Raw genomic sequence first — 54867 nt, forward strand, 5'->3', positions numbered from 1 at the left:
AGGTGCAGATGGGCTTTCGGCAGCTCAGAGAGATCACGTACGCGCTCCATTCCCAGATCCTGCCGTACGCCCCCGCCGCCTCGGTAGCCCGTTCCCCGATCGTGGTCTTGCTCGCACAAACAAAGGGGGCGCCCGCCGTGTCCGGCAGGCGCCCCCGACAGGGCGGACGTCAGTCCCTGGCCTCCGCCAGCAGCTTCTGGATCCGCGAGACGCCCTCGACGAGGTCCTCGTCACCCAGCGCGTACGACAGCCGCAGGTACCCCGGCGTGCCGAACGCCTCACCCGGCACCACGGCGACCTCCGCCTCGTCCAGGATCAGCGCGGCCAGCTCGACCGAGTCCTGCGGACGCCTGCCGCGGATCTCCTTGCCGAGCAGCCCCTTCACCGACGGGTACGCGTAGAAGGCGCCCTCCGGCTCCGGGCAGATCACGCCGTCGATCTCGTTCAGCATCCGCACGATCGTCTTGCGGCGCCGGTCGAACGCCTCCCGCATCGCCGCGACCGCGTCGAGGTCACCGGAGACCGCCGCGAGCGCGGCGACCTGTGCCACGTTGGACACGTTCGACGTGGCGTGCGACTGGAGGTTCGTCGCGGCCTTGACGACGTCCTTCGGGCCGATGATCCACCCGACCCGCCAGCCGGTCATCGCGTACGTCTTGGCGACGCCGTTGACGACGACGCACCTGTCGCGCAGCTCCGGCAGGATCGCCGGCAGCGAGGTGAACGTCGCGTCGCCGTAGACCAGGTGCTCGTAGATCTCGTCGGTGAGCACCCACAGGCCGTGCTCGACGGCCCAGCGGCCGATCGCCTCGGCCTCGGCCGCGCTGTAGACCGCGCCGGTCGGGTTCGACGGGGAGACGAAGAGGACGACCTTCGTCCGCTCGGTGCGGGCCGCCTCCAGCTGCTCCACGCTCACCCGGTAGCCGGTGGTCTCGTCGGCGACGACCTCCACCGGGACACCGCCGGCCAGCCGGATCGACTCCGGGTAGGTGGTCCAGTACGGCGCCGGGACGATGACCTCGTCGCCCGGGTCGAGGATCGCGGCGAACGCCTCGTAGATCGCCTGCTTGCCGCCGTTGGTGACCAGCACCTGCGACGGGTCCACCTCGTAGCCGGAGTCGCGCAGCGTCTTCTCGGCGATCGCGGCCTTCAGCTCGGGCAGGCCGCCGGCCGGGGTGTAGCGGTGGTACTTCGGGTTCCTGCAGGCCTCGACGGCCGCCTCGACGATGTAGTCCGGGGTCGGGAAGTCGGGCTCGCCGGCGCCGAAGCCGATCACCGGACGCCCGGCGGCCTTCAGGGCCTTCGCCTTGGCGTCCACGGCGAGGGTGGCGGACTCGGAGATCGCGCCGACTCGGGCGGAGACCCGGCGCTCGGTGGGAGGGGTTGCAGCGCTCATGGAGCCCATCGTTCCAGACCCGAAACGCGCCCGGCACACGGGTTTCACGGAGTGAACTTGTCCGGGCAGAGCACGGAACATCCGTCCGGATCCCCGCGCCGGCCTGGGTGATCTTCCGGTGCAGGCGCGCAGCTTTCCCGCCGGACACCGGCCGGCCCTGCCGCGCCGGGCACCGTCATGGGTGCTTTCTGTTCGACGCCCGGCCTCGGACCACGTACACTCTCACCTCGTTGGCTCTCACGGGCCGCACTCGTCCGGTGCACACCGAGCACCCGTCCGGATGCGGTACGTTGGGGGACAGACAAAGGGTCGTAGCTCAATTGGTAGAGCACCGGTCTCCAAAACCGGCGGTTGGGGGTTCAAGTCCCTCCGGCCCTGCTACACACACCGCCAGGATGTGTGCGCAGGTACGTACAGCAATGCACCGCCGTGCGGCTCAGACCGGGCGCGGCACGGCCACGACCCGGGATCAGGTGAGGACTATGACGGACGCCGTGGGCTCCATCGACACGCCTGATGCCCAGGACGAGGCGCCCGAGTCGAAGAAGAGGACTCGCAAAGGCGGCAAGCGCGCGAAGAAGGGCCCGCTGAAGCGGCTCGCCCTCTTCTACCGCCAGATCGTCGCGGAACTCCGCAAGGTCGTCTGGCCCACGCGCAGCCAGCTGACGACGTATACGACCGTTGTGATCATCTTCGTCGTCATCATGATCGGCCTGGTCACCGTGATTGACTATGGGCTCGACCACGCAGCCAAGTACGTCTTCGGCTGAGCCAAGAGCGAAGGGCGCCGTCACTGGCGCCCCTTTCGCGTGTTCCACCCGTATGTATCCAGGAAGAAGCAGCCACCGTGTCTGACCCGAACCTGAACGACGCCATCGAGCCGGATGCGTCCGTGGATGACGAGCTCGACATCGTCGAGGGCGCGGACGAGGACCTGGACGAGGTCGAGGCTGCCGACGCCGAGGAGCCGGCCGAGGAGGCCGCCCTCGAGGTGACCGACGAGGACGAGGCCGAGGACGCCGAAGAGGCCGAGGCCGAGGACGCCGAAGAGGCCGAGGCCGCCGCCGAAGCCGAGGAGGCCGAGGCGGAGCCCGAGCTCGACCCGGTCGAGAAGCTCCGCCAGGAGCTGCGCAGCCTGCCCGGCGAGTGGTACGTGATCCACACTTACGCCGGTTACGAGAACCGCGTGAAGACCAACCTGGAGCAGCGCGCCGTCTCGCTGAACGTCGAGGACTACATCTTCCAGGCCGAGGTGCCGCAGGAAGAGGTCGTCCAGATCAAGAACGGCGACCGCAAGACCATCCGTCAGAACAAGCTCCCCGGCTACGTCCTGGTGCGCATGGACCTGACGAACGAGTCCTGGGGCGTCGTCCGCAACACCCCCGGCGTCACCGGCTTCGTGGGCAACGCCTACGACCCGTACCCGCTGACCCTGGACGAGATCGTCAAGATGCTCGCCCCGGAGGCGGAGGAGAAGGCCGCCCGCGAGGCCGCCGAGGCCGAGGGCAAGCCGGCCCCGCAGCGCAAGGTCGAGGTCCAGGTGCTGGACTTCGAGGTCGGCGACTCGGTCACCGTCACCGACGGCCCGTTCGCCACGCTCCAGGCGACCATCAACGAGATCAACCCGGACTCGAAGAAGGTCAAGGGCCTGGTGGAGATCTTCGGCCGCGAGACGCCGGTCGAGCTGTCCTTCGACCAGATCCAGAAGAACTGAGCGCGAGCAGCGAGCGCGAGGTACTGAGCACGTCGACGTCCGAGGGCGCCCCGCCGGTGAGCACCGGGCCGGGGCGCCCTCGGCGTGTCCGCGCCGTGACGGCCGCCGCGCTCCTCTGCTCGCGCTGACGTACGTGGTGTGCTTCTCCGCCGCCCGGCAGCGCCGAGGCCCGGGGCGGCACACCGGCCTGCGCCGTCTTCCACGACGGCGCCTGCCTCCTCGGCGGGTGCCGTGTGACGTTCCCGGCCGCGGGGAGCCGGTGACGGCCGCGCTGCCGGCCGGGACGCGGGCCGGCGGGCTCGCCGACGGCGACTCCGCGGCCGTGCTGCACGTGCCCGGCGAGCCGGGGCGGGCCGTCCTCGCGGACGACGCCGGGCGCGGAAGCGTGGCCCTGCTGCTCGCGCTGCCGCTGGCGGCGACCCTCGCCGCGCTCGCCGCCGGGGCGGCGCACCTGGGCCGCGGCGAGCGGCGCGCCCGGCCCGTGCGGCCCTCCTGACCAGGGCGATTTCTGGTCCGGAGGAAGCAGGGGCTATCGTTGTGCGGTATGCCATCTGCCTGGATCACGCTCCGGCGCCGATCCCCCTGTCGCAGGTGGTAATCAACCTCTCAGTAAGGACCCGGAGAGAGCATGCCTCCCAAGAAGAAGAAGGTCACGGGGCTCATCAAGCTCCAGATCCAGGCCGGTGCCGCCAACCCGGCCCCGCCGGTCGGCCCCGCGCTGGGTCAGCACGGCGTCAACATCATGGAGTTCTGCAAGGCCTACAACGCCGCGACCGAGTCGCAGCGCGGTTGGGTCATCCCGGTGGAGATCACGGTCTACGAGGACCGTTCCTTCACCTTCATCACCAAGACCCCTCCGGCCGCCAAGATGATCCTCAAGGCCGCGGGCGTGGAGAAGGGCTCCGGCGAGCCGCACAAGACCAAGGTCGCGAAGATCACCCGCGAGCAGGTCCGCGAGATCGCCACCACCAAGATGCCCGACCTCAACGCCAACGACCTGGACGCCGCCGAGAAGATCATCGCCGGCACCGCCCGTTCCATGGGCGTCACGGTCGAGGGCTGACCCTCACCCCCGTAGCAACAGCAGAAGTGTGGAAGGGCCTGCTCGGCCCGGACCACGACTCCTAGACTCAACAGGAGCTTTAAGTGAGCAAGCGCAGCAAGTCTCTCCGCGCTGCGGACGCCAAGATCGACCGGGAGAAGCTCTACGCTCCCCTCGAGGCCGTCCGTCTCGCCAAGGAGACCTCCACGACCAAGTTCGACGGCACCGTCGAGGTCGCCTTCCGCCTGGGTGTCGACCCGCGCAAGGCCGACCAGATGGTCCGTGGCACCGTGAACCTCCCGCACGGCACCGGTAAGACCGCCCGGGTCCTGGTCTTCGCGACCGGTGACCGTGCCGAGGCCGCGCGTGCCGCGGGCGCCGACATCGTCGGCGCCGACGAGCTGATCGACGAGGTCGCGAAGGGCCGTCTGGACTTCGACGCCGTCGTCGCCACCCCGGACCTCATGGGCAAGGTCGGCCGCCTCGGCCGCGTGCTCGGTCCCCGTGGTCTGATGCCGAACCCGAAGACCGGCACCGTGACCCCGGACGTCGCCAAGGCTGTCACCGACATCAAGGGCGGCAAGATCGAGTTCCGTGTCGACAAGCACGCGAACCTGCACTTCATCATCGGCAAGACGTCGTTCGACGACACCAAGCTGGTGGAGAACTACGGCGCGGCCCTGGAGGAGATCCTCCGTCTGAAGCCGTCCGCCGCCAAGGGTCGCTACATCAAGAAGGCCGCCATCACCACCACGATGGGCCCCGGCATCCCGGTCGACCCGAACCGCACCCGCAACCTCCTCGTCGAGGAGGACCCGGCCGCGGTCTGAGCCTGAGGCTCACCCGAACCGGTTCACGGGCCCCGCACCCTTCCTGGGTGCGGGGCCCGTTCCCGTTTCCGGGCCGCCGTGCGGCGCTGTGCGGCGCGATCGGCGCCCTGTGGCACCTGAGCCTCCGGGAAATACGAGGCCCTCGGTTCTTCCTCTCGGATAGGCTCGCGGCCTCTGTGTTCAGGCTGTGTCAGCCATGTGTCCCGTGGGGGGAATCCATGAAGTCCGCCAGGTCCGCCAAGCCGTCCATATCCGCCGCCGCGCTCGCCGCCCTGCTGCTCGCCGGCGGTGCCGTGAGCTGCGGGACCGAGGAAGCGCCCGCGATGTCGCCGGCGGCGGCCGTCGCCAAGGCGGCGAAGAACACGGAGGACATCTCCTCCCTCCGCTACCGCATGAAGGGCGAGATCCCCCAGCAGGGCCACGTCGAGGCCGAGGCGTCCCTGCGGACGAAGCCCTCCATGGCCATGAGCATGAAGATGTCGGCGCTCGACCAGGGCCCGGAGGGCACCGTCGAGATCCGCCTCGTCGACAAGGCGATGTACATCGGCGGCGGCCCGGAGATGGCCAAGGAGATGGACGGCAAGAGCTGGATGAAGTTCGACCTGTCCGCGCTCGGCGCCGACAAGGAGATGAACCAGCTCGGCGCCGCGGGCACGGCCGAGAAGAACCCGGCCGCGGAGACCGCCCTCCTCACCGGCGCCGAGGACGTCGAGCGCGTCGGCACCGAGAAGGTCGACGGCGTGGAGACCACCCGCTACTCGGGCACGGTCACCCTCGACGAGTTCCGCGACTCCCTGAAGGACGAGGACAGGGCCACCCGCGAGCGCCGCGAGAAGAGCCTCGACCAGTACGAGAAGATGGGCGTCGACAAGATCACCATGGACATGTGGGTGGACGGCGAGGACCACACCAAGCAGTTCCGGGTGCGCGGCAAGGCCGACGGCGGCCCGCTCGACCTGACCATCACCTTCCTCGACGTCAACGAGCCGGTGAAGGTCACCGCCCCGCCCGCCGGGGAGGTCGCCGACCTCGCGGAGATGATGCGCGAGAGCGGCGCCTGACCGCCGTGACCGGTCCTCCGGCCGGCGTACCCGATCGTCCCGCGGTGACCGGATTTGCTTGACGGCGATCCGGTCACGTACTCTCCTACCGAAGCCAAAGACCGCTGGTCGTTGCCGTGCGCTCACACGAGGGCGCGGTGGCCGAAGGATCCGCTGAACTGCGGACGACCCGCGCAGGTGACAGTGGAAGTGCTCCCGGATCGGTTCCGCCCGTACGGAATCCGTCTGGTCGAGCTACGCCCCGTGCGCCTGCGCCGGGGCGTTTCGTTTTCCCCAGTCCTCCTTCGGGTCCGCGCGGTCCGAATCACCCGGAAGGAGGCCGAGGCTCTATGGCGAGGCCCGACAAGGCTGCCGCGGTTGCCGAACTGACGGACAAGTTCCGCAGCTCCAACGCCGCCGTGCTGACCGAGTACCGCGGTCTCACCGTGGCGCAGCTCAAGACGCTGCGTCGTTCGCTCGGTGAGAACGCCCAGTACGCCGTGGTGAAGAACACGCTGACCAAGATTGCGGCCAACGAGGCCGGGATCACGCTGGACGACCAGCTCTTCGCTGGTCCGACGGCCGTCGCCTTCGTCACCGGTGACCCGGTGGAGTCGGCGAAGGGTCTCCGTGACTTCGCCAAGGAGAACCCCAATCTCGTCATCAAGGGCGGTGTCCTTGACGGCAAGGCGCTGTCCGCCGACGAGATCAAGAAGCTTGCGGACCTCGAGTCCCGCGAGGTTCTGCTGTCCAAGCTGGCCGGTGCCTTCAAGGCGAAGCAGTCCCAGGCTGCCTCCGTCTTCCAGGCCCTGCCCTCGAAGCTCGTCCGCACCGTGGACGCGCTCCGTGCCAAGCAGGACGAGCAGGGCGGTGCCGAGTAATTCGGCTCGCTTTCTGATCCTCGCCGCCTGAGCGCGGCAAGGGTCGCAGCGGGCCCGAACGTACGCCCGCCTCACCCAGTACATCCGGCACCTGCCGATTGAGTGGAAGGACCGCCATCATGGCGAAGCTCACCCAGGACGAGCTGCTTGCCCAGTTCGAGGAGATGACCCTCATCGAGCTCTCCGAGTTCGTGAAGGCCTTCGAGGAGAAGTTCGACGTCACCGCCGCCGCTGCCGCGCCGGTCGTCGTCGCCGGTGGTGCCGCTGGTGGCGCCGCCGCCGAGGCCGCCGAGGAGAAGGACGAGTTCGACGTCATCCTCACCGGCGCCGGCGACAAGAAGATCCAGGTCATCAAGGTCGTGCGCGAGCTGACCTCCCTGGGTCTGAAGGAGGCCAAGGACCTCGTCGACGGCACCCCGAAGCCGGTCCTCGAGAAGGTCAACAAGGAGCAGGCCGACAAGGCCGCCGAGGCCCTCAAGGGCGCCGGCGCCTCCGTCGAGGTCAAGTAAGACCTCGCGGGTCGCACCGCACTCCCGCGACGCCGAGCACAGCCGCCTGAGGCGTAGCCTCGCGAGGCTGTAACGCGAACGCACCGAAGAGCGATCATCCATCCGGGTGGTCGCTCTTCGGCGTTCTCGGGGGGCGGGCCGCGCTTGCCTTGCGCCCCCCGTGGGGAGGGGTAAGGTGATCTTCGTCGTGTCTCCGGAGCGCCTGGTTCCGGCCAAGGGGGCCTTGACGAACCGCACGCAGCGCGCAATTCTCAGGACGCGTCGTCACAACGGTCCGAATCCGAGGCATGGATCGACGACGAAGAGGGCAGTATCAACGTGCGTTGAGGGCAGGCATGACGCAGGCGTTGAGAACAAGGGTCTCCGGAATCCGGGGCTGGACATCAGTGTGCCGAGTGGCTACACTGACCCTTTGCGCTGCCTGTTAGCTGTCCCCTGCCCGTCACCAGGGGTCTGCCCTCACCCGAGCACGGCACCTCGTCCCCTCTGACCTGGGGAAAGTGTCTCTGCATTTGGGGGAGGGGCCGGTACGCGCGTAGTGAGTCCGAGCCCTCGGAAGGACCCCCTCTTGGCCGCCTCGCGCAACGCCTCGACCGCGAATACGAACAACGCTGCCAGCACCGCCCCGCTGCGCATCTCCTTTGCAAAGATCAAGGAGCCCCTCGAGGTTCCGAACCTTCTCGCGCTCCAGACCGAGAGCTTCGACTGGCTGCTCGGCAACGACGCGTGGAAGGCTCGCGTCGAGGAGGCCCTCGAGAACGGTCAGGACGTCCCCACCAAGTCCGGTCTGGAGGAGATCTTCGAGGAGATCTCCCCGATCGAGGACTTCAGCGGGTCGATGTCGCTGACCTTCCGCGACCACCGCTTCGAGCCGCCGAAGAACTCGATCGACGAGTGCAAGGAGCGCGACTTCACCTACGCCGCGCCGCTCTTCGTCACGGCCGAGTTCACGAACAACGAGACCGGCGAGATCAAGTCCCAGACGGTCTTCATGGGCGACTTCCCGCTCATGACCAACAAGGGCACCTTCGTCATCAACGGCACCGAGCGTGTCGTGGTGTCGCAGCTGGTCCGTTCGCCGGGTGTCTACTTCGACTCCACCATCGACAAGACCTCCGACAAGGACATCTTCTCCGCCAAGATCATCCCGTCCCGGGGTGCCTGGCTGGAGATGGAGATCGACAAGCGCGACATGGTCGGTGTCCGCATCGACCGCAAGCGCAAGCAGTCCGTGACCGTCCTCCTCAAGGCGCTCGGCTGGACGACCGAGCAGATCCTCGAGGAGTTCGGCGAGTACGAGTCCATGCGCGCCACCCTGGAGAAGGACCACACCCAGGGCCAGGACGACGCGCTGCTCGACATCTACCGCAAGCTGCGTCCGGGCGAGCCCCCCACGCGTGAGGCCGCGCAGACGCTGCTCGAGAACCTCTACTTCAACCCCAAGCGCTACGACCTCGCCAAGGTCGGCCGCTACAAGGTCAACAAGAAGCTGGGTACGGACACCCCGCTGGACGCGGGCATCCTGACCGTCGAGGACATCATCGCGACGATCAAGTACCTGGTGAAGCTGCACGCCGGCGAGACCGAGACCACCGGCGACAACGGCGAGACGGTCGTCGTCGAGACCGACGACATCGACCACTTCGGCAACCGTCGTCTGCGCAGCGTCGGCGAGCTCATCCAGAACCAGGTCCGCACGGGTCTGGCGCGTATGGAGCGCGTCGTCCGCGAGCGGATGACGACCCAGGACGTCGAGGCGATCACGCCGCAGACCCTGATCAACATCCGGCCGGTCGTCGCCTCCATCAAGGAGTTCTTCGGCACCAGCCAGCTGTCCCAGTTCATGGACCAGAACAACCCGCTGTCCGGGCTGACGCACAAGCGTCGTCTGTCCGCGCTCGGCCCGGGTGGTCTCTCCCGTGAGCGGGCCGGCTTCGAGGTCCGCGACGTGCACCCGTCGCACTACGGCCGTATGTGCCCGATCGAGACCCCCGAAGGCCCGAACATCGGTCTGATCGGCTCGCTCGCCACCTACGGTCGCGTCAACGCCTTCGGTTTCGTCGAGACGCCGTACCGCAAGGTGATCGACGGCCAGGTCACGGACGAGGTCAACTACCTCACCGCCGACGAGGAAGACCGCTTCGTCATCGCGCAGGCCAACGCGCCGCTCACCGACGACATGCGGTTCGCCGAGGCCCGCGTGCTGGTCCGCCGCCGTGGCGGCGAGGTCGACTACGTCGCGCCCGAGGACGTGGACTACATGGACGTCTCGCCGCGCCAGATGGTGTCGGTCGCGACCGCCATGATCCCCTTCCTCGAGCACGACGACGCCAACCGTGCCCTCATGGGCGCGAACATGATGCGCCAGGCCGTTCCGCTCATCCAGGCGGAGGCCCCGCTCGTCGGCACCGGCATGGAGTACCGCTCCGCCGTCGACGCCGGCGACGTCGTCAAGGCCGAGAAGGCCGGTGTGGTCCAGGAGGTCTCCGCGGACTACATCACCACCGCCAACGACGACGGCACGTACATCACGTACCGCCTGGCCAAGTTCGCCCGCTCCAACCAGGGCACCTCGGTCAACCAGAAGGTCATCGTCAACGAGGGCGACCGGGTCGTCGAGGGCCAGGTCCTCGCCGACGGTCCGGCCACCCAGAACGGCGAGATGGCCCTCGGCAAGAACCTGCTCGTGGCGTTCATGCCGTGGGAGGGTCACAACTACGAGGACGCGATCATCCTGTCGCAGCGCCTCGTGCAGGACGACGTCCTCTCCTCGATCCACATCGAGGAGCACGAGGTCGACGCCCGTGACACCAAGCTCGGCCCCGAGGAGATCACCCGGGACATCCCGAACGTCTCCGAGGAGGTCCTCGCCGACCTCGACGAGCGCGGCATCATCCGCATCGGCGCCGAGGTCATCGCCGGTGACATCCTCGTCGGCAAGGTCACGCCCAAGGGTGAGACCGAGCTGACGCCGGAGGAGCGCCTGCTGCGCGCGATCTTCGGTGAGAAGGCCCGTGAGGTCCGTGACACCTCGCTGAAGGTGCCGCACGGTGAGACCGGCAAGGTCATCGGCGTGCGCGTCTTCGACCGCGAGGAGGGCGACGAGCTGCCGCCCGGCGTCAACCAGCTGGTGCGTGTGTATGTTGCGCAGAAGCGCAAGATCACCGACGGTGACAAGCTCGCCGGCCGCCACGGCAACAAGGGTGTCATCTCCAAGATCCTGCCGATCGAGGACATGCCGTTCCTGGAGGACGGCACCCCGGTCGACATCATCCTCAACCCGCTGGGTGTGCCGTCCCGGATGAACCCGGGACAGGTGCTGGAGATCCACCTCGGCTGGCTCGCCAGCCGCGGCTGGGACGTCTCCGGCCTGGCCGACGAGTGGGCGCAGCGCCTCCAGGCGATCGGCGCCGACAAGGTCGAGCCCGGCACCAACGTGGCCACCCCGGTCTTCGACGGTGCGCGAGAGGACGAGCTGGCGGGTCTGCTGCAGCACACCATCCCGAACCGCGACGGCGAGCGCATGGTGCTCCCGTCCGGCAAGGCGCGGCTGTTCGACGGCCGTAGCGGTGAGCCGTTCCCGGACCCGATCTCGGTCGGCTACATGTACATCCTGAAGCTGCACCACCTGGTCGACGACAAGCTGCACGCCCGCTCGACCGGCCCGTACTCGATGATCACCCAGCAGCCGCTGGGTGGTAAGGCCCAGTTCGGTGGCCAGCGGTTCGGCGAGATGGAGGTGTGGGCACTCGAGGCCTACGGCGCCGCCTACGCCCTCCAGGAGCTGCTGACCATCAAGTCCGACGACGTCACCGGCCGCGTGAAGGTCTACGAGGCCATCGTCAAGGGCGAGAACATCCCCGAACCCGGCATCCCCGAGTCCTTCAAGGTGCTCATCAAGGAGATGCAGTCTCTCTGCCTGAACGTGGAGGTGCTGTCCAGCGACGGTATGTCCATCGAGATGCGTGACACCGACGAGGATGTCTTCCGCGCTGCGGAGGAGCTCGGTATCGACCTGTCCCGGCGCGAGCCGAGCAGCGTCGAAGAGGTCTGACGGGAGTCCGGTCCGGAGGTTCAGCGATGAAGATCCCTGAGCCTCCGGCCGGCCCCAGGACCCCCGTATCAGACCCCAAGACTTACGACCCTGAGAGGGATTGACGCATAGTGCTCGACGTCAACTTCTTCGACGAGCTCCGGATCGGCCTGGCCACCGCTGACGACATCCGTCAGTGGAGCCACGGCGAGGTCAAGAAGCCCGAGACCATCAACTACCGCACCCTCAAGCCCGAAAAGGACGGACTCTTCTGCGAGAAGATCTTCGGTCCGACCCGGGACTGGGAGTGCTACTGCGGCAAGTACAAGCGCGTCCGCTTCAAGGGCATCATCTGCGAGCGGTGTGGCGTCGAGGTCACCCGCGCCAAGGTGCGCCGTGAGCGGATGGGCCACATCGAGCTCGCCGCCCCCGTCACGCACATCTGGTACTTCAAGGGCGTCCCGTCGCGCCTCGGCTACCTGCTCGACCTCGCTCCGAAGGACCTGGAGAAGGTCATCTACTTCGCGGCGTACATGATCACGTACGTCGACGAGGAGCGCCGTCAGCGCGACCTGCCCTCGCTGGAGGCCCACGTCTCCGTCGAGCGCCAGCAGATCGAGCAGCGCCGCGACGCCGACCTGGAGGCCCGCGCCAAGAAGCTCGAGTCCGACCTGGCCGAGCTGGAGGCCGAGGGCGCCAAGGCCGACGTGCGCCGCAAGGTGCGCGAGGGTGCCGAGCGCGAGATGAAGCAGCTGCGCGACCGCGCGCAGCGCGAGATCGACCGCCTCGACGAGGTGTGGAACCGCTTCAAGAACCTCAAGGTCCAGGACCTGGAGGGCGACGAGCTGCTCTACCGCGAGCTGCGGGACCGCTTCGGCACGTACTTCGACGGCTCGATGGGTGCCGCGGCGCTCCAGAAGCGCCTGGAGTCCTTCGACCTCGAGGAGGAGGCCGAGAAGCTCCGCGAGATCATCCGTACCGGCAAGGGCCAGAAGAAGACCCGTGCGCTCAAGCGCCTGAAGGTCGTCTCCGCGTTCCTGCAGACCAGCAACAGCCCCAAGGGCATGGTGCTGGACTGCGTGCCGGTCATCCCGCCGGACCTGCGTCCGATGGTGCAGCTGGACGGTGGCCGCTTCGCGACCTCCGACCTGAACGACCTGTACCGCCGTGTCATCAACCGCAACAACCGCCTGAAGCGGCTTCTCGACCTCGGCGCGCCCGAGATCATCGTGAACAACGAGAAGCGCATGCTCCAGGAGGCCGTGGACGCGCTGTTCGACAACGGCCGCCGCGGCCGTCCGGTCACCGGACCGGGCAACCGCCCGCTGAAGTCCCTCAGCGACATGCTGAAGGGCAAGCAGGGCCGCTTCCGCCAGAACCTGCTCGGCAAGCGTGTGGACTACTCCGCGCGTTCCGTGATCGTCGTCGGTCCGCAGCTGAAGCTGCACCAGTGCGGTCTGCCCAAGGCGATGGCGCTGGAGCTGTTCAAGCCGTTCGTGATGAAGCGCCTGGTCGACCTGAACCACGCGCAGAACATCAAGAGCGCCAAGCGCATGGTGGAGCGCGGCCGCACGGTCGTGTACGACGTCCTCGAAGAGGTCATCGCCGAGCACCCGGTGCTGCTGAACCGTGCTCCCACCCTGCACCGCCTCGGCATCCAGGCCTTCGAGCCGCAGCTGGTCGAGGGCAAGGCCATCCAGATCCACCCGCTCGTCTGCACCGCGTTCAACGCGGACTTCGACGGTGACCAGATGGCCGTGCACCTGCCGCTGTCCGCGGAGGCGCAGGCCGAGGCCCGCATCCTGATGCTGTCCTCGAACAACATCCTCAAGCCCGCCGACGGCCGTCCGGTGACGATGCCGACCCAGGACATGGTGCTGGGTCTGTACTTCCTCACCACGGACGCCGAGGGCCGCGAGATCAAGGGCGAGGACCGCGCGTTCTCCTCGGTCGCCGAGGCGATCATGGCGTTCGACGCCGGCGAGCTGTCGCTCCAGGCGCCGGTCGACATCCGCTTCCCGGTGGGCACCATCCCGCCGCGCGGCTGGGAGCCGCCGGCCCGCGAGGAGGGCGAGCCGGAGTGGCAGCAGGGTGACAGCTTCACCCTGAAGACCACGCTGGGCCGCGCGCTCTTCAACGAGCTGCTGCCCGAGGACTACCCGTTCGTCGACTACGAGGTCGGCAAGAAGCAGCTCTCCCAGATCGTCAACGACCTGGCGGAGCGCTACCCGAAGGTCATCGTGGCGGCGACGCTCGACAACCTGAAGGCGGCCGGCTTCTACTGGGCGACCCGTTCCGGTGTCACCGTGGCCATCTCCGACGTCGTCGTCCCCGAGGCGAAGAAGGAGATCGTCAAGGGCTACGAGGCGCAGGACGAGAAGGTCCAGAAGCAGTACGAGCGCGGTCTGATCACGAAGGACGAGCGGACCCAGGAGCTCATCGCGATCTGGACCAAGGCCACCAACGACGTGGCCGAGGCCATGACGGGCAACTTCCCGAAGACCAACCCGATCTTCATGATGGTCAACTCGGGTGCCCGAGGAAACATGATGCAGATGCGTCAGATCGCCGGTATGCGCGGTCTGGTGTCGAACGCGAAGAACGAGACCATCCCGCGGCCCATCAAGGCGTCGTTCCGTGAGGGTCTGTCCGTGCTGGAGTACTTCATCTCCACCCACGGTGCCCGTAAGGGTCTCGCCGACACCGCCCTGCGTACCGCCGACTCGGGTTACCTCACCCGTCGTCTGGTCGACGTCTCCCAGGACGTGATCATCCGCGAGGAGGACTGCGGCACCGACCGCGGTCTGCGCCTGGCGATCGCCGAGCGCGGCGAGGACGGCTCGCTCATCAAGGCCGAGAACGTCGAGACGTCCGTGTACGCGCGCTGCCTCGCCGAGGACATCGTCGTGGACGGCAAGGTGCTGGCCCCGGCCGGCACCGACCTGGGCGACGTGCTCATCGACGAGCTGATCACCCACGGCGTCGCCGAGGTCAAGACCCGCTCGGTCCTGACCTGTGAGTCCGCGGTCGGCACCTGCGCCATGTGCTACGGCCGTTCGCTGGCCACCGGCAAGCTGGTCGACATCGGTGAGGCGGTCGGCATCATCGCCGCCCAGTCCATCGGTGAGCCCGGTACCCAGCTGACGATGCGTACCTTCCACACCGGTGGTGTGGCCGGTGACGACATCACCCAGGGTCTGCCGCGTGTCGTCGAGCTCTTCGAGGCCCGTACCCCGAAGGGTGTCGCCCCGATCTCCGAGGCCGCCGGCCGCGTGCGGATCGAGGAGACCGAGAAGACCAAGAAGATCGTCATCACGCCGGACGACGGCAGCGACGAGATGGCCTACCCCATCTCCAAGCGCGCCCGTCTGATGGTCAGCGAGGGCGAGCACGTCGAGGTGGGCCAGAAGCTCACCGTGGGTGCCACCAACCCGCACGACGTGCTGCGCATCCTGGGCCAGCGTGCCGTCCAGGTCCACCTGGTCGGCGAGGTCCAGAAGGTGTACAACTCGCAGGGTGTGTCGATCCACGACAAGCACATCGAGATCATCATCCGGCAGATGCTGCGCCGCGTGACGATCATCGAGTCGGGCGACGCCGAGCTGCTGCCCGGCGAGCTGGTCGAGCGCTCCCGCTTCGAGCAGGAGAACCGTCGTGTGGTCCAGGAGGGCGGTCACCCGGCCTCCGGTCGTCCGCAGCTGATGGGTATCACCAAGGCCTCGCTGGCGACGGAATCCTGGCTGTCGGCCGCCTCCTTCCAGGAGACGACCCGAGTCCTGACGGACGCGGCGATCAACGCCAAGTCCGACAGCCTCATCGGCCTCAAGGAGAACGTCATCATCGGTAAGCTCATCCCGGCCGGTACGGGTCTGTCCCGCTACCGCAACATCCGGGTCGAGCCGACCGAGGAGGCCAAGGCCGCGATGTACTCGGCCGTCGGCTACGACGACATCGACTACTCGCCGTTCGGCACGGGCTCCGGCCAGGCCGTTCCGCTGGAGGACTACGACTACGGTCCGTACAACCAGTAAGCGAGTCGCCTGAACGCGAAGGGCGGTCACCCCGGCGGGTGGCCGCCCTTCGGCGTGTCCGCAGTCAGAGGCCGGTGCGCAGATAGGGCTCCAGCGCCCGGATCCGGGTGGGGTGGTCGGGGTGCGTGGACAGCAGGCGGGCCAGTCTGCCCGGCTTCTCCAGCCGCTGCCCCGTCGCCCGCGCGTGCGCCTCCAGGGCGTCCTCCTCGGCCTGCAACCGGTACAGCACCTGTGTCATCTGACCGGCGAAGCCCAGGTCGGCGGCCTGCTGGTCGGCGCGCAGCTCGCCCGTGCGGCCCATGTAGGCCAGCAGGTAGGGGGCGAGGACGAGCGGGACGGTGATGTACGGGATCACCAGCATGCCCGCCGCCAGGAAGACCCCCATGAACAGCAGCAGGACTCCGGTGGCCGCCGCCGAGAAGACACTGGCGATGACGAGCGCGAACCGGGCGAGGCGCTTGGTCAGCGCCCAGGCGACGCGGCCCGGCAGGGAGTACCAGTAACCGAGCAGTCCGGCCCAGGCGTGGCCGCCGGTGTGATGGCCGAGTTCATGGGCGAGTACGGCGGCGAGGTTGCTGCTCGGGATCTCGTTGAGGGCGTAGGTGGTGACGCTGACGACGTGACCGGCGACGGCGGACGCGTTCAGCTCGGTGCTGTTCTCCACCATCAGCTCGTAGGAGTGGGACTCGATGCCCGCGCGGGCGGTGACCTCGCGCCAGACGGGCTCCAGCCGGGCCCGCTCGTCGGCCAGCGGGGCGCGCAGCTTGAGGACGTGGCGGGCGAAGGCCAGCTCGGTGGGCCGGTGGAAGACGAACGCGCCGGAGGCCAGCCACAGCAGGACGGCCACCCAGGCACCGGCCGGGCCGGCCAGGGCCTCGGCGACGGTGGCCACCACGGCCAGGCTCACCACCAGGCCCGGTACGTGGATCAGCAGCCGTCCGATCGCGGTGGCGTCCGCGCCGCGCTGGTGCTCGGCCACATGGATGCGGGAGCCGGCGTGACGGTAGTCGAGGTCGTCGGGGGCTCCGGTGGGCTGTGACGGGACGGCGGCGGCGACGCCGGTGGTACCGGCGGCGGGCGGTGGGGTGCCGGGGCCGGCCGGGTGGACGGGCGGGATGGTGCCGGTCGGGTGGACGGGCGGGGTGGTGCCGGCGGCCGGGTACGCGGGGGACGGGGCGGTCGGATACGCCGGGGGCAGGGCCGTCGAGTACGCCGGTGGGGCGGCCGTCGGGTACTGAGGGGGCGAGGGGGCCGTCGGGTACTGAGGAGGCGACGGGACGGAAGGGTACTGAGGGGGCGGCGCGGCCGTCGCGTGATGCGGGGGCGGTGCGGCCGTCGGATACCGCGGTGGCGGCGGGGCGGCCGGGTACGGGGGTTCCGGTACGGCGGCCGGGTCCGGTGGCTGGGTCATGGGAGCTCCTTCGTGCGTGCGGGGTCTCGCGAACCCTCGGGCGGAACGGGGGATCAGCCGGCCAGCAGGCCCGCGGGCAGCAGGACCGTCCCGGCGCAGAAGGCGATCAGGCCGGTGCGGATCCACTGGTGCTTGCGGGCGGCGATACGGCTGGTCTCGGCCAGGGCGACCAGGTGCCCGCCGGCCGGGTCGCGGGCGGTGTCGGCGAGCGCGTCGGCCAGCTGTCCGTCGCGTACGGCGCGCTGGACGTCGCCGAAGTAGCAGAGGGGACGGCCGGGGGCCCAGCCGTCCTTGCCGTAGCGGGGCAGCACGGCCAGCAGCAGCGCGAGCAGGGACAGGGCGAACGACAGGATCCCGGCCCACCACAGCACCGCGCCCCCCGCGGAGAGGTCCTGCGGGCTCCACTTGCGCCCGGCCATCAGGCCGCTGCACACCCCGGCGGTGATGCCGAGCGCCGCCACCAGCACCGCCGCCTTGCTGTCCGCCCGTGCTATCTCCGCGCGCATCTCGGTGAGCAGGCGTTCGGCGAGCTGATGGCGGACGGCCGTGGCATCGTCCGCGGAGGTCACGCCGGCCCCGGCCCCGGCTCAGCGGCCTCGCCGTCCGGCGACCCCGGCGGCGGGGGGACGGCCGGTGCGGCGGGGACGGCAGACGGGGCGGGGACGGCCGGCGAGGCCGGGGCGTACGCCGGGGCAGGGGCGTACGCCGGGGGCGGCGGCGGTGTGACGGGCGCGGGGCCTCCCGTGGCAGCGGGGGCGGCCGGGGGCGCCGCCGGGTCCTCCGCGCCGTACGGCCCTGCGGGAGGCGGGCCGGTGGGCAGTTCGCCCTGGGCCCCGGGGGCGGCCGACCGGCGCTGGATCAGGTCGTCGACCTCCTGGCGGATCTGCTTGAGCGAGGCGGCCTTCTCGTAGTCCTCCAGCTCGTCGCCGCTCATCAGCTCCAGCTGGTCCTTGATGTACGTCAGCTGGTCCCGGTGGATGTTGTCGATCACCAGCCGGGTGTCCTCGGGGTGCGCGGCGAGGTGCAGCGCCCACGCGCCGACGCCGCCGTGCTGGAGGTGGTACTGGTAGAAGTGGATCTTCTCGGCGACCAGCTGCTGGTACTGCCGCTGGCGCAGCATCTCCAGTTCGTGCTGCTGCTGCGCCTGCCGCATCCGGAACTCGTGCTCGGGGTCCAGCAGTTCGGTGCTGTAGCGCAGCTCCCGGCGCCTGCGCCGGTGCTCGATCGCCCCGTCGTCCAGCCGCAGCCGCATCACACAGGTGACGGCGAGCCCGATGCCCGCCGCGAAGGAGCCGGAGGCGACGGCCTGCTGCACGGCGCTCTCGGCGGCCGGGCTGTCCTCGATGGAGAAGCGCCGGCTGACCGGGCGGGCGAACTGCTGGAGTTCCCGGGCGAGCCGGGTGGGCACGTCCCGCTCACCGCTGCGCACATACGCCTCCGGATCGGCGACCCGCCAGGTCAGCTCGGCGGTCGCGCCGAACGAGAACGCGTCGTCGTCGCTGGGCAGATCGAGATCCAGCCGCACCGGGTGGCTGCCCATGTCGACCTCGTACACCGAGGTGTAGCGGCGGGTGGCCGCCTGTGCGCGGGTGGGCCGGTGCGGCGGGATGTAGACGTCGTACGTGCCGGTCGCCGTGGCGAACACCAGTGCGTGGTCGATCGCGGTGACCGGACGCCGGGCGGCGTAGTCGAACCGGGAGACCGGCCGCACGGTGAGCACGGGGTCGATCAGGGTGCTGTGCCGGTCGGCGGATTGCTGCCACTCCGGCTGACGGCGGAAGTCCGCCATGGGTCAACTCCTCGGCTGGTGCTGGGGGTGCATGGATGGGCTCACCACGGCGAGCAGCCGGTCGGCGACCGGCGGGCGCGGGCCGCCGTCCTCCGCGCGCAGCGTGCGCAGCTCGTGGTCGAGGCGGTGCCGGTCGGCGGCCGTGACGACCAGGGCGGGCAGCAGCAGTTCCAGGGCCTGCGCCGTGGCCGCGCTGCGCTGGGCCGTGTACACCCAGGCGCGCAGGGCGTTCAGGGCCTGCCGGGTGTGGCCGCGGTCGCCGAGCGCGGTGCGCCAGAGGGTGGCGAGGTCACGGGCCGAGTCCGGCTCGTACATGCCGGTGTCGGCGTACCACTCGACGAGCGCGCCCTCCTCCGTGTTCTCGCAGGCGCGGACGAACGCGGCCAGGGCGAGCGAGCGGACCGACGGGGCGTCCTCCTGCAGCAGCCGGACCAGCTCGGAGAGCATCTCCCCGCGGCGGGTGCCCACCGACAGCAGCAGCGCCGTGGACTCGATCAGGTTGGCGCTCTCGGCCGGACCGCTGTGGTCCGCACGGGCGCGGGCGGCGAGCGCGCCGAGTGCCGGGCCGGTCAGCTCGGGGCGCAACGGGGCGAGCAGGCCGAGTGCGCGGATCGCCGTCCAGCGGCGCGCCCAGTGCGGGTCCGTGCACCACTGGGTGAGCAGGCGCAGGACCACGGGCGCGTCGAGGAGCTGGGCGAGGACCAGGGCGTTCGCGGCGGTCACCCGGGGTCCGAACGCCTTCGAGACGGCCCAGCCGTCGATGATCAGGGCCACCGCAGAGGGCAGGTCGGCGCGCGCGAGCAGCGCCGTCGCCGCGGCGACGCGGGTACGGACCAGGGGCCGCCGGTCCCGGGCCAGCTCCTTGAGCCAGCCGACCAGCGCCGGCCGGGCCGACGGGTGACCCGTCCACACCTCCGCGAGCAGGGCCCGCGGGGTGTCCTCACGCGGGAAGTAGGCCGTGAACTGCGGGACCGTACCCCACTCGGTCTCCTCGCCGCGCACCTCGCCCTTCGCCCCGGCGCGCTCCAGCCGGGTCTCGGCGGCCAGGGGGGAGAACACGGGGATCTCCGGGGGCCGCTCGGGGTGCTGGAGCCGCTGGAGGTGGACGAAGAGCTTGTCGGCGAGTTCGGCGGCCAGCACGTACGGGGCCCGGTCGAACACCGCGAGGGAGATGAGGAAGGCCTTGTCCCGCAGGTCGGTCCGGGGGTCGCCGAGCCGGTCCCGGCACTGCTTCTCCACCGCCGCCTGCCCGAAGTCCACGAGCCGCGCGTCCGCCGCCGGGCTGCCGTCGTAGCGGGCGAGCGCCGCGGCGAACCCGGCCGCCTCGGCGGGCCGGTGCCCGCCCCGGGCGAGGAAGTCCCGCACGGGCCCGAGCGCGAGCAGCCGCGCCGTGTCGTCGGGGCGTACGGCCGCCAGGTGCGCCCGTACGACGTCCTCGGCGGCCGGTGGTTTCCAGGCGAACGGCGTGACCCCGGACAGGAATGGCGATTTCTCGACGGTGACGACGAGGTAGCCGTCCGCTTTCCGCAGCTGGTCGGCCGCGGCGTACAGATGGGTGTCGCGCAGCGGACGGTTGCGGGTCAGCGGCAGATCCCGCAGCAGATGCCCGCCCGGCCGGGTGAGCTGCGCGCTCAGCGTGCCCGGCGTCGTCTCCTCCGACAGCGCGTGGACGGCGGGCAGGCCCAGGCGGTGCAGCAGCATCCGCGCGGCCGCGTGGCGTCCGCAGCCGTGCGGGCCGGCCAGGACGAGGACGCGTTCCTCCCGCAACCGCGCGAGGGCGGCGGCGAAGACCGGCCCCTCGGCGAAGCGCTCGGCCAGCGCGTCGAGCTGTTCGCGCGGGATCTCCCCGGCGACGTGCGCGGCGGCCGTCGGCGCGTGGTGATGGATCTCCGTCTTGCCGCCCATGAACACGTCACCGGCGACCTGCCCGCCGGAGACACCGTGCTGGGCGCCGCCGACCAGGCTGCCGCCGAAGGAGGCGGCCGAGCCGAGGATGAAACCGGGCGTGTGCGCGAACAGCTCCCGCTGCGCGGCCCGTGCTTCCTGGGTCCGCTCCTCCAAGCCCTCCATGCCCTCCGAGCCCTCGGCGGCCCCGGCCGCCTCGGCGGCTTCGGCGGACACGCCGGGTGAGGGCTGCGCGGCCCGCGGCGGCACGTCGTCGGCGGCGGGCGCCGGCTGCGCGGGCGCCGTCACGCGGGCTCACCGCCCGACCGGCCCAGGTGGACGTCTCCGGTGACCTGGCCGCCGGACACGCCGTGCTGGTCACCGGCGACGAGGCTGCCGCCGAAGGAGGGGGAGCCGCCGAGGAAGGTGAGGACGACGCCGCCGGGCGGCTGCGCGCGGGGCGGGGCCTGCGGCCCCGGTGCCGGGCCGTCCCCCGGGTCACCCGGCACCGGGGCTTCCCCCGCCCCCCTTTCACCGTGGTCCTCGGGCGCGGCCGTCGCCGTCGCCGTTCCGCCCGCCTCACGGGGCGCCGTACCGCCCTCCCCGGTACGGGCCGCTCCCGCCGGGAGCGGCCCGTGCAGCCAGGCCCGCAGCGGGCCGTTCTTGCTGACCACCGTCACCAGGTGGAAGTCCTCGGCGGGGATGCCCGCGTGGTCGTGCCGGACGATGCCCGCGTGCACGCTCTCCGACACGCACAGGGCGAAGTCGTCGTGGCGCTCGCGCAGCGCCGCGCGCAGCACGTCGGCGTCGAGCAGGCGGCAGGCGTGGTTCAGATCGGAGCCGACCCAGCCGCCGTGCTCGTCGACGGCGACGTAGCCCGCGGCCACCACCCCGCGCAGCCGGATCTGGGCCGAGCGCGAGGACATGCGGTTGACCTGGCGCAGCTGGGCGGGAACCTCGCGCAGCAGGGCGCGCAGCAGCGCGGTGACCGGGGCGCCCGCGTCGATCAGCTCCATCACGGAGTCCCCGCGGTCCGCGCGCAGCCGCCGCGTTCCGTCGATGCCCGCGGCCTCCAGCGCGCGGTCGGTGATGTCGTAGAGCATCCGGCGCAGGTACGCCTGCTCCACGTCGTCCCGGTCGCTGAACCTCTCGATGTCCAGCAGCAGGATCGTCCGGCTCACGGGGTCCGTCATGGTCGCCTCTCGCGGTGGGGGACGTGCAGACCAGCAGCGTGGGGGCGATGGGCCGGATGTGGTGAGGGAGCCTGACTCACTCGCAGTGTGACCGTGTGCACAGAAGGGACCGGAGGTCCGGCGGCCCGCGGCGCGGCGCGGCCGGCCGGTCACTCCTCGTACGGACCCGGCGGCGCGGGGATCCCCGGCGTGGGGACGCCCGTGGCCGCGATACGGCGCAGGACGCCGGGGCGGAGGATGAGCAGGGTGCGCCGCCCGGTGGCGACGACGTCCTTCTCGCGCAGCTCCTTCAGCAGCCGCTGCACCATCTCGCGGGACGCGCCGATCGAGCCCGCCAGCTCCTGCTTGCTCAGCGGTACGCACACCTCGATGCCGTCGGGGCCGCGCCGGCCGTGGGTGCGGGCCAGGTCCAGCAGGAGGACGGCGAGACGTTCCCGGACGTTCATCGAGGCGAACTCCAGCCGGCGCCGGTCGGCCGCCCGGGTGCGGTCCGAGGTCAGGCCGAGCAGGGCGAACGAGACGGTGGGGGAGCGGTTGAGGAAGTCCTTGAACCGCTCGTGCTCCAGCGCCACCGCCCGGACCGCCTCCAGCGCGGTCACCGTCGCCGACCGGGGCCGGCCGGTGAGCGCGGCCGACTCGCCGACGATGTCGCCGGGGCCGCGCAGCGCGAGCAGCGCCTCGTAGCCGTTGGCGGCGGAGGCGGTGACCTTCGTCCAGCCCTCGACGAGGAAGAGGACGTGCGAGGAGGGCTCGCGCTGGTGCAGCAGGATCACCCGCGGGGCGAACACCAGCTCGCGGCCGAGGGAGAGCAGGGCGGTGCGGTCCTCGCTCTCCAGCCGGGCCAGGAAGGGCACCCGGTCGTCGAGGCCGCCGTCGCCTCCGTCGTCCAGTGGGTACGCGGCCGTCCTCATCACGCTCAGCCCCCGATCGTCGCAGCGACGGATCAAGCTACTGAACGGGCCGGGTGCCGCCCCGGAAAAGCGCGGAAACCGGCCATGGGGCGGGCCGGGACCCGTAGGGTGAGCGCCGCGAATCTCAGGGTCGCCCCAGGGTCGTCACTGATGCCCTCCCCGCCGTCGCGGCGCATGATGGAGGGACTCCGGTCGTCCGGGAGGTGCCCGTGTCGCAGTCGCCGTATCCGCCGTGGCAGCCCTGGGAGGGGCAGCGCGTTCCGCAGTCGTGGGCCGGTCACCGGGCCCCGTCCATGCTCGCGTCGCACGCCGAGCGGGAGCGGGCCGTGGACGTGCTCAGAGCGGGGTACGCCGAGGGGCGCATGGAGCACGAGGAGTTCGACAAGCGGGTCGCGCGGGCCTACGCGGCGCGTACGGTGGGGGAGCTGGCGGTGCTCGTCGCCGATCTGCCGCAGGGGCCGGTGGAGCGGCCGGCGCCGGCGGTGCCGGCGACGTTCGCGCCGGTGGCGCGGGCGCGGACGAACGGGAAGGCCGTCGGTGCCGCCCTGTGCGGGCTGCTGTGTGTGCCGACCTTCGGGCTCACCGGGATCCCGGCGGTCGTGCTGGGGCACATGGCGCGCTCCGAGATCCGGCACTCCGGGGAAGGCGGTGACGGGCTCGCGCTCACCGGGCTGGTCCTCGGGTGGTTGTACACGGCGGGCTGGGCACTCGTGATGGTGCTGGTGGCCGCCGTGACCGTCACGGTCGGCTGACGTCCGCGTCACGGTCAGCTGACGTCCGCATCACGGTCGGCCGACGTCCGCGCCGCGGGTGGAAGAAATGTGTTCGAAGCGGACACGCACCGTCGATTTGAAGATCACTTACGGACTGGGGTCTTGACATGTCCCGCGTGGCCTTGCGGGCGGCTCCCATTTGTTTTGACCACAGCGAATGCGGTAGGTACGCTCAGACCTTGTGCCTGGGGTGTGCCTTGGCTCTCCTGCGTGCCTTCGACCGCATCGGGAGCTGTGAACGGCCACCGTAATCTGCGCTTCTTTCTGTCAGTCGGCAGGAGTCCGCGGGATTCGACACACCCGACCGCGTGGGTCGGCGACGTTCCAGGTTAGCTGTACCCATCGGCACACAGAAACCGGAGAAGTAGTGCCTACGATCCAGCAGCTGGTCCGCAAGGGCCGGCAGGACAAGGTCGAGAAGAACAAGACGCCCGCACTCGAGGGTTCCCCTCAGCGTCGCGGCGTCTGCACGCGTGTGTTCACGACCACCCCGAAGAAGCCGAACTCGGCCCTCCGCAAGGTCGCGCGTGTGCGTCTGACCAGCGGGATCGAGGTCACGGCCTACATTCCGGGTGAGGGACACAACCTGCAGGAGCACTCCATCGTGCTCGTGCGCGGCGGCCGTGTGAAGGACCTGCCGGGTGTTCGCTACAAGATCATCCGCGGCTCGCTCGACACCCAGGGTGTCAAGAACCGCAAGCAGGCCCGCAGCCGTTACGGCGCCAAGAAGGAGAAGTAAGAATGCCTCGTAAGGGCCCCGCCCCGAAGCGTCCGGTCATCGTCGACCCGGTCTACGGCTCCCCTCTGGTGACCTCCCTGATCAACAAGGTGCTGCTGAACGGCAAGCGCTCCACCGCCGAGCGCATCGTCTACGGCGCCATGGAGGGCCTGCGCGAGAAGACCGGCAACGACCCGGTCATCACGCTGAAGCGCGCTCTCGAGAACATCAAGCCGACCCTCGAGGTCAAGTCCCGCCGTGTCGGTGGCGCCACCTACCAGGTCCCGGTCGAGGTCAAGCCCGGCCGTGCCAACACCCTGGCGCTGCGCTGGCTGGTTGGTTACTCCCGCGCCCGTCGCGAGAAGACCATGACCGAGCGTCTGCTCAACGAGCTCCTCGACGCGTCCAACGGCCTCGGTGCCGCTGTGAAGAAGCGCGAGGACACGCACAAGATGGCCGAGTCCAACAAGGCCTTCGCGCACTACCGCTGGTAGTCGCTACCCACATCGAGACCGAGAGAAGACTGAAGCCTTATGGCTACCACTTCGCTTGACCTGGCCAGGGTGCGCAACATCGGCATCATGGCCCACATCGACGCGGGCAAGACGACCACCACCGAGCGGATCCTGTTCTACACCGGTGTGTCCTACAAGATCGGTGAGGTCCACGACGGCGCTGCCACCATGGACTGGATGGAGCAGGAGCAGGAGCGTGGCATCACGATCACCTCTGCTGCCACCACCTGCCACTGGTCGCTGGACGACGTCGACCACACCATCAACATCATCGACACGCCGGGTCACGTCGACTTCACCGTCGAGGTGGAGCGCTCCCTGCGCGTGCTCGACGGTGCCGTGACGGTGTTCGACGGCGTCGCCGGCGTCGAGCCGCAGTCCGAGACGGTGTGGCGTCAGGCGGACCGCTACGGCGTTCCGCGTATCTGCTTCGTCAACAAGCTCGACCGCACCGGTGCCGAGTTCCACCGCTGTGTCGACATGATCAGCGACCGGCTGGGTGCCCAGCCGATCGTGATGCAGCTGCCGATCGGCGCCGAGGCCGACTTCAAGGGTGTCGTGGACCTGGTCCGCATGAAGGCGCTCGTGTGGTCCGCCGAGGCGACCAAGGGCGAGATGTACGACGTCGTCGACATCCCGGCCACGCACACCGAGGCCGCCGAGGAGTGGCGCGGCAAGCTGCTCGAGGCCGTCGCCGAGAACGACGAAGAGATCATGGAGCTGTACCTGGAGGGCCAGGAGCCCACCGAGGAGCAGCTGTACGCGGCCATCCGCCGCATCACGATCGCTTCCGGCAAGGGCCAGGGCACCACGGTGACCCCGGTCTTCTGCGGCACCGCCTTCAAGAACAAGGGCGTCCAGCCCCTGCTCGACGCGGTCGTGCGCTACCTGCCGTCGCCGGTCGACATCGAGGCCATCGAGGGCCACGACGTCAAGGACCCCGAGACGGTCATCAAGCGCAAGCCGTCCGACGACGAGCCGCTGTCGGCGCTGGCGTTCAAGATCATGAGCGACCCGCACCTCGGCAAGCTCACCTTCGTCCGCGTGTACTCCGGCCGCCTGGAGTCCGGCACCGCCGTGCTGAACTCCGTCAAGGGCCGCAAGGAGCGCATCGGCAAGATCTACCGCATGCACGCCAACAAGCGTGAGGAGATCGAGTCGGTGGGCGCCGGCGACATCGTCGCCGTCATGGGCCTGAAGCAGACCACCACCGGTGAGACCCTGTGCGACGACAAGTCGCCGGTCATCCTGGAGTCCATGGACTTCCCGGCGCCGGTCATCCAGGTCGCCATCGAGCCCAAGTCGAAGGGCGACCAGGAGAAGCTGGGCGTCGCGATCCAGCGCCTGGCCGAGGAGGACCCGTCCTTCCAGGTCCACTCGGACGAGGAGACCGGCCAGACCATCATCGGTGGTATGGGCGAGCTGCACCTCGAGGTGCTGGTCGACCGTATGCGCCGTGAGTTCAAGGTCGAGGCCAACGTCGGCAAGCCGCAGGTCGCGTACCGCGAGACCATCCGCAAGTCGGTCGAGAAGGTCGAGTACACCCACAAGAAGCAGACCGGTGGTACCGGCCAGTTCGGCCGCGTCATCATCTCGGTCGAGCCGATCGAGGGTGGCGACGCCTCCTACGAGTTCGTCAACCAGGTCACTGGTGGTCGTATCCCGAAGGAGTACATCCCGTCGGTCGACGCCGGCTGCCAGGAGGCCATGCAGTTCGGCATCCTCGCCGGTTACGAGATGACCGGCGTGCGCGTCACGCTGCTCGACGGTGCCTACCACGAGGTGGACTCCTCCGAGCTCGCGTTCAAGATCGCCGGTTCGCAGGCCTTCAAGGAGGCCGCGCGCAAGGCCAGCCCCGTTCTCCTTGAGCCGATGATGGCCGTCGAGGTCACCACGCCCGAGGACTACATGGGTGAGGTCATCGGTGACATCAACTCCCGCCGTGGCCAGATCCAGGCCATGGAGGAGCGGGCCGGTGCCCGCGTCGTGAAGGGCCTCGTGCCCCTCTCGGAGATGTTCGGTTACGTCGGCGACCTGCGCAGCAAGACGTCCGGCCGCGCCAGCTACTCCATGCAGTTCGACTCCTACGCCGAGGTTCCGCGGAACGTCGCCGAGGAGATCATCGCGAAGGCCAAGGGCGAGTAACGGACCTCGCGTCCACGCCGTAGGCTTGACTCCGGAGCCTCGTGGGGCAAACAGCCGCATCACGGATGTTTGCCCCCGGGATCCGGGACATCCAGCAAAGATCACCTGGCGCCGATGAAGTAAGGCGTACCAGAACCACTCCCAGGAGGACCCCAGTGGCGAAGGCGAAGTTCGAGCGGACTAAGCCGCACGTCAACATCGGCACCATCGGTCACATCGACCACGGTAAGACGACCCTCACGGCCGCCATTACCAAGGTGCTGCACGACGCGTACCCGGACCTGAACGAGGCCACCCCGTTCGACAACATCGACAAGGCGCCCGAGGAGCGTCAGCGCGGTATCACCATCTCCATCGCGCACGTCGAGTACCAGACCGAGGCGCGTCACTACGCCCACGTCGACTGCCCGGGTCACGCGGACTACATCAAGAACATGATCACGGGTGCGGCGCAGATGGACGGCGCCATCCTCGTGGTCGCCGCCACCGACGGCCCGATGCCGCAGACCAAGGAGCACGTGCTCCTGGCCCGCCAGGTCGGCGTTCCGTACATCGTGGTCGCCCTGAACAAGGCCGACATGGTGGACGACGAGGAGATCCTGGAGCTCGTCGAGCTCGAGGTCCGTGAGCTCCTCTCCGAGTACGAGTTCCCCGGCGACGACGTTCCGGTCGTCAAGGTCTCCGCTCTCAAGGCCCTCGAGGGCGAGAAGGAGTGGGTGGACTCCGTCCTCAACCTGATGAAGGCCGTCGACGAGTCGATCCCGCAGCCGGAGCGCGACGTCGACAAGCCGTTCCTCATGCCGATCGAGGACGTCTTCACCATCACCGGTCGCGGTACGGTCGTCACCGGCCGTATCGAGCGTGGTGTCCTGAAGGTCAACGAGACCGTCGACATCATCGGCATCAAGACCGAGAAGACCACCACCACGGTCACCGGCATCGAGATGTTCCGCAAGCTGCTCGACGAGGGCCAGGCCGGTGAGAACGTCGGTCTGCTCCTCCGTGGCATCAAGCGCGAGGACGTCGAGCGCGGCCAGGTCATCATCAAGCCGGGTTCGGTCACCCCGCACACCGAGTTCGAGGCCCAGGCCTACATCCTGTCGAAGGACGAGGGTGGCCGCCACACGCCGTTCTTCAACAACTACCGCCCGCAGTTCTACTTCCGTACCACGGACGTGACCGGCGTTGTGCACCTCCCCGAGGGCACCGAGATGGTCATGCCGGGCGACAACACCGAGATGCGCGTCGAGCTGATCCAGCCCGTCGCCATGGAGGAGGGCCTGAAGTTCGCCATCCGTGAGGGTGGCCGGACCGTGGGCGCCGGCCAGGTCACCAAGATCCTGAAGTAAGTTCCGCTTGCTTGAGGGTCACGTGATCTGAGTGGCTCGAAGGGGCCCGTACGACTTCGGTCGTACGGGCCCCTTTGCCGTGTCGGCCGGGTTCAGGGACCGGGGCCGCCCCGGGCTGCGGCTCGAGGCGGAGCAGGGCGAGGACGAGCCGGGCGTCCGCGAGCAGGTCACCAGCGACCAGCGGTTGCCTCCGCCCCAGGGTCACCGGACGTCATCGATGGAAGTCGTACTCGTGGCGGAGGCAGCCGCCGTTCGCGCGCAGGACGGGACGGTCCGAGTACCAGTCGGGGGCGAGGGTCAGGCGGATGCCGTCGGTGGTCGTGGTGATGCCCGGCAGGCCGGAGTCCTTGTCGGGGTCGACATGTTCGACGTCCAGGCCGCGCTCGGTCCAGGTCCGGTGGAGGTTCTCCACGGCCCGGAGATACGCGGACCGGTCGGTGAAGTCCAGGGACCACTCGTACGAGGGCTCGTCGCGGGTGACCCCGGTGTCGTCGAAGCCGAAGTCGTCCACGCAGGAGCCGCTGACTTCGTCCAGGACCCCGTCCCCGGCGGCGGGCGCCGGGCTCAGGTCGCGCAGCGCCTCCTCGCCCGCCGCCTCGGTCGCGGCCACCCGCTCCCGGTACTCCGCGGCGGACAGCACGGGGCCGCCCGCGAAGGACTGGCACGCGGACGCGCCGAAGGCGATGAGCAGGACGACGGTGATGCCGAGGAGCGCGGGGAGGACGGCGCGGGGCAGCGCCGGGTGGCGGCGGGACGTCGGTGCGGCCATGGAGTCGATCCAAGCGGCCGGGCGGGGGCCGGGGGAGGGCGGAGATACCCGGGTGGAGTGAGTAGAACGCCTCAGTTGCGCGGAACCGCTTGTGCGGCCGTCAGCGAACGGCTTAGGAATGATCACGTCCTTGCCGTCCGGTGGTTCCCCCTTTTTCTTTCCACTCCTTTGCGTCGTCCCGCCCTTCCCTTCCTGAGCCAGAGAGTGAAGCCGTGAGTACTCGTCCGTCCTCCGAACAGCCCGGCGAACAGCCCTCGATATCGGACGAGGAGCTGGAGGCCTTCCTCCGCGCGGCCGCGGAGGGCGGAGGAGCCGGCGAGGCGCCCAAGGAGCCGTCCGCACGGGCGCGCATGGTGGCCCGCCGGTTGCGGGAGCAGGGCGACGCGGACCCGCCGGGCTGGCGTACGGGCCCCACGGGGGAGGAGGCACGGGGCCGCGCCCGCCGCAGGCGCGGGTGGGGAGCGGCGCTCGGCGTGCTGCTGACCGTGGGCCTCGCGGTGGTCGCGATCCGGCCGTCGCTGGTCCTGGACCACCTGCCGGGCGGGGACGACACCCCGCAGTCGGCCTCCGCCTCCGCGTCCCCCGCCGACTCCGCCGACGGCCCCACCCTCGACGCCCCGTTCCGCGGCTCGCCCGCCCGCTCCTGGGCCGAGGGCGCGGACGCGATCGACCTCCCGGCGGCCGAGGCGGTCGGCGACATGAGCGAGAAGGACGTGGAGCTGGCGTTGCGCCGCACCAAGGAGTTCCTGGTCGCGGCCAACCTCGACCCGGAGGTACGGCGCGGCGGGCACCCGGAGAAGGCCCTGTCCCTGCTCGACCCCCGGCAGCCGGACATGCTCCCCGACGCGCGCCGCTCCCTGCGCTCCCCGGACCGCGAGCACGACCCGGTCGCCCTGTTCACGCGCTTCGACCCGGACGAGGTGCGCCCGGTCGGGGACGTGGTCAAGGTGCGCGGCACGATGACCTACGAGGCAGGCAAGCCCGGCCAGGTCCGCGTACGCGCCGACTACACCTTCGTCTATCCCGTGACGAAGGCCGAGCGCGGCGCCGACCGCGTCTCCCGCGCCATCGTCCGCCGCGAGCTGGTCCTGCTCCTCTCCGACCCCGCCCGCTGGACGGCCACCCCCGGAAAGCTCCAAGTCGAGCGCTATGACGCCGCGTTCTTCAACGTCTCCTGCGAGAACGAGGGCGGCTTCCTGCACCCGTCCTTCCCGTCCACCGCCCCCACCGCCTCCCCGCCCACCGGCCCGGACACGGACCCGTACGACCGTGAGACACCGCTGGGCGAGGTGCTCGACGGCGAGGACTGCGGGACGGTGACGCGCACCTGAACCCGGGCGGCGCACCCCGAGTGCCCACCGCGAGCGCGACTTCGCCGGCTGCCGCTGCCAGGCCTACGCCCTCACCGGCGACGCCACCCGCCCGGATCCCGCCTGTCGGCTCGCCCCGGATCACGCCCTGATCCGCGCCCTGACCGACACCCCGGCGACCGCACCCGCTCCGCCACGCGCCGGGCCTACGGTCACCCGAAGGGGGCGCCGGGACCGGACGGCCTCGCCCTACCCGGCGCCGGGGTCGTGCACCGCACCGGCCAGGCATGTCCATGGCGGTCAACCGTGGCAGGTGTTTGACCTGCGTCACGTTCGGGGTATTCTCTCCGGCTCGATTGGCGTCGGCCCTACCCCGTGTGGCAGACTGTCCGAGTTGCTCGGTCGAGTGTTGATGCTGCGCGCCTCCCGCCGGGAGGACCGGAAGCGAGTCCCACAGTACTCGTCGTCCTAACTGCCACACGGCAGCACTGGGGCGGACGTACGGGAATCTTCCGGGAAGCGTCGGTGCGGCACCGGCCAGGCGCCCGGTGGGCTTCTCGCCTCCGGCCTGCGGTTCCGTGAGGGCCGTGTGCATTCCCCGCAGGGATGTTCGAACAAGGGGCATCTGTGTCAGCGGGAGCGCGACACGCCCGACCGCGTGGGTCGGAGAAACGGAAGAAGAATCCGGGTTCCAGAGCTGTAGAGAGACAGGACTACGAAGTAGCCATGGCGGGACAGAAGATCCGCATCCGGCTCAAGGCCTACGACCACGAGGTCATCGACTCCTCGGCGAAGAAGATCGTCGAGACGGTGACCCGTACCGGTGCGTCGGTCGCGGGCCCGGTGCCGCTGCCCACTGAGAAGAACGTGTACTGCGTCATCAAGTCGCCGCACAAGTACAAGGACTCGCGCGAGCACTTCGAGATGCGCACGCACAAGCGCCTGATCGACATCCTCGACCCGACCCCCAAGACCGTTGACTCTCTGATGCGACTCGACCTCCCGGCCGGTGTCGACATCGAGATCAAGCTCTGAGGCTGGTGGGCTGAGAATGGCTAAGCAGATCAAGGGCATCCTGGGCGAGAAGCTCGGTATGACGCAGGTGTGGGACGAGAACAACCGTGTTGTTCCCGTCACCGTCGTCAAGGCCGGGCCCAACGTCGTCACCCAGGTCCGTACGAACGACGTCGACGGCTACGAGTCCGTCCAGATCGCCTTCGGCGAGATCGACCCGCGCAAGGTGAACAAGCCCCTCAAGGGCCACTTCGCCAAGGCCGACGTCACCCCGCGTCGTCACCTCGTCGAGATCCGCACGTCGGACGCCTCCGAGTACACGCTGGGCCAGGAGATCACCGCCGAGGTGTTCGAGGCCGGCACGAAGGTCGACGTCACCGGCAAGAGCAAGGGCAAGGGCTTCGCCGGTGTCATGAAGCGTCACAACTTCGGTGGCCTCGGCGCCGGTCACGGCACCCAGCGCAAGCACCGCTCCCCCGGTTCCATCGGTGGCTGTGCCACCCCGGGCCGTGTGTTCAAGGGCCTCCGCATGGCGGGTCGCATGGGCAACGAGCGGGTCACCACCCAGAACCTGACCGTCCACGCCGTTGACGCGGAGAAGGGTCTGCTGCTCATCAAGGGCGCGGTTCCCGGTCCGAACGGCGGCCTCGTCCTGGTCCGCACCGCGGCCAAGGGGGCCTGAGGTAACCGATGAGCACTGTTGACATCCTTTCGCCGGCGGGCGACAAGGCCGGTTCCGTCGAGCTCCCCGCGGAGATCTTCGGCGTTGAGAAGGTCAGCATCCCGCTGATCCACCAGGTCGTCGTCGCGCAGCTGGCCGCCGCCCGTCAGGGCACGCACAAGACCAAGACCCGTGGCGAGGTCCGCGGCGGTGGCAAGAAGCCGTACCGCCAGAAGGGCACCGGCCGCGCCCGTCAGGGCTCGACCCGCGCGCCGCAGTTCGCCGGTGGTGGCGTCGTGCACGGTCCCGTGCCGCGCGACTACTCGCAGCGCACCCCGAAGAAGATGAAGGCTGCCGCTCTGCGTCACGCCCTCACCGACCGGGCGCGTCACAACCGCATCCACGTCGTCACCGGCGTGGTCGAGGGCGAGACCCCCTCCACGAAGGCCGCCAAGAGCCTGTTCGGCAAGATCAGCGAGCGCAAGAACCTGCTCCTGGTCGTCGACCGCTCCGACGAGGCCGCGTGGCTGTCCGCCCGCAACCTGCCCCAGGTCCACATCCTGGAGCCGGGCCAGCTGAACACGTACGACGTTCTCGTCTCGGACGACGTGGTCTTCACCAAGGCCGCCTTCGAGTCCTTCGTGTCCGGCCCGAAGGCCAATGACACCGAAGGGAGCGAGGCCTGATGGCTATCCGTCACCCCGCCATTGCCTCCAAGGCCGCCAAGGCCGCCAAGGCCGCGCGCGTCGCCAAGGCGCGTCGCCACGCCGCCGAGGGCAAGAACACCGTCGTCACCCCGGCGAGCAAGGCGTACACGGATCCCCGTGACGTCCTGATCAAGCCGGTCGTGTCCGAGAAGAGCTACGCGCTCCTCGACGAGAACAAGTACACGTTCATCGTCGACCCGCGGGCCAACAAGACCCAGATCAAGGAGGCCGTGCAGTCGGTCTTCTCGGTCAAGGTCACCGGGGTCAACACGATCAACCGCCAGGGCAAGCGCAAGCGGACCCGCACCGGCTTCGGCCAGCGTGCCGCCACCAAGCGCGCGATCGTGACCCTCGCCGAGGGCGACCGTATCGACATCTTCGGCGGTCCGACCTCCTGACGGAGGTCCGGATCGTCCGATATCGGACGAGGACTGAGAAATGGGTATCCGCAAGTACAAGCCGACGACTCCTGGCCGTCGTGGCGCCAGCGTCGCCGACTTCGTCGAGGTCACGCGGTCCACGCCGGAGAAGTCGCTGGTCCGCCCTCTGCACAGCAAGGGCGGCCGTAACAACGCCGGTCGTGTGACCGTCCGCCACCAGGGTGGTGGCCACAAGCGCGCCTACCGTGTGATCGACTTCCGTCGTCACGACAAGGACGGCGTGCCGGCGAAGGTCGCGCACATCGAGTACGACCCCAACCGCACGGCGCGTATCGCGCTGCTGCACTACGCCGACGGCGAGAAGCGCTACATCCTCGCGCCGCGCGGCCTGCAGCAGGGCGACCGCATCGAGAACGGTCCCGGGGCCGACATCAAGCCGGGCAACAACCTGGCCCTCCGCAACATCCCGGTCGGTACCACGATCCACGCGATCGAGCTCCGTCCCGGTGGCGGTGCCAAGTTCGCCCGTTCCGCCGGTGCCTCCGTGCAGCTGCTCGCGAAGGAGGGCGCCTACGCCCACCTGCGCATGCCGTCCGGCGAAATCCGTCTGGTCGACGTCCGCTGCCGCGCCACCGTTGGCGAGGTCGGCAACGCCGAGCAGTCGAACATCAACTGGGGTAAGGCCGGCCGCAAGCGCTGGCTGGGCGTTCGCCCGACCGTCCGTGGTGTGGTCATGAACCCGGTCGACCACCCGCACGGTGGTGGTGAGGGCCGGACCTCCGGTGGCCGCCACCCGGTCTCCCCGTGGGGCAAGAAGGAAGGCCGTACTCGTTCGCCCAAGAAGGCGTCGAACAAGTACATCGTCCGCCGCCGCAAGACGAACAAGAAGCGCTAAGGACGGGTTGAGATGCCTCGTAGCTTGAAGAAGGGGCCCTTCGTCGACGACCACCTGATGAAGAAGGTGGACGCCCAGAACGAAGCCGGCACCAAGAACGTCATCAAGACCTGGTCCCGTCGCTCGATGATCGTCCCGGCCATGCTCGGCCACACGATCGCGGTGCACAACGGCAAGACCCACATCCCGGTGTTCGTCACCGAGTCGATGGTCGGCCACAAGCTCGGCGAGTTCTCGCCGACCCGCACCTTCCGGGGCCACGTCAAGGAAGACCGGAAGTCGAAGCGCCGCTAGTAGCGGATCGCATTCAGACACGTAAGAAACTGAAGGGACAACCATGGAAGCCAGGGCCCAGGCGCGGTACATCCGCGTCACGCCCATGAAGGCCCGCCGCGTGGTGGACCTTATCCGTGGCATGGACGCCACGGAGGCTCAGGCGGTCCTGCGATTCGCTCCGCAGGCTGCCTCCGTGCCGGTCGGCAAGGTGCTCGACAGCGCCATCGCCAACGCCGCGCACAACTACGACCACACCGACGTCGACAGCCTCTACATCTCCGAGGCCTACGTCGACGAGGGCCCGACCCTGAAGCGGTTCCGTCCGCGTGCCCAGGGCCGTGCCTACCGGATCCGCAAGCGGACCAGCCACATCACCGTGGTCGTCGCCAGCAAGGAAGGAACCCGGTAATGGGCCAGAAGGTAAACCCGCACGGGTTCCGGCTCGGTGTCACCACGGACTTCAAGTCCCGGTGGTACGCCGACAAGCTGTACAAGGACTACGTCAAGGAAGACGTCGCCATCCGTCGGATGATGACGTCCGGCATGGAGCGCGCCGGCATCTCGAAGGTGGAGATCGAGCGCACCCGTGACCGCGTCCGCGTCGACATCCACACCGCGCGTCCCGGCATCGTCATCGGCCGCCGCGGCGCCGAGGCCGACCGCATCCGCGGTGACCTGGAGAAGCTGACCGGCAAGCAGGTCCAGCTGAACATCCTCGAGGTCAAGAACCCGGAGACGGACGCTCAGCTGGTGGCCCAGGCCGTCGCCGAGCAGCTGTCCTCCCGCGTCTCCTTCCGCCGGGCCATGCGCAAGAGCATGCAGTCCGCCATGAAGGCCGGCGCCAAGGGCATCAAGATCCAGTGCGGTGGCCGCCTCGGCGGCGCCGAGATGTCCCGCTCGGAGTTCTACCGCGAGGGCCGCGTGCCCCTGCACACGCTCCGCGCGAACGTGGACTACGGCTTCTTCGAGGCCAAGACGACCTTCGGCCGCATCGGTGTGAAGGTCTGGATCTACAAGGGCGACGTCAAGAACATCGCCGAGGTCCGCGCCGAGAACGCCGCTGCCCGCGCCGGCAACCGCCCGGCCCGTGGTGGCAACGACCGCCCGGCCCGTGGTGGCCGCGGTGGCGAGCGTGGCGGGCGTGGTCGCAAGCCGCAGCAGGCTGCCGCTGCCGAGGCCCCCAAGGCCGAGGCGCCCGCCGCTCCGGCTGAGAGCACCGGAACGGAGGCCTGACCGACATGCTGATCCCCCGTAGGGTCAAGCACCGCAAGCAGCACCACCCCAAGCGCAACGGCATGTCCAAGGGTGGCACGCAGGTTGCGTTCGGCGAGTACGGCATCCAGGCGCTGACCCCGGCGTACGTCACGAACCGCCAGATCGAAGCGGCTCGTATCGCCATGACCCGCCACATCAAGCGTGGCGGCAAGGTCTGGATCAACATCTACCCGGACCGCCCGCTGACGAAGAAGCCGGCCGAGACCCGCATGGGTTCCGGTAAGGGTTCTCCCGAGTGGTGGGTGGCCAACGTCAAGCCCGGACGCGTCATGTTCGAGCTGTCGTACCCCAACGAGAAGATCGCGCGCGAGGCCCTGACCCGTGCGGCTCACAAGCTGCCGATGAAGTGCAAGATCGTCAAGCGCGAGGCAGGTGAAGCGTGATGTCGGCCGGTACCAAGGCGTCCGAGCTGCGCGAGCTGGGCAACGAGGAGCTGCTCAACAAGCTCCGCGAGGCCAAGGAAGAGCTGTTCAACCTCCGTTTCCAGGCGGCGACCGGTCAGCTCGAGAACCACGGTCGGCTGAAGGCCGTCCGTAAGGACATCGCGCGGATCTACACCCTGATGCGCGAGCGCGAGCTGGGCATCGAAACGGTGGAGAACGCATGAGCGAGAACAACGTGACTGAGCAGAACACCGAGGCGCGCGGCTTCCGCAAGACCCGCGAGGGTTACGTCGTCAGCGACAAGATGGACAAGACCGTCGTCGTCGCCGTCGAGGACCGCGTCAAGCACGCGCTGTACGGCAAGGTCATCCGCCGTACCAACAAGCTCAAGGCGCACGACGAGCAGAACGCCGCGGGTGTCGGCGACCGCGTCCTCCTGATGGAGACCCGGCCGCTGTCCGCGACCAAGCGCTGGCGCGTCGTCGAGATCCTCGAGAAGGCCAAGTAATTCCTGCGGGGCAAACCCCGCAGGTCAGTTCCGCCAGGCTCCGGGGGCCGCTCGCACGAGCGGCCCCCGGGGAACCGGCAGACGATCAGGAGATAGACGTGATCCAGCAGGAGTCGCGACTGCGTGTCGCCGACAACACTGGTGCGAAGGAGATCCTTTGCATCCGTGTGCTCGGTGGCTCCGGTCGCCGCTACGCGGGCATCGGTGACGTCATCGTCGCCACCGTCAAGGACGCGATCCCCGGTGGCAACGTGAAGAAGGGTGACGTCGTCAAGGCGGTCATCGTTCGCACCGTCAAGGAGCGCCGCCGTCCGGACGGCTCGTACATCCGCTTCGACGAGAACGCCGCCGTCATTCTGAAGAACGACGGCGACCCTCGCGGCACCCGCATCTTCGGCCCGGTCGGCCGTGAGCTGCGCGAGAAGAAGTTCATGAAGATCATCTCGCTCGCGCCGGAGGTGCTGTAAGCATGAAGATCAAGAAGGGCGACCTGGTCCAGGTCATCACCGGTAAGGACAAGGGCAAGCAGGGCAAGGTCATCGCGGCCTTCCCCCGCGAGGACCGTGTCCTGGTCGAGGGTGTCAACCGGGTCAAGAAGCACACCAAGGCCGGTCCGACCGCGCGCGGTTCCCAGGCCGGCGGCATCGTGACCACCGAGGCGCCGATCCACGTCTCCAACGTCCAGCTGGTCGTGGAGAAGGACGGCAAGAAGGTCGTCACGCGTGTCGGTTACCGCTTCGACGAAGAGGGCAACAAGATCCGCGTTGCCAAGCGGACGGGTGAGGACATCTGATGGCTACCACCACCACTCCGCGTCTGAAGACGAAGTACCGCGAGGAAATCCAGCAGAAGCTGCGTGACGAGTTCAAGTACGAGAACGTCATGCAGGTTCCCGGCCTCGTCAAGATCGTGGTCAACATGGGTGTCGGCGACGCCGCCCGTGACTCGAAGCTGATCGAGGGCGCGATCCGCGACCTGACCACCATCACCGGTCAGAAGCCGGCCGTCACCAAGGCCCGCAAGTCCATCGCGCAGTTCAAGCTGCGTGAGGGCCAGCCGATCGGTGCCCACGTCACGCTCCGTGGCGACCGCATGTGGGAGTTCCTGGACCGCACCCTGTCGCTCGCGCTGCCGCGCATCCGCGACTTCCGCGGCCTGTCCCCCAAGCAGTTCGACGGCCGTGGCAACTACACCTTCGGTCTCACGGAGCAGGTCATGTTCCACGAGATCGACCAGGACAAGATCGACCGTGTCCGGGGTATGGACATCACCGTGGTGACCACGGCGACCAACGACGAAGAGGGCCGTGCCCTTCTCCGTCACCTCGGCTTCCCGTTCAAGGAGGCGTGAGCGAGATGGCGAAGAAGGCTCTCATCGCGAAGGCTGCTCGCAAGCCCAAGTTCGGCGTGCGCGCGTACACCCGCTGCCAGCGCTGCGGTCGTCCGCACTCCGTTTACCGCAAGTTCGGCCTCTGCCGCGTGTGCCTTCGTGAGATGGCTCACCGTGGCGAGCTGCCGGGCGTGACCAAGAGCTCCTGGTAATCCCGGTAATTCGGGATTCCTGGACCTCTCGGTAAGCAACCGGGACGGCGGGGGCGCCTCCCCTCATGGCTTAGGCTAGGAGGGTTGGGCCCCTGCCGCCCTGAACGCCCGCGGACAGAGTCCGCTAACGATTGCTTACTACGCCGTAGGTCCCCGTGCCGCACCCGTCCCGTCCATGTATGGGGAGAGGGATGGCGCATATAGGAAACCCCGGCGAGAAAGGCCACAGGCCAATTCATGACCATGACTGATCCGATCGCAGACATGCTGACGCGTCTGCGGAACGCGAACTCGGCGTACCACGACTCGGTGTCGATGCCGCACTCCAAGATCAAGTCTCACATCGCGGAGATCCTCCAGCAGGAGGGCTTCATCACGGGCTGGAAGGTCGAGGACGCCGAGGTCGGCAAGAACCTCGTCCTGGAGCTGAAGTTCGGGCCCAACCGTGAGCGCTCCATCGCGGGCATCAAGCGGATCTCCAAGCCCGGTCTCCGGGTGTACGCGAAGTCCACCAACCTGCCGAAGGTCCTGGGCGGCCTGGGCGTGGCGATCATCTCCACGTCGCACGGTCTGCTGACCGACAAGCAGGCGCAGAAGAAGGGCGTGGGTGGGGAAGTCCTCGCCTACGTCTGGTAACGGAAGGGAACGGAGGAAACAGCTATGTCGCGTATCGGCAAGCTCCCCATCCCGGTTCCCGCCGGCGTGGACGTCACCATCGACGGCCGTACGGTCAAGGTCAAGGGCCCCAAGGGCGAACTGACCCACACCATCGTCGCGCCGATCGACATCGCTAAGGGCGAGGACGGCACCCTCCAGGTGACGCGCCCGAACGACGAGCGGCAGAGCAAGGCCCTGCACGGCCTGTCCCGCACGCTGGTGGCGAACATGATCACCGGTGTGACCCAGGGATACGTCAAGAAGCTCGAGATCAGCGGTGTCGGTTACCGCGTGACCGCCAAGGGCTCGAACCTCGAGTTCGCGCTCGGTTACAGCCACCCGATCACTGTCGAGGCCCCCGAGGGCATCACCTTCAAGGTGGAGACCCCGACCCGTTTCTCGGTCGAGGGCATCGACAAGCAGAAGGTCGGCGAGGTTGCGGCCAACATCCGCAAGCTGCGCAAGCCCGACCCGTACAAGGCCAAGGGCGTCAAGTACGAGGGCGAAGTCATCCGCCGCAAGGTCGGAAAGGCGGGTAAGTAAGCCATGGCATACGGGCAGAAGATCCTCAAGGGCGACGCCTACAAGCGCGCCGCGATCAAGCGCCGTCACCTGCGGATCCGCAAGCGGATCAACGGTACGGCCGAGCGCCCCCGTCTGGTCGTGACCCGCTCCAACCGCCACATCGTGGCGCAGGTGATCGACGACCTCAAGGGCCACACCCTGGCGTCGGCGTCCTCGCTGGACGCGTCGATCCGCGGTGCCGAGGGCGACAAGTCCGCCCAGGCGAAGCAGGTCGGCGCGCTGGTCGCCGAGCGCGCCAAGGCCGCCGGTGTCGAGGCTGTCGTGTTCGACCGTGGTGGCAACCAGTACGCCGGGCGCATCGCCGCCCTGGCGGACGCCGCCCGCGAAGCCGGGCTCAAGTTCTGAGCCGCTTGTAGCTAGCGGAAAGAGAGAGGTAATCCAATGGCTGGACCCCAGCGCCGCGGAAGCGGTGCCGGTGGCGGCGAGCGGCGGGACCGGAAGGGCCGTGACGGCGGCGCTGCTGCCGCCGAGAAGACCGCGTACGTCGAGCGCGTCGTCGCGATCAACCGCGTCGCCAAGGTTGTGAAGGGTGGTCGTCGCTTCAGCTTCACCGCGCTGGTCGTGGTGGGCGACGGTGACGGCACCGTGGGTGTCGGTTACGGCAAGGCCAAGGAGGTGCCGGCCGCCATCGCCAAGGGTGTTGAGGAGGCCAAGAAGCACTTCTTCAAGGTCCCCCGGATCCAGGGCACCATCCCTCACCCCATCCAGGGTGAGAAGGCCGCCGGTGTCGTGCTCCTCAAGCCGGCTTCGCCGGGTACCGGTGTGATCGCCGGTGGTCCCGTGCGTGCCGTCCTGGAGTGCGCCGGTATCCACGACGTGCTGTCGAAGTCGCTCGGCTCCGACAACGCCATCAACATCGTGCACGCGACCGTGGAGGCCCTGAAGGGCCTGCAGCGTCCCGAGGAGATCGCGGCCCGCCGTGGTCTGCCGCTCGAGGACGTCGCCCCCGCGGCTCTGCTGCGTGCGCGTGCCGGGGTGGGTGCGTAATCATGGCGCAGCTCAAGATCACGCAGGTCAAGTCCTACATCGGCAGCAAGCAGAACCACCGTGACACTCTGCGGTCGCTTGGTCTCAAGGGGATCAACACCGTGGTCGTCAAGGAGGACCGCCCCGAGTTCCGCGGCATGGTGCACACCGTCCGCCACCTCGTGACGGTCGAGGAGGTCGACTGATCATGGCGGAGCAGAACCCGCTGAAGATCCACAACCTCCGTCCGGCCCCCGGCGCCAAGACCGCGAAGACCCGTGTCGGTCGTGGTGAGGCGTCGAAGGGTAAGACGGCCGGTCGTGGTACCAAGGGCACCAAGGCCCGCTACCAGGTTCCGGAGAGCTTCGAGGGTGGCCAGATGCCGCTCCACATGCGTCTCCCGAAGCTGAAGGGCTTCAAGAACCCGTTCAAGACCGAGTACCAGGTCGTGAACCTCGACAAGCTGGCCGCGCTGTACCCGCAGGGTGGCGAGGTCACCGTCGAGGACCTGGTCGCCAAGGGTGCCGTTCGCAAGAACAGCCTCGTCAAGGTGCTCGGCCAGGGCGAGATCTCCGTGGCGCTGCAGGTGACGGTCGACGCCGTCTCCGGCTCCGCCAAGGAGAAGATCACCGCCGCCGGCGGTACCGTCACCGAGCTCGTCTGAGTCCTTCAGGCGTCTCGATGACTTGAGCGATCCCCACCGGGGATACCCCACAAATGGGGTATCCCCGGTTGGTCGTTCCTAGGGTGGCAGTCTCGCCGGTAAGGTGGCCTGCACTGCCAACTTTCACTGGGTGCCGCACCTCGGGCACTCTGAGCGGCAGTTGACCGTTACGTATTCGTCGAATCCTCAAGACCGTCACCCTTGACGCAGATGCGCGGGGGTCGCAGGAGGCACCGTGCTCACCGCGTTCGCCCGGGCGTTCAAGACGCCCGACCTGCGCAAGAAGATTTTCTTCACGCTCGGCATCATCGTGATCTACCGGATCGGCACACACATCCCGATCCCAGGCGTCGACTACAAGAGCGTCCAGATCTGCATCGACCAGGCGAACGCCAACCAGGGCCTGTTCGGTCTGGTGAACATGTTCAGCGGTGGTGCGCTTCTGCAGATCACGATCTTCGCGCTCGGCATCATGCCGTACATCACGGCGAGCATCATTCTTCAGCTGCTGACCGTTGTGATCCCGCGTCTGGAGGCCCTCAAGAAGGAGGGGCAGGCCGGCACGGCCAAGATCACCCAGTACACGCGCTACCTGACGGTCGCGCTGGCGATCCTCCAGGGCACCGGTCTGGTGGCCACCGCCCGCACCGGCTCGCTCTTCCCGAACTGCTCGGCCGCCCAGCAGATCGTGCCGGACCGCTCGATCTTCACGACGGTGACCATGGTCATCACGATGACCGCCGGTACCGCCCTGGTCATGTGGCTGGGTGAGCTGATCACCGACCGCGGCATCGGCAACGGCATGTCGATCCTGATGTTCATCTCGATCGCCGCCACCTTCCCGGCCGCGCTGTGGGCGATCAAGCAGCAGGGCTCGCTGGCCGGCGGCTGGATCGAGTTCGGCACCGTGATCCTCGTCGGCCTGTTCATGGTCGGCCTGGTGGTGTTCGTGGAGCAGGCCCAGCGCCGCATCCCGGTCCAGTACGCGAAGCGCATGATCGGCCGCCGTTCCTACGGCGGGACGTCGACGTACATCCCGCTGAAGGTCAACCAGGCGGGTGTGATCCCGGTCATCTTCGCGTCGTCGCTGCTCTACATCCCGGCGCTGATCGTCCAGTTCTCCAACTCCCAGGCAGGCTGGGCACGCTGGATCAACGGCAACCTGGCGGACACCGCGGCGCCCGTTCACATCACGATTTACTTCTTCCTGATTGTCTTCTTCGCGTTCTTCTACGTGGCCATCTCGTTCAACCCCGAGGAAGTCGCGGACAACATGAAGAAGTATGGTGGCTTCATCCCGGGCATCCGGGCTGGCCGACCGACCGCTGAGTACCTGTCGTACGTGCTCAACCGGATCACCTGGCCGGGTTCGCTGTATCTGGGTCTGATCGCTCTCGTGCCGACAATGGCGTTGGCCGGTTTCGGGGCAAACCAGAACTTCCCCTTCGGCGGTACCAGCATCCTGATCATCGTGGGTGTCGGTCTCGAGACGGTGAAGCAGATCGAGAGCCAGCTCCAGCAGCGCAATTACGAAGGGTTCCTCCGCTGATGCGAATCGTCCTCGTCGGGCCGCCGGGTGCCGGTAAGGGTACGCAGGCCACGCGCCTTGCCGAGAAGCTGTCGATCCCGCACATCTCCACGGGCGACCTGTTCCGCGCCAACATCAGCCGGCAGACGGAGCTCGGCAAGCTCGCGAAGTCCTACATGGACGCCGGCAATCTGGTGCCGGACGAGGTCACGATCGCCATGGCGAAGGACCGCATGGAGCAGCCGGACGCCGAGAACGGCTTCCTGCTGGACGGGTTCCCCCGCAACGTCTCGCAGGCCCAGGCGCTGGACGAGCTGCTGACGACCGAGGGCATCGAGCTGGACGCGGTGCTCGACCTGGAGGCCCCGGAGGACGAGGTCGTCAAGCGGATCGCCGGCCGGCGGATCTGCCGCAAGGACTCCAGCCACGTCTTCCACGTGACGTACAGCAAGCCGAAGACCGAGGGTGTCTGCGACGTCTGCGGCGGCGAGCTGTACCAGCGGGACGACGACTCCGAGGACACCGTCCGCAAGCGGCTCGAGGTCTACCACACGCAGACCGAGCCGATCATCGACTACTACAAGGCGCAGGGGCTGGTCGTCACCATCTCCGCGCTGGGTGCGGTGGACGAGGTCACGGGGCGGGCGCTGGAGGCGCTGAAGCGTGAGGACGGCGGCGAGTAGCCGTCGGATGCGGTCGCGGCCGTGGCACCCCCAGGGGCGTCACGGCCGTACTGTTGTGTACGTAACCGGTTGACGTGAGTGACGGAGAGCGCAGGGCCCCCATGGTGCAGATCAAGACCCCCGAGCAGATCGCCAAGATGCGTGCGGCGGGGCTGGTCGTCGCAGCCATCCACGCGGCCACCCGGGAGGCCGCAGTGCCCGGCGCCACCACCAAGGACCTCGACCAGGTGGCGCGCAAGGTGCTCGCCGAGCACGGGGCGAAGTCCAACTTCCTCGGCTACGGCGGCTTCCCGGCGACCATCTGCACCTCCGTGAACGAGGTCGTCGTCCACGGCATCCCGTCCGACGACGTGGTCCTGAAGGACGGCGACATCATCTCCGTCGACTGCGGCGCGATCGTCGACGGCTGGCACGGTGACGCGGCCTACACGGCGTTCGTGGGCTCCGGTCACGCCCCCGAGCTGATCGAGCTGTCCCGGGTGACCGAGGAGTCGATGTGGGCCGGCATCGCGGCCATGAAGCAGGGCAACCGGCTCGTCGACATCTCCCGCGCCATCGAGACGTACATCCGCCGCCAGCCGAAGCCCGGCGGCGGCCGGTACGGGATCATCGAGGACTACGGCGGCCACGGCATCGGCTCCGAGATGCACATGGACCCGCACCTGCTGAACTACGTCGACCGCCGCCGCGGCAAGGGCCCCAGGCTGGTCCCCGGCTTCTGCCTCGCCATCGAGCCGATGGTCTCCCTCGGCACCCCGAGGACCGAGGTCCTGGACGACGACTGGACGGTCATCACCACCGACGGCACCTGGTCCTCCCACTGGGAGCACTCGGTGGCCCTCACGGAGCAGGGCCCCCTGGTGCTGACGGCCCCGGACGGCGGCAAGGCCAAGCTGGCGGAGTACGGGGTCACGGCCGCGCCGGATCCGCTGGCCTGACGACGGCCTCACGCGCCGACCGCCGGTCGGAGGCCGGCGCAGCCGCCCGAAGCTTGTGAGGCGCCCCAGGCGCCGAGCCCGCGAGGGGGGCGTGGAGAATGGGTCGACTGGACGGTCATCACCACCGACGGCACCTGGTCCTCCCACTGGGAGCACTCGGTGGCCCTCACGGAGCAGGGCCCGCTGGTCCTGACGGCCCCGGACGGCGGCAAGGCCAAGCTCGCCGAGTACGGGGTCACGGCCGCGCCGGATCCTCTCGCATAATGATCTTCTGCGTGGGGCAGACTGCCCCCGATTCGTGTTTCCGGGTGCGCTGACGTAGACTGACTCGTCGGCTCTTGTGTACCCGCATGTCTGCATGCGCTCACAGTGAGTCGATCAAGGTAGTCGATTCGAAGGGCGAAGCGTGGCCAAGAAGCAAGGTGCCATCGAGATCGAGGGCACTGTCGTCGAGTCTCTTCCGAACGCCATGTTCAAGGTCGAGCTCCAGAACGGCCACCAGGTCCTGGCACACATCAGCGGCAAGATGCGTATGCACTACATCCGCATCCTCCCTGACGACCGGGTCGTGGTGGAGCTGTCTCCGTACGACCTGACGCGTGGCCGGATCGTCTACCGGTACAAGTAGATCTTGCCCCACGCCCCGTGCCCTCCCTGTGCACGGGGCCGCCGGCAACTGACCCGGAGAACCTCACATCCCATGAAGGTCAAGCCGAGCGTCAAGAAGATCTGCGACAAGTGCAGGGTGATCCGCCGTCACGGCCGGGTCATGGTCATCTGCGAGAACCCGCGCCACAAGCAGCGCCAGGGCTGACCGCACGATCATTCCCCTCTGCACCGCTATCGCAGAGACTTCGCGCGACGCGAGCTGAATATGTACATACGCAGGGCCCGAGCCGCGACAGCGGTTCGACACCCCCGGTTCGGAGGCCGGGGACCCAGTCCGTACCTGATACGGCGGCTGGGAACCGGTCCTGCGGCAGACCTCCGAAGATCACCAGGAGCCATTGAATGGCACGCGTTTCCGGTGTCGACATCCCGCGCGACAAGCGCGTGGAGATCGCCCTGACCTACGTGTTCGGCATCGGCCGGACCCTTTCCCAGCAGACGCTGGCCGCCACCGGCGTGGACCCGAACACCCGTGTTCGGGACCTCTCCGAGGAGCAGCTGGTCGCGATCCGCGAGTACGTCGACAACAACATCAAGACCGAGGGTGACCTCCGTCGCGAGATCCAGGCCGACATCCGCCGCAAGGTCGAGATCGGCACGTACCAGGGTCTGCGCCACCGCCGCGGTCTGCCCGTCCGTGGTCAGCGCACGAGCACCAACGCCCGCACCCGCAAGGGCCCGCGTCGCGCCATCGCCGGCAAGAAGAAGCCGGGCAAGAAGTAGTCCGCAGCGGACGCCTGTCCACGGTCTTCGCTGTAGGACCGACCACCTCCCGTAGGAGTTAGAAGATGCCCCCCAAGGGACGTCAGGGCGCTGCCAAGAAGGTGCGCCGCAAGGAAAAGAAGAACGTCGCTCACGGCCACGCGCACATCAAGAGCACGTTCAACAACACGATCGTCTCGATCACGGACCCGTCCGGCAACGTGATCTCCTGGGCCTCCGCCGGCCACGTCGGCTTCAAGGGCTCCCGGAAGTCCACGCCGTTCGCCGCGCAGATGGCCGCCGAGTCGGCCGCCCGCCGCGCCCAGGAGCACGGCATGCGCAAGGTCGACGTGTTCGTCAAGGGCCCGGGTTCCGGTCGTGAGACCGCGATCCGCTCCCTGCAGGCCACGGGCCTCGAGGTCGGCTCCATCCAGGACGTCACCCCGACCCCGCACAACGGCTGCCGTCCGCCGAAGCGCCGCCGCGTCTGACGCTCGCCGCTTCGCGGATCGTGGTTCCGGGCGGTACGGCTCCGTAAAAGGGCCGTATCGCCCGTACCCTTGCTGTACCCGCTCCTGTCGAACGGGGCGGTCTGGTCGGGCGTCATATAGCGGGCGCCCCCGACTGAAGGATCTGATCCACACATGCTGATCGCTCAGCGTCCCTCGTTGACCGAAGAGGTCGTCGACGAGTTCCGCTCCCGGTTCGTGATCGAGCCGCTGGAGCCGGGCTTCGGTTACACCCTCGGCAACTCCCTGCGCCGTACCCTCCTGTCCTCGATCCCGGGTGCGGCGGTCACGTCCATCCGCATCGACGGCGTGCTGCACGAGTTCACCACCGTGCCGGGCGTCAAGGAGGACGTCACCGACCTGATCCTCAACATCAAGCAGCTGGTCGTCTCCTCGGAGCACGACGAGCCCGTGGTGATGTACCTGCGCAAGCAGGGTCCGGGTCTGGTCACCGCCGCCGACATCGCGCCCCCGGCCGGTGTCGAGGTGCACAACCCCGACCTGGTCCTCGCCACGCTCAACGGCAAGGGCAAGCTGGAGATGGAGCTGACCGTCGAGCGCGGTCGCGGCTACGTCTCCGCCGTGCAGAACAAGCAGGTGGGCCAGGAGATCGGCCGCATCCCGGTCGACTCGATCTACTCGCCGGTTCTCAAGGTCACCTACAAGGTCGAGGCCACGCGTGTCGAGCAGCGCACCGACTTCGACAAGCTGATCGTCGACGTCGAGACCAAGCAGGCCATGCGGCCGCGTGACGCCATGGCGTCGGCCGGCAAGACCCTGGTCGAGCTGTTCGGTCTCGCCCGCGAGCTGAACATCGACGCCGAGGGCATCGACATGGGTCCGTCCCCGACGGACGCCGCGCTCGCCGCCGACCTGGCGCTGCCGATCGAGGAGCTGGAGCTCACCGTCCGGTCGTACAACTGCCTCAAGCGTGAGGGCATCCACTCCGTGGGTGAGCTCGTCGCGCGCTCCGAGGCGGACCTGCTCGACATCCGCAACTTCGGTGCGAAGTCCATCGACGAGGTCAAGGCCAAGCTGGCCGGCATGGGTCTCGCGCTCAAGGACTCGCCGCCCGGATTCGACCCGACCGCCGCCGCGGACGCGTTCGGTGCGGACGACGACGCGGACGCCGGGTTCGTGGAGACCGAGCAGTACTGAAAGCTCGGGCCTTCCGGTCCGTAAAAGGGTGCGGGTGCGCTGTGGCTTGTCGCGCAGTTCCCCGCGCCCCTTCCGGACGACAGCCCCTCCGGGGCTCGTCGTCCGGATCTCCGACAGGCGACCGCCTGCTCGGATACTGACTCCGGTACCTGATACGGCCGGGGCAGACACACAGGAGAAGAACCATGCCGAAGCCCACCAAGGGTGCCCGTCTGGGCGGCAGCGCCGCGCACGAGAAGCTGCTGCTCGCGAACCTCGCGAAGTCGCTCTTCGAGCACGGCAAGATCACCACGACCGAGGCGAAGGCCCGCCGTCTGCGGCCGTACGCCGAGCGTCTGATCACCAAGGCGAAGAAGGGCGACCTTCACAACCGCCGTCAGGTGCTCCAGGTCATCACGGACAAGAGCGTCGTCCACACGCTCTTCACCGAGATCGGCCCGCGGTACGAGAACCGTCCGGGTGGCTACACCCGTATCACCAAGATCGGCAACCGTCGGGGCGACAACGCGCCCATGGCGGTCATCGAGCTGGTCGAGGCGCTGACGGTCGCGCAGCAGGCCACCGGTGAGGCCGAGGCCGCCACCAAGCGTGCGGTCAAGGAGTCCGAGCAGGCCAAGGCCGCGGACACCGAGGTCGAGGAGGCCAAGGCCGACGACGCCAAGGCCGACGAGACCGAGGTCGCCGAGGCTCCCGCCGAGGAGTCCAAGGACGCGTAAGCGTTCCTCGCGCCCGTGAGGGCGTGCGCGGGCCCGTTCCCTTCCCGGGGGCGGGCCCGTTCGCCGTTCCTGAGAGGATTCTGGGGTGAGTGAGGAAGTAGAGCCCGGATACGTGCGGGTGCGCCTGGATCTTTCCTACGACGGCACCGAGTTCTCCGGCTGGGCCAAGCAGGCCGGGGGACGGCGGACCGTACAGGGGGAGATCGAGGACGCCCTGCGGACCGTGACGCGGTCCCGCGAGACCTTCGAGCTGACGGTGGCCGGGCGGACCGACGCCGGTGTGCACGCGCGCGGACAGGTGGCGCACGTGGACCTGCCCGAGGCGGTGTGGCGCGAGCACCACGAGAAGCTGCTCAAGCGGCTCGCCGGGCGGCTGCCGAGGGATGTGCGGGTCTGGGCCCTGCGCGAGGCGCCCAGCGGCTTCAACGCCCGGTTCTCGGCGATCTGGCGGCGCTACGCGTACCGGGTCACCGACAACCCCGGGGGAGTGGACCCGCTGCTGCGGGGCCACGTCCTGTGGCACGACTGGCCGCTCGACGTGGACGCCATGAACGAGGCGGCCCGCGGGCTGCTCGGGGAGCACGACTTCGCGGCGTACTGCAAGAAGCGCGAGGGCGCGACGACCATCCGCACCCTCCAGGAGCTGAGCCTGGCGCGCGGCGAGGACGGGATCATCACCGCGACCGTGCGCGCCGACGCGTTCTGCCACAACATGGTGCGCTCGCTGATCGGGGCGCTACTGTTCGTGGGCGACGGGCACCGGCCGCCGGACTGGCCGGCCAAGGTGCTGGCCGCGGGCGTCCGGGACTCGGCCGTGCACGTCGTACGGCCGCACGGGCTGACGCTGGAGGAGGTCGGCTACCCGGCCGACGAGCTGCTGGCCGCGCGCAGCCGGGAGGCCCGCAACAAGCGGTCGCTGCCGGGGGCGGCGGCCGCCGGCTGCTGCTGACCCGCGCTCGGCCCGTCAGCCCGCCGCCGCGGCCGCCGACGCCTGGGCCTCGCCGCGGCGGCGGATCTGGCGGAAGGTGAACTCGGCCAGGTCGTCGCCGGTCTTGAAGACCTCGGTGTCCTTGGTCGTCACGTCCCTGCCGTCGGTGAAGCCGGCGATGGTGAAGTAGGCGTAGCGGCCGTAGGAGTTGGTCGTCGTGCGGCAGATGGCGGAGTTGCAGAAGGGCTGCACGCCGCCGCCGTTCAGCGACTTCACGATGCTCTTCTTGTCGGCCTGGGTCTTGGTGGCGGTGGCCTTGGCCTCGGTGTCGAAGACGGCCACGCCGACGGTGACCGCGACGTCGCCCTTGGTGTAGGTGACGCGGAGCATCCGGGTGCAGCCGTTGGCGGTGAGCACCTTGGGCAGGGTCTGGAGGGCGGCCGTCGCGCAGCTCCTGGTGTCGGCGGTCGGGCCCTTCTTGTAGACGATGTCGCCCATGGTCAGCTGGGTGCCCGGGAAGAGGATCTCGGGGCTGAGCGGGGCGGTGTCCTTGTCCTTGCCGGAGACGAAGTCCTTCGGGTCCAGCGGCGGCGGGGCGCTGGTGGGCGCGAAGGACGGCGGCGCGGCGGTGGACTCGCCGGGTATGTCCGCGCTGGCGGGCAGCCGCGAGGTGGGGCTGTTCGCCTGGCCGCCGTCGCCGTTCGCCGAGACGACGGCCATGGCGACGGCCGTGCCGATGGCGACGGTGGCGAGCGCGCCGCCGCCGACGAAGAGCAGGCGGCGCCGCTTGTTACGGGCCTCGGAGGCCTCGGCGAGCGCTGCCCAGTCCGGGGTCTGGTCGGTGCCGCTGTTCCAGGACTGCTGCTGCGACTGCGGTGTCCAGGGATCCCACTGAGACTGGGGTCCCCCCTGCCCATAGCTCATGGGGCGCATCTTAGACGGGCCGGGCGGCGCGCTGTTCCGCCTCGCGCGGCCGCGGAGCCCCTAGCGTGCCCTGCATGGAATCCGGCGAGAACGGCAAAAGCACGGTCAAAGGTGACATCTCCGGGTGGCTGCTTCGGCGGGCCACCTGGCATCTGTGGGCGGTGCCCGCGGTGGTGCTGGGCGCCCAGGCGGCGCGGGTGGCGCGGCTGTCCCCGGACGGCGGCATGGACAACGCGATCGTCGTCCGCGCGGCCCGCGCCTGGCTGGCCGGCGGCTCCCCGTACGACGACCCGCACTTCCTCTATCTGCCCAGCGCGGTCCTCGCGGCGGCCCCGCAGGCGCTGCTGCCCTCGTCGTGGCTGCGGCTGCTGGTGCCGGTGGCGGTGATCGCCCTGCTGTCCGGTGCCTGGGCGGCCGCGCTGCGGCTGCACCGCGTCCCGCTGTCCAGCCGGTTCGCCGCGCTGGGCCTGGCCGGCCTCGCGGCCGGGTTCGCGCCGTTCGCGCACCTGGTGCAGCTGGCGAACTGGACGGTGACCGCCGCGCTGGCCCTGCCGCTGGCGCTGCTCCTCGCGGGGCGCGGGCGGTGGACGGCGGCGGGGGTGGTCGTCGGGGCGGCGGTGGCGCTCAAGCCGCTGCTGGCGCCCGTGGCGCTGCTGTTCCTGTTCGCCCGGCGCCGGCGGGCGCTCGCGGCGGCGGTCCTGGTCCCGGCGGCGGCCTCGGCGGCGGCGGGCCTGCTGATGCCGGACCCGGCCGGCTTCTTCACCCGCACCCTGCCGTTCCTGCTGAGCGGCGACGACGGCTTCGTACGGCTCTACGAGGCGTCCCCGGCCGCCGTGCTGCCCCGGCTGGGGGTGCCGCGGACCCTCGCCGGGCTGCTCGCGGCCGCGGCGGCCGGGGCGGGGGTGCTGTGCGCGTACCGCCGGTGGCGGCGGGGCGACGCCGGGCCGCTGCGGCTGTCGGAGACCGCGGCGGGCCTGATGCTGTCGGCGTTCCTGGTGTCCAGGCCGTCGTACGACCACTATCTGCTGGTCGTGCTGCCGCTGCTGCTCGCGGGGCTGCCGTACGCGGGGTCGGTCGCCCGCGGTCCCTGGTTCTGGCTCGCCCTGGCCCCGCAACTGCCGTCGCTGGCCCTGCCGTACCTGGAGGCGCCGCGCCGCCGGGCCTTCAAGGACGCGTTCACGCTGTGCGTCCTGGCCGCGACGGTCGCCGCCCGGGGGGCGCGCGCCCGGCCGCTGCGGCTGCCGGGCCGCTTCGTCGCCCCGCGGCGGGAGCGGAGCGGTGGCGCGGTTCGCGTACTCTGAAAGGGTGCGGATGCCGGGCTGCCCGCCCGGTGATCCCGCGTTTTGACCCGTCCGGGTCGGCGCGGGTATCCTGCATGTTCGTTGTGTATTGGCTTGCTCATTCTCACGGGACGGGCCCTTACACCGGTCCACCGGGCCGATGACCAGCGACCCCACGCACGCGGTTTGCGTCGCCGCCGTGGGTCAAGGCTGTCGTGATCGTTTCGGTGACCTTGTCTAGGACCATTCACTCGAAGCGAAGGCTACGAACCGTGCGTACGTACAGCCCCAAGCCCGGCGATGTGACGCGCCAGTGGCACGTCATCGACGCTCAGGACGTTGTCCTGGGCCGTCTCGCCAGCACCGCCGCCACCCTTCTGCGGGGCAAGCACAAGCCGATCTACGCGCCGCACGTCGACGCTGGTGACTTCGTCATCATCATCAACGCCGACAAGGTGCACCTCTCCGGCAACAAGCGGACCCAGAAGATGGCGTACCGCCACTCCGGCTACCCGGGTGGTCTGCGCTCCGTCCGTTACGACGAGCTGCTCGACAAGAACCCCGAGAAGGCCATCGAGAAGGCCGTCAAGGGCATGCTCCCCAAGAACTCGCTGGGCCGTCAGATGCTCTCGAAGCTGAAGGTCTACAAGGGTGACCAGCACCCGCACGGCGCGCAGCAGCCGCAGCCGTTCGAGATCACCCAGGTCGCGCAGTAAGTCCGGCCACCCCCTAAGACTGAACAGAATCTGAGGAGAATCGTGGCCGAGACCACTGCCGAGCAGCCGCTCGAAGAGCTTGACATCGACAGCTACACCACCGAGTCCGAGGTCCCCGTCGAGGGCGAGTACACCTCGGAGTCCCTGGCCTCCCGCTTCGGCGAGCCCCAGCCGGCCGCCGGTCTGGGCCGCCGCAAGGAGGCCATCGCCCGCGTCCGGATCGTTCCGGGCACCGGCAAGTGGAAGATCAACGGTCGCACCCTCGAGGACTACTTCCCGAACAAGGTGCACCAGCAGGAAGTCAACGAGCCGTTCAAGGTTCTCGAGCTCGAGGGCCGTTACGACGTCATCGCCCGCATCTCCGGTGGCGGTGTCTCCGGTCAGGCCGGTGCGCTCCGTCTCGGTGTCGCCCGTGCGCTGAACGAGGCGGACGTCGACAACAACCGCGGTCCGCTGAAGAAGGCCGGCTTCCTGCGCCGCGACGACCGCGCGGTCGAGCGGAAGAAGGCCGGTCTGAAGAAGGCCCGCAAGGCTCCGCAGTACAGCAAGCGCTAATCGCAGCTGCCTGCTCGTACTCCGAACGCCCCGGCGGCACGCCACTGTGCCGCCGGGGCGTTCGTTTATCGCATGCCATGGGCGTATAACGGCACAAGACGCTCAAAGGCTTGTGTGATCGGATGGCCCGGCGCTGTGTGTCCGGGGCCCGGGAGCCGTGTGGGCCGCGTTCGGGCGCGGCTTCCGGAACTGACGCTTCCTCAGGAGGACAAGTGGGACGACTCTTCGGCACGGACGGCGTGCGCGGTGTCGCCAACGCGGATCTGACGGCCGAGCTGGCGCTCGGGCTGTCCGTCGCGGCGGCCCACGTACTGGCCGAGGCGGGCACCTTCGCAGGCCACCGGCCGACCGCGGTGGTCGGGCGTGACCCGCGTGCGTCCGGGGAGTTCCTGGAGGCGGCCGTGGTCGCGGGCCTGGCCAGCGCGGGCGTGGACGTGCTGCGCGTCGGCGTGCTGCCCACCCCGGCGGTGGCGTATCTCACCGGGGCCCTCGGTGCCGATCTGGGCGTCATGCTCTCCGCCAGCCACAACGCCATGCCCGACAACGGCATCAAGTTCTTCGCGCGGGGCGGCCACAAACTCCCCGACGACATCGAGGACCGTATCGAGGCCGTCTACGAGGAGCACCGCACCGGTGCGCCGTGGGACCGGCCGACGGGTGCCGGCGTGGGCCGGGTGCGGTCGTACGACGAGGGCGCGGACCAGTACGTCGAGCACCTGCTGAGTGTGCTGCCGAACCGGCTGGACGGGCTGAGGATCGTGCTCGACGAGGCGCACGGCGCGGCGTCCCGGGTGTCCCCGGAGGCGTTCACGCGGGCCGGCGCCGAGGTGATCACGATCGGCGCCGAGCCGGACGGGCTGAACATCAACGACGGGTGCGGGTCGACGCATCTGGCGCCGCTGAAGGCCGCGGTCGTGGAGCACGGGGCGGACTTGGGCATCGCGCACGACGGGGACGCCGACCGCTGCCTCGCCGTGGACCACACCGGTGAGGAGGTCGACGGCGACCAGATCCTCGCCGTGCTGGCGCTCGCGATGCGCGAGCGGCAGGTGCTGCGGTCCGACACCGTCGTCGCCACCGTCATGTCCAACCTGGGCTTCAAGCTGGCCCTGGAGCGCGAGGGCATCCGGCTCGTGCAGACGGCGGTCGGCGACCGGTATGTGCTGGAGGAGATGAAGGAGCACGGCTTCGCCCTCGGCGGCGAGCAGTCCGGGCACGTGATCATCCTCGACCACGCCACCACCGGTGACGGCACGCTGACCGGGCTGCTGCTGGCCGCGCGGGTCGCCCAGAGCGGGCGGTCGCTGCGGGAGCTGGCGTCCGTGATGGAGCGGCTGCCGCAGGTGCTGATCAATGTGCCGGACGTGGACAAGTCCCGGGTCGCCAGCTCCGGGGACGTCGCCGCCGCGGTCGCCGAGGCCGAGCGGGAACTGGGGGCGACCGGGCGGGTGCTGCTGCGGCCGTCGGGGACCGAGCCGCTGGTGCGGGTGATGGTCGAGGCGGCGGACATCGAGCAGGCGCGGACGGTCGCGGGGCGGCTGGCCGACGCGGTGAAGTCCGCGCTGGGGTAGTTCCCCGCCGCCCGGTTCGGGTGTGGGGTGCCGTGCGTCGCGGGCTGCGACCGGTTCGTGGTGGGTCGCGCCCGCGCGGCGGAGCCGCATACCGGACGGAGCCCCGCGCCCCGCGCCCCTCTGCACTAGGGCGCGCTCGTCTTGCGGACCTTCTTCGACCACAGGGCCTTCTGGACCAGCAGGGTCAGGGTGCCGGCCAGGATGATGCCCAGGAGGTTCAGCAGGAGCTGTTCCGAGGAGCCCCAGGCCTGGCGGTACTGGTCGTAGCTGAAGGCGACGGCCGCGTTGGCGGCGGCCGGGACCGTGGTGACCGAGATGGCGACGCCGACCAGGGCGCCGGACTTCGCCGAGGTCAGCGACAGGGTGCCGGCGCAGCCCGCCAAGACCGCCACGACGAAGGAGAACCAGTCGGGGCGGTAGATGAAGTTGGTGTTGGGGCGTTCGGCCTTCAGGGCCTGCTCGCTGAACAGGTCGACGGAGTCCATGAAGTAGCTGAAGCCGACCGTGACCACCATCGCCACGGCGAAGCCGGCCAGCAGGGCGGTCAGGGAGCGCAGGGCGAGGCGGGGCCGGCGCTGGACGAGGGCCGTGCAGAAACCGGCCAGCGGGCCGAACTCCGGGCCCACCGCCATCGCGCCCACGATCAGGATCGCGTTGTCGAGGACCACACCGCAGGCCGCGATCATCGTGGCCAGGGTGATGAACGCGAGATAGGTGACGGAGAGGGTCGACTCCTCGTGCGTCGCCTCGGTGAGCTGGTCCCAGACCACCGCGTCGGCGGCCTCGCCGGGAGCGTCCCGCTCGGCCTTCTCGGCGTGCCGGGACAGTGTCAGGTCGATGTTCTCGGCCGTGATCGAACCGCACTCGTCGAGGTCGAACACCCGCAGGGCATCGATGAGTTCGTCCGTGGCCTCACGGGCGACGTCGCACATCACGACATCGCCGGCCGGGTCGCGGGCGGCGCCCGGCAGGACGACCAGATGCGTGGCGCCGACCGTCTTCTCGATCACGCGGACCACGGCGTCGGTCCTCTCGGCCGGGGTGATCAGGCGCAGATGCAGCATGGGCCCTTTCTAACAGGCCCTTCTCACGGCTGTGCGAGCTTGTCCGAAGGCTGTCACAGCTTGCGCAGGCTGAGGCGCTGCACCTTGTGGTCCGGGCCCTTGCGCACGACCAGGGTGGCGCGGCCGCGGGTCGGGGCGATGTTCTCCACCAGATTGGGCTTGTTGATGGTG

At 69.2% G+C, this 54867-nt stretch carries 63 protein-coding genes, 1 tRNA gene and 2 pseudogenes (2 of these 66 running past the window's edge); 54 read left to right on the forward strand and 12 right to left on the reverse strand.

Features of this window, described 5'->3' with window-relative positions; all coding sequences use genetic code 11:
* Together AB0K92_RS00860 and AB0K92_RS00865 are read right to left on the reverse strand one after the other, a co-directional pair.
* Positions 1 to 50: the start of an adenosine deaminase gene (locus AB0K92_RS00860; protein ID WP_365918139.1), read on the reverse strand. It extends 988 nt beyond the left edge of the window; only the first 50 of its 1038 coding nucleotides appear in the window; it begins with the start codon at positions 48 to 50; its stop codon lies off the left edge, out of view.
* Between the two features lie 119 nt (positions 51 to 169).
* A complete protein-coding gene (locus AB0K92_RS00865) occupies positions 170 to 1396 on the reverse strand; it encodes a pyridoxal phosphate-dependent aminotransferase (protein ID WP_365918141.1) in 1227 nt (408 codons plus the stop codon).
* Positions 1397 to 1701: 305 nt separating this feature from the next.
* Between AB0K92_RS00865 and AB0K92_RS00870 the strand changes: the two genes are divergently transcribed.
* From AB0K92_RS00870 to AB0K92_RS00920, 11 genes are all read left to right on the forward strand, one after another.
* Positions 1702 to 1774: transfer RNA gene (locus AB0K92_RS00870), tRNA-Trp, on the forward strand.
* A 104-nt stretch (positions 1775 to 1878) separates the two neighbouring features.
* A complete protein-coding gene (gene secE / locus AB0K92_RS00875; protein ID WP_166001484.1) occupies positions 1879 to 2166 on the forward strand; it encodes a preprotein translocase subunit SecE in 288 nt (95 codons plus the stop codon).
* A 77-nt stretch (positions 2167 to 2243) separates the two neighbouring features.
* Positions 2244 to 3110: a transcription termination/antitermination protein NusG gene (gene nusG, locus AB0K92_RS00880; RefSeq protein ID WP_365918143.1), complete on the forward strand. Its 867-nt coding sequence runs from the start codon at positions 2244 to 2246 to the stop codon at positions 3108 to 3110.
* A gap of 259 nt (positions 3111 to 3369) precedes the next feature.
* Positions 3370 to 3606, forward strand: a complete 237-nt coding sequence (locus AB0K92_RS00885; protein WP_365918145.1) for a hypothetical protein — start codon at positions 3370 to 3372, stop codon at positions 3604 to 3606.
* 132 nt (positions 3607 to 3738) lie between these two features.
* Entirely contained in the window at positions 3739 to 4173 is a 435-nt protein-coding gene (gene rplK / locus AB0K92_RS00890; RefSeq protein WP_019525223.1) for a 50S ribosomal protein L11, read from the forward strand.
* Between the two features lie 83 nt (positions 4174 to 4256).
* Positions 4257 to 4982, forward strand: a complete 726-nt coding sequence (rplA, locus tag AB0K92_RS00895) for a 50S ribosomal protein L1 (protein WP_166001492.1) — start codon at positions 4257 to 4259, stop codon at positions 4980 to 4982.
* 218 nt (positions 4983 to 5200) lie between these two features.
* On the forward strand, positions 5201 to 6043 hold the full coding sequence (locus AB0K92_RS00900) for an LppX_LprAFG lipoprotein (protein WP_365918147.1): 843 nt from the start codon (positions 5201 to 5203) through the stop codon (positions 6041 to 6043).
* Positions 6044 to 6372: 329 nt separating this feature from the next.
* Positions 6373 to 6903: a 50S ribosomal protein L10 gene (gene rplJ, locus AB0K92_RS00905; protein ID WP_145829782.1), complete on the forward strand. Its 531-nt coding sequence runs from the start codon at positions 6373 to 6375 to the stop codon at positions 6901 to 6903.
* Between the two features lie 119 nt (positions 6904 to 7022).
* Complete coding sequence (gene rplL / locus AB0K92_RS00910) at positions 7023 to 7412, forward strand: 50S ribosomal protein L7/L12 (RefSeq protein ID WP_086734027.1); 390 nt, start codon at positions 7023 to 7025, stop codon at positions 7410 to 7412.
* 568 nt (positions 7413 to 7980) lie between these two features.
* Positions 7981 to 11466, forward strand: a complete 3486-nt coding sequence (gene rpoB, locus AB0K92_RS00915) for a DNA-directed RNA polymerase subunit beta (RefSeq protein ID WP_166001497.1) — start codon at positions 7981 to 7983, stop codon at positions 11464 to 11466.
* Between the two features lie 110 nt (positions 11467 to 11576).
* A complete protein-coding gene (locus AB0K92_RS00920; protein ID WP_166001499.1) occupies positions 11577 to 15476 on the forward strand; it encodes a DNA-directed RNA polymerase subunit beta' in 3900 nt (1299 codons plus the stop codon).
* A 64-nt stretch (positions 15477 to 15540) separates the two neighbouring features.
* On the opposite strand, the gene AB0K92_RS00925 is transcribed toward AB0K92_RS00920, so the two are convergent.
* From AB0K92_RS00925 to AB0K92_RS00950, 6 genes are all read right to left on the reverse strand, one after another.
* The gene (locus tag AB0K92_RS00925; protein WP_365918150.1) at positions 15541 to 16887 is read right to left on the reverse strand and encodes a M48 family metalloprotease; all 1347 of its coding nucleotides are present in this window, start codon (positions 16885 to 16887) and stop codon (positions 15541 to 15543) included.
* A gap of 53 nt (positions 16888 to 16940) precedes the next feature.
* Complete coding sequence (locus tag AB0K92_RS00930; protein ID WP_365918736.1) at positions 16941 to 17393, reverse strand: Pycsar system effector family protein; 453 nt, start codon at positions 17391 to 17393, stop codon at positions 16941 to 16943.
* A 59-nt stretch (positions 17394 to 17452) separates the two neighbouring features.
* Positions 17453 to 18676: a PE-PGRS family protein gene (locus tag AB0K92_RS00935; RefSeq protein ID WP_365918152.1), complete on the reverse strand. Its 1224-nt coding sequence runs from the start codon at positions 18674 to 18676 to the stop codon at positions 17453 to 17455.
* 3 nt (positions 18677 to 18679) lie between these two features.
* Positions 18680 to 20869, reverse strand: a complete 2190-nt coding sequence (locus tag AB0K92_RS00940; protein ID WP_365918154.1) for a hypothetical protein — start codon at positions 20867 to 20869, stop codon at positions 18680 to 18682.
* Entirely contained in the window at positions 20866 to 21753 is an 888-nt protein-coding gene (locus AB0K92_RS00945) for a hypothetical protein (protein WP_365918156.1), read from the reverse strand. Before AB0K92_RS00945 ends, AB0K92_RS00940 begins: the two co-directional genes overlap by 4 nt.
* A 149-nt stretch (positions 21754 to 21902) precedes the next feature.
* A complete protein-coding gene (locus AB0K92_RS00950; protein ID WP_365918158.1) occupies positions 21903 to 22664 on the reverse strand; it encodes a Crp/Fnr family transcriptional regulator in 762 nt (253 codons plus the stop codon).
* A gap of 209 nt (positions 22665 to 22873) precedes the next feature.
* On the opposite strand from AB0K92_RS00950, the gene AB0K92_RS00955 reads away from it, so the two are divergent.
* The 5 genes from AB0K92_RS00955 to tuf all read left to right on the forward strand — a co-directional run bounded on the left by AB0K92_RS00955 (position 22874) and on the right by tuf (position 28164).
* The gene (locus AB0K92_RS00955) at positions 22874 to 23416 is read left to right on the forward strand and encodes a DUF1707 and DUF4190 domain-containing protein (RefSeq protein ID WP_365918160.1); all 543 of its coding nucleotides are present in this window, start codon (positions 22874 to 22876) and stop codon (positions 23414 to 23416) included.
* Between the two features lie 388 nt (positions 23417 to 23804).
* Positions 23805 to 24176, forward strand: a complete 372-nt coding sequence (rpsL, locus tag AB0K92_RS00960) for a 30S ribosomal protein S12 (RefSeq protein WP_003948652.1) — start codon at positions 23805 to 23807, stop codon at positions 24174 to 24176.
* Positions 24177 to 24178: 2 nt separating this feature from the next.
* Positions 24179 to 24649 carry a 30S ribosomal protein S7 gene (gene rpsG, locus AB0K92_RS00965; RefSeq protein ID WP_029386961.1) on the forward strand — a complete coding sequence of 157 codons (471 nt, stop codon included), beginning with the start codon at positions 24179 to 24181 and terminating at the stop codon, positions 24647 to 24649.
* Between the two features lie 39 nt (positions 24650 to 24688).
* Positions 24689 to 26815 carry an elongation factor G gene (gene fusA, locus AB0K92_RS00970; RefSeq protein ID WP_365918162.1) on the forward strand — a complete coding sequence of 709 codons (2127 nt, stop codon included), beginning with the start codon at positions 24689 to 24691 and terminating at the stop codon, positions 26813 to 26815.
* Positions 26816 to 26970: 155 nt separating this feature from the next.
* Positions 26971 to 28164: an elongation factor Tu gene (tuf, locus tag AB0K92_RS00975; RefSeq protein WP_166001513.1), complete on the forward strand. Its 1194-nt coding sequence runs from the start codon at positions 26971 to 26973 to the stop codon at positions 28162 to 28164.
* Between the two features lie 211 nt (positions 28165 to 28375).
* On the opposite strand, the gene AB0K92_RS00980 is transcribed toward tuf, so the two are convergent.
* A complete protein-coding gene (locus tag AB0K92_RS00980) occupies positions 28376 to 28933 on the reverse strand; it encodes a hypothetical protein (RefSeq protein WP_365918165.1) in 558 nt (185 codons plus the stop codon).
* A 212-nt stretch (positions 28934 to 29145) separates the two neighbouring features.
* Between AB0K92_RS00980 and AB0K92_RS00985 the strand changes: the two genes are divergently transcribed.
* The 34 genes and pseudogenes from AB0K92_RS00985 (at position 29146) to truA (ending at position 48607) form a co-directional block, all read left to right on the forward strand.
* On the forward strand, positions 29146 to 30264 hold the full coding sequence (locus AB0K92_RS00985; RefSeq protein WP_365918167.1) for a hypothetical protein: 1119 nt from the start codon (positions 29146 to 29148) through the stop codon (positions 30262 to 30264).
* 28 nt (positions 30265 to 30292) lie between these two features.
* Positions 30293 to 30409, forward strand: a pseudogene (locus tag AB0K92_RS00990) (pyrroloquinoline quinone biosynthesis protein PqqE); the annotation flags it as partial.
* A gap of 560 nt (positions 30410 to 30969) precedes the next feature.
* Positions 30970 to 31278 carry a 30S ribosomal protein S10 gene (gene rpsJ / locus AB0K92_RS00995; RefSeq protein ID WP_003948644.1) on the forward strand — a complete coding sequence of 103 codons (309 nt, stop codon included), beginning with the start codon at positions 30970 to 30972 and terminating at the stop codon, positions 31276 to 31278.
* Between the two features lie 16 nt (positions 31279 to 31294).
* Positions 31295 to 31939: a 50S ribosomal protein L3 gene (gene rplC / locus AB0K92_RS01000; RefSeq protein ID WP_166001518.1), complete on the forward strand. Its 645-nt coding sequence runs from the start codon at positions 31295 to 31297 to the stop codon at positions 31937 to 31939.
* 8 nt (positions 31940 to 31947) lie between these two features.
* Positions 31948 to 32604: a 50S ribosomal protein L4 gene (gene rplD, locus AB0K92_RS01005; RefSeq protein WP_166001520.1), complete on the forward strand. Its 657-nt coding sequence runs from the start codon at positions 31948 to 31950 to the stop codon at positions 32602 to 32604.
* A complete protein-coding gene (gene rplW, locus AB0K92_RS01010) occupies positions 32604 to 33023 on the forward strand; it encodes a 50S ribosomal protein L23 (protein ID WP_166001522.1) in 420 nt (139 codons plus the stop codon). Before rplD ends, rplW begins: the two co-directional genes overlap by 1 nt.
* Positions 33024 to 33063: 40 nt before the next feature.
* The gene (gene rplB / locus AB0K92_RS01015) at positions 33064 to 33900 is read left to right on the forward strand and encodes a 50S ribosomal protein L2 (RefSeq protein ID WP_043503324.1); all 837 of its coding nucleotides are present in this window, start codon (positions 33064 to 33066) and stop codon (positions 33898 to 33900) included.
* A 12-nt stretch (positions 33901 to 33912) separates the two neighbouring features.
* A complete protein-coding gene (rpsS, locus tag AB0K92_RS01020; protein ID WP_006130777.1) occupies positions 33913 to 34194 on the forward strand; it encodes a 30S ribosomal protein S19 in 282 nt (93 codons plus the stop codon).
* Between the two features lie 43 nt (positions 34195 to 34237).
* The gene (gene rplV, locus AB0K92_RS01025; RefSeq protein ID WP_166001525.1) at positions 34238 to 34585 is read left to right on the forward strand and encodes a 50S ribosomal protein L22; all 348 of its coding nucleotides are present in this window, start codon (positions 34238 to 34240) and stop codon (positions 34583 to 34585) included.
* Positions 34585 to 35409 (forward strand): 30S ribosomal protein S3, encoded by an 825-nt coding sequence (rpsC, locus tag AB0K92_RS01030; RefSeq protein ID WP_166001527.1) that lies wholly within the window; start codon positions 34585 to 34587, stop codon positions 35407 to 35409. The genes rplV and rpsC overlap by 1 nt, the downstream gene beginning before the upstream one ends.
* Before the next feature lie 5 nt (positions 35410 to 35414).
* Complete coding sequence (rplP, locus tag AB0K92_RS01035; RefSeq protein ID WP_004984526.1) at positions 35415 to 35834, forward strand: 50S ribosomal protein L16; 420 nt, start codon at positions 35415 to 35417, stop codon at positions 35832 to 35834.
* Complete coding sequence (gene rpmC / locus AB0K92_RS01040) at positions 35834 to 36058, forward strand: 50S ribosomal protein L29 (protein WP_059079052.1); 225 nt, start codon at positions 35834 to 35836, stop codon at positions 36056 to 36058. Before rplP ends, rpmC begins: the two co-directional genes overlap by 1 nt.
* On the forward strand, positions 36055 to 36342 hold the full coding sequence (gene rpsQ / locus AB0K92_RS01045; RefSeq protein WP_028420769.1) for a 30S ribosomal protein S17: 288 nt from the start codon (positions 36055 to 36057) through the stop codon (positions 36340 to 36342). Before rpmC ends, rpsQ begins: the two co-directional genes overlap by 4 nt.
* A 98-nt stretch (positions 36343 to 36440) precedes the next feature.
* A complete protein-coding gene (gene rplN, locus AB0K92_RS01050) occupies positions 36441 to 36809 on the forward strand; it encodes a 50S ribosomal protein L14 (protein ID WP_003998823.1) in 369 nt (122 codons plus the stop codon).
* Between the two features lie 2 nt (positions 36810 to 36811).
* The gene (gene rplX, locus AB0K92_RS01055) at positions 36812 to 37135 is read left to right on the forward strand and encodes a 50S ribosomal protein L24 (RefSeq protein ID WP_009327082.1); all 324 of its coding nucleotides are present in this window, start codon (positions 36812 to 36814) and stop codon (positions 37133 to 37135) included.
* Positions 37135 to 37692 carry a 50S ribosomal protein L5 gene (gene rplE / locus AB0K92_RS01060; protein WP_365759375.1) on the forward strand — a complete coding sequence of 186 codons (558 nt, stop codon included), beginning with the start codon at positions 37135 to 37137 and terminating at the stop codon, positions 37690 to 37692. The genes rplX and rplE overlap by 1 nt, the downstream gene beginning before the upstream one ends.
* 5 nt (positions 37693 to 37697) lie before the next feature.
* A complete protein-coding gene (locus AB0K92_RS01065) occupies positions 37698 to 37883 on the forward strand; it encodes a type Z 30S ribosomal protein S14 (RefSeq protein WP_003956452.1) in 186 nt (61 codons plus the stop codon).
* Between the two features lie 237 nt (positions 37884 to 38120).
* Positions 38121 to 38519: a 30S ribosomal protein S8 gene (gene rpsH / locus AB0K92_RS01070; RefSeq protein WP_043503329.1), complete on the forward strand. Its 399-nt coding sequence runs from the start codon at positions 38121 to 38123 to the stop codon at positions 38517 to 38519.
* A gap of 24 nt (positions 38520 to 38543) precedes the next feature.
* Positions 38544 to 39083 (forward strand): 50S ribosomal protein L6, encoded by a 540-nt coding sequence (gene rplF / locus AB0K92_RS01075; RefSeq protein WP_166001531.1) that lies wholly within the window; start codon positions 38544 to 38546, stop codon positions 39081 to 39083.
* Between the two features lie 3 nt (positions 39084 to 39086).
* Entirely contained in the window at positions 39087 to 39470 is a 384-nt protein-coding gene (gene rplR / locus AB0K92_RS01080) for a 50S ribosomal protein L18 (RefSeq protein WP_166001533.1), read from the forward strand.
* Between the two features lie 36 nt (positions 39471 to 39506).
* Positions 39507 to 40112, forward strand: a complete 606-nt coding sequence (gene rpsE / locus AB0K92_RS01085) for a 30S ribosomal protein S5 (protein WP_014674381.1) — start codon at positions 39507 to 39509, stop codon at positions 40110 to 40112.
* 2 nt (positions 40113 to 40114) lie between these two features.
* Positions 40115 to 40297: a 50S ribosomal protein L30 gene (rpmD, locus tag AB0K92_RS01090; protein ID WP_003998814.1), complete on the forward strand. Its 183-nt coding sequence runs from the start codon at positions 40115 to 40117 to the stop codon at positions 40295 to 40297.
* A 2-nt stretch (positions 40298 to 40299) separates the two neighbouring features.
* The gene (rplO, locus tag AB0K92_RS01095) at positions 40300 to 40755 is read left to right on the forward strand and encodes a 50S ribosomal protein L15 (protein ID WP_166001535.1); all 456 of its coding nucleotides are present in this window, start codon (positions 40300 to 40302) and stop codon (positions 40753 to 40755) included.
* A gap of 235 nt (positions 40756 to 40990) precedes the next feature.
* The gene (gene secY, locus AB0K92_RS01100) at positions 40991 to 42304 is read left to right on the forward strand and encodes a preprotein translocase subunit SecY (RefSeq protein ID WP_166001537.1); all 1314 of its coding nucleotides are present in this window, start codon (positions 40991 to 40993) and stop codon (positions 42302 to 42304) included.
* The gene (locus tag AB0K92_RS01105; protein ID WP_166001539.1) at positions 42304 to 42966 is read left to right on the forward strand and encodes an adenylate kinase; all 663 of its coding nucleotides are present in this window, start codon (positions 42304 to 42306) and stop codon (positions 42964 to 42966) included. The genes secY and AB0K92_RS01105 overlap by 1 nt, the downstream gene beginning before the upstream one ends.
* 74 nt (positions 42967 to 43040) lie before the next feature.
* Positions 43041 to 43904, forward strand: coding sequence for a type I methionyl aminopeptidase (gene map, locus AB0K92_RS01110; protein ID WP_365918172.1), 864 nt, complete (start codon positions 43041 to 43043; stop codon positions 43902 to 43904).
* 105 nt (positions 43905 to 44009) lie between these two features.
* Positions 44010 to 44168, forward strand: a pseudogene (locus AB0K92_RS01115) (type I methionyl aminopeptidase); the annotation flags it as partial.
* A 142-nt stretch (positions 44169 to 44310) separates the two neighbouring features.
* Positions 44311 to 44532: a translation initiation factor IF-1 gene (infA, locus tag AB0K92_RS01120; RefSeq protein ID WP_003948620.1), complete on the forward strand. Its 222-nt coding sequence runs from the start codon at positions 44311 to 44313 to the stop codon at positions 44530 to 44532.
* Between the two features lie 72 nt (positions 44533 to 44604).
* Positions 44605 to 44718, forward strand: coding sequence for a 50S ribosomal protein L36 (rpmJ, locus tag AB0K92_RS01125; protein WP_003998809.1), 114 nt, complete (start codon positions 44605 to 44607; stop codon positions 44716 to 44718).
* A 197-nt stretch (positions 44719 to 44915) separates the two neighbouring features.
* Positions 44916 to 45296: a 30S ribosomal protein S13 gene (gene rpsM, locus AB0K92_RS01130; RefSeq protein WP_010036675.1), complete on the forward strand. Its 381-nt coding sequence runs from the start codon at positions 44916 to 44918 to the stop codon at positions 45294 to 45296.
* Positions 45297 to 45361: 65 nt separating this feature from the next.
* Entirely contained in the window at positions 45362 to 45766 is a 405-nt protein-coding gene (gene rpsK, locus AB0K92_RS01135; RefSeq protein ID WP_003956432.1) for a 30S ribosomal protein S11, read from the forward strand.
* 153 nt (positions 45767 to 45919) lie between these two features.
* Complete coding sequence (locus tag AB0K92_RS01140) at positions 45920 to 46942, forward strand: DNA-directed RNA polymerase subunit alpha (RefSeq protein ID WP_003966937.1); 1023 nt, start codon at positions 45920 to 45922, stop codon at positions 46940 to 46942.
* A 185-nt stretch (positions 46943 to 47127) separates the two neighbouring features.
* Positions 47128 to 47658 (forward strand): 50S ribosomal protein L17, encoded by a 531-nt coding sequence (gene rplQ, locus AB0K92_RS01145; protein WP_166001541.1) that lies wholly within the window; start codon positions 47128 to 47130, stop codon positions 47656 to 47658.
* Positions 47659 to 47743: 85 nt separating this feature from the next.
* Positions 47744 to 48607 carry a tRNA pseudouridine(38-40) synthase TruA gene (gene truA, locus AB0K92_RS01150; protein ID WP_365918174.1) on the forward strand — a complete coding sequence of 288 codons (864 nt, stop codon included), beginning with the start codon at positions 47744 to 47746 and terminating at the stop codon, positions 48605 to 48607.
* Positions 48608 to 48622: 15 nt separating this feature from the next.
* Here truA and AB0K92_RS01155 read toward each other — a convergent pair whose 3' ends face one another.
* The gene (locus AB0K92_RS01155; protein ID WP_365918176.1) at positions 48623 to 49510 is read right to left on the reverse strand and encodes a hypothetical protein; all 888 of its coding nucleotides are present in this window, start codon (positions 49508 to 49510) and stop codon (positions 48623 to 48625) included.
* A 74-nt stretch (positions 49511 to 49584) separates the two neighbouring features.
* Between AB0K92_RS01155 and AB0K92_RS01160 the strand changes: the two genes are divergently transcribed.
* The 4 genes from AB0K92_RS01160 (at position 49585) to glmM (ending at position 53632) form a co-directional block, all read left to right on the forward strand.
* Complete coding sequence (locus tag AB0K92_RS01160; protein ID WP_365918178.1) at positions 49585 to 50811, forward strand: glycosyltransferase 87 family protein; 1227 nt, start codon at positions 49585 to 49587, stop codon at positions 50809 to 50811.
* A 251-nt stretch (positions 50812 to 51062) separates the two neighbouring features.
* Positions 51063 to 51506, forward strand: coding sequence for a 50S ribosomal protein L13 (gene rplM / locus AB0K92_RS01165; RefSeq protein WP_166001549.1), 444 nt, complete (start codon positions 51063 to 51065; stop codon positions 51504 to 51506).
* Between the two features lie 42 nt (positions 51507 to 51548).
* Positions 51549 to 52061 carry a 30S ribosomal protein S9 gene (rpsI, locus tag AB0K92_RS01170; RefSeq protein WP_166001551.1) on the forward strand — a complete coding sequence of 171 codons (513 nt, stop codon included), beginning with the start codon at positions 51549 to 51551 and terminating at the stop codon, positions 52059 to 52061.
* A gap of 212 nt (positions 52062 to 52273) precedes the next feature.
* A complete protein-coding gene (gene glmM / locus AB0K92_RS01175; RefSeq protein WP_365918180.1) occupies positions 52274 to 53632 on the forward strand; it encodes a phosphoglucosamine mutase in 1359 nt (452 codons plus the stop codon).
* A 125-nt stretch (positions 53633 to 53757) separates the two neighbouring features.
* On the opposite strand, the gene AB0K92_RS01180 is transcribed toward glmM, so the two are convergent.
* Positions 53758 to 54696 carry a DUF389 domain-containing protein gene (locus AB0K92_RS01180; RefSeq protein ID WP_365918182.1) on the reverse strand — a complete coding sequence of 313 codons (939 nt, stop codon included), beginning with the start codon at positions 54694 to 54696 and terminating at the stop codon, positions 53758 to 53760.
* Positions 54697 to 54749: 53 nt separating this feature from the next.
* Positions 54750 to 54867, reverse strand: the 3' portion of a protein-coding gene (gene coaA, locus AB0K92_RS01185; protein ID WP_365918184.1) for a type I pantothenate kinase. The gene runs 851 nt beyond the window's last position; only the last 118 of its 969 coding nucleotides appear in the window; the start codon falls outside the window, past its right edge; the stop codon is at positions 54750 to 54752.

Origin of the sequence: Streptomyces sp. NPDC052687, assembly GCF_040678395.1 — a bacterium.
Taxonomy (GTDB): domain Bacteria; phylum Actinomycetota; class Actinomycetes; order Streptomycetales; family Streptomycetaceae; genus Streptomyces.

Excerpts from the sequence above, each read along its gene's own strand:
- AB0K92_RS00865 (WP_365918141.1), bottom strand. The coding sequence starts at position 1,396 with ATGAGCGCTGCAACCCCTCCCACCGAGCGCCGGGTCTCCGCCCGAGTC.
- secE (WP_166001484.1), top strand. The coding sequence starts at position 1,879 with ATGACGGACGCCGTGGGCTCCATCGACACGCCTGATGCCCAGGACGAG.
- rplK (WP_019525223.1), top strand. The coding sequence starts at position 3,739 with ATGCCTCCCAAGAAGAAGAAGGTCACGGGGCTCATCAAGCTCCAGATC.
- AB0K92_RS00900 (WP_365918147.1), top strand. The coding sequence starts at position 5,201 with ATGAAGTCCGCCAGGTCCGCCAAGCCGTCCATATCCGCCGCCGCGCTC.
- rplJ (WP_145829782.1), top strand. The coding sequence starts at position 6,373 with ATGGCGAGGCCCGACAAGGCTGCCGCGGTTGCCGAACTGACGGACAAG.
- rplL (WP_086734027.1), top strand. The coding sequence starts at position 7,023 with ATGGCGAAGCTCACCCAGGACGAGCTGCTTGCCCAGTTCGAGGAGATG.
- AB0K92_RS00925 (WP_365918150.1), bottom strand. The coding sequence starts at position 16,887 with ATGACCCAGCCACCGGACCCGGCCGCCGTACCGGAACCCCCGTACCCG.
- AB0K92_RS00930 (WP_365918736.1), bottom strand. The coding sequence starts at position 17,393 with ATGCGCGCGGAGATAGCACGGGCGGACAGCAAGGCGGCGGTGCTGGTG.
- AB0K92_RS00935 (WP_365918152.1), bottom strand. The coding sequence starts at position 18,676 with ATGGCGGACTTCCGCCGTCAGCCGGAGTGGCAGCAATCCGCCGACCGG.
- AB0K92_RS00945 (WP_365918156.1), bottom strand. The coding sequence starts at position 21,753 with ATGACGGACCCCGTGAGCCGGACGATCCTGCTGCTGGACATCGAGAGG.
- AB0K92_RS00950 (WP_365918158.1), bottom strand. The coding sequence starts at position 22,664 with ATGAGGACGGCCGCGTACCCACTGGACGACGGAGGCGACGGCGGCCTC.
- rpsG (WP_029386961.1), top strand. The coding sequence starts at position 24,179 with ATGCCTCGTAAGGGCCCCGCCCCGAAGCGTCCGGTCATCGTCGACCCG.
- fusA (WP_365918162.1), top strand. The coding sequence starts at position 24,689 with ATGGCTACCACTTCGCTTGACCTGGCCAGGGTGCGCAACATCGGCATC.
- AB0K92_RS00980 (WP_365918165.1), bottom strand. The coding sequence starts at position 28,933 with ATGGCCGCACCGACGTCCCGCCGCCACCCGGCGCTGCCCCGCGCCGTC.
- rpsJ (WP_003948644.1), top strand. The coding sequence starts at position 30,970 with ATGGCGGGACAGAAGATCCGCATCCGGCTCAAGGCCTACGACCACGAG.
- rplC (WP_166001518.1), top strand. The coding sequence starts at position 31,295 with ATGGCTAAGCAGATCAAGGGCATCCTGGGCGAGAAGCTCGGTATGACG.
- rplD (WP_166001520.1), top strand. The coding sequence starts at position 31,948 with ATGAGCACTGTTGACATCCTTTCGCCGGCGGGCGACAAGGCCGGTTCC.
- rplW (WP_166001522.1), top strand. The coding sequence starts at position 32,604 with ATGGCTATCCGTCACCCCGCCATTGCCTCCAAGGCCGCCAAGGCCGCC.
- rplB (WP_043503324.1), top strand. The coding sequence starts at position 33,064 with ATGGGTATCCGCAAGTACAAGCCGACGACTCCTGGCCGTCGTGGCGCC.
- rpsS (WP_006130777.1), top strand. The coding sequence starts at position 33,913 with ATGCCTCGTAGCTTGAAGAAGGGGCCCTTCGTCGACGACCACCTGATG.
- rplV (WP_166001525.1), top strand. The coding sequence starts at position 34,238 with ATGGAAGCCAGGGCCCAGGCGCGGTACATCCGCGTCACGCCCATGAAG.
- rpsC (WP_166001527.1), top strand. The coding sequence starts at position 34,585 with ATGGGCCAGAAGGTAAACCCGCACGGGTTCCGGCTCGGTGTCACCACG.
- rplP (WP_004984526.1), top strand. The coding sequence starts at position 35,415 with ATGCTGATCCCCCGTAGGGTCAAGCACCGCAAGCAGCACCACCCCAAG.
- rpmC (WP_059079052.1), top strand. The coding sequence starts at position 35,834 with ATGTCGGCCGGTACCAAGGCGTCCGAGCTGCGCGAGCTGGGCAACGAG.
- rpsQ (WP_028420769.1), top strand. The coding sequence starts at position 36,055 with ATGAGCGAGAACAACGTGACTGAGCAGAACACCGAGGCGCGCGGCTTC.
- rplX (WP_009327082.1), top strand. The coding sequence starts at position 36,812 with ATGAAGATCAAGAAGGGCGACCTGGTCCAGGTCATCACCGGTAAGGAC.
- rplE (WP_365759375.1), top strand. The coding sequence starts at position 37,135 with ATGGCTACCACCACCACTCCGCGTCTGAAGACGAAGTACCGCGAGGAA.
- AB0K92_RS01065 (WP_003956452.1), top strand. The coding sequence starts at position 37,698 with ATGGCGAAGAAGGCTCTCATCGCGAAGGCTGCTCGCAAGCCCAAGTTC.
- rpsH (WP_043503329.1), top strand. The coding sequence starts at position 38,121 with ATGACCATGACTGATCCGATCGCAGACATGCTGACGCGTCTGCGGAAC.
- rplF (WP_166001531.1), top strand. The coding sequence starts at position 38,544 with ATGTCGCGTATCGGCAAGCTCCCCATCCCGGTTCCCGCCGGCGTGGAC.
- rplR (WP_166001533.1), top strand. The coding sequence starts at position 39,087 with ATGGCATACGGGCAGAAGATCCTCAAGGGCGACGCCTACAAGCGCGCC.
- rpsE (WP_014674381.1), top strand. The coding sequence starts at position 39,507 with ATGGCTGGACCCCAGCGCCGCGGAAGCGGTGCCGGTGGCGGCGAGCGG.
- rpmD (WP_003998814.1), top strand. The coding sequence starts at position 40,115 with ATGGCGCAGCTCAAGATCACGCAGGTCAAGTCCTACATCGGCAGCAAG.
- rplO (WP_166001535.1), top strand. The coding sequence starts at position 40,300 with ATGGCGGAGCAGAACCCGCTGAAGATCCACAACCTCCGTCCGGCCCCC.
- AB0K92_RS01105 (WP_166001539.1), top strand. The coding sequence starts at position 42,304 with ATGCGAATCGTCCTCGTCGGGCCGCCGGGTGCCGGTAAGGGTACGCAG.
- rpmJ (WP_003998809.1), top strand. The coding sequence starts at position 44,605 with ATGAAGGTCAAGCCGAGCGTCAAGAAGATCTGCGACAAGTGCAGGGTG.
- rpsM (WP_010036675.1), top strand. The coding sequence starts at position 44,916 with ATGGCACGCGTTTCCGGTGTCGACATCCCGCGCGACAAGCGCGTGGAG.
- rpsK (WP_003956432.1), top strand. The coding sequence starts at position 45,362 with ATGCCCCCCAAGGGACGTCAGGGCGCTGCCAAGAAGGTGCGCCGCAAG.
- AB0K92_RS01140 (WP_003966937.1), top strand. The coding sequence starts at position 45,920 with ATGCTGATCGCTCAGCGTCCCTCGTTGACCGAAGAGGTCGTCGACGAG.
- rplQ (WP_166001541.1), top strand. The coding sequence starts at position 47,128 with ATGCCGAAGCCCACCAAGGGTGCCCGTCTGGGCGGCAGCGCCGCGCAC.
- AB0K92_RS01155 (WP_365918176.1), bottom strand. The coding sequence starts at position 49,510 with ATGAGCTATGGGCAGGGGGGACCCCAGTCTCAGTGGGATCCCTGGACA.
- AB0K92_RS01160 (WP_365918178.1), top strand. The coding sequence starts at position 49,585 with ATGGAATCCGGCGAGAACGGCAAAAGCACGGTCAAAGGTGACATCTCC.
- AB0K92_RS01180 (WP_365918182.1), bottom strand. The coding sequence starts at position 54,696 with ATGCTGCATCTGCGCCTGATCACCCCGGCCGAGAGGACCGACGCCGTG.